This window comes from Mucilaginibacter sp. GW821-FHT07H05 (assembly GCF_059418485.1).
Genome location: NZ_JBWKPY010000010.1, coordinates 1 through 57671 on the forward strand (window position 1 = coordinate 1; position 57671 = coordinate 57671).

The following is a 57671-nucleotide window of genomic DNA, read 5'->3' on the forward strand; positions in this document are numbered from 1 at the left end:
TCATTGGGTCATTGGGTCATTGGGTCAAAATGCCTGCGGCATTTTTTAGACCAACTATTTAATGACTCAATGACAGCACAGCGTAATGACTCAATGACGCGAAGCATAATGACAGCGTAGCGTAATGACCCAATGACCAAATCAAAACGCTTCGCCTAAGCCTAACATAAAAGTGTTATATCCTTTGCTAAAGCCGTAGTCGATAGCAATATTGGTATCCGACCCTTTATTGAATTTGATGCGGAAACCGCCGCCTATTGCAGGGTTGATATATTTAAAATTGCGCCCGGCTGCTTCGGTTACCGAGGTAGCGTTAGCAAATAACACATAACCAAATAAACCATCACGGGTTAGGTCGCGGCGGTATTCGGCTTCCAGGTACAGCATACCCTGCCCACGGTAGCGGTTTTGCTCCATCCCCCTGCCCGATCGGTTGTAGGGATCCCAACCAACGCTTGGCAGGTCGAGATAAGGCGTACCGGCATTCAGCGTGGTCCAGTAATACCCCCAAAGGGCTAAAACTTTCTTTTTACGCTCGTGGCTTAACGAAATATACTTGCGCACATCCAGGTATAACGATTGCCAGCTGTCCTGGCTGCCCAGCATTTTTGAATTGTACCGGTAAACAGCGTTCAGATAAATCCCCGGTAAGGGGTTAAATGAGTTGTTGCGGGTATCGTACAGTAAATTAAGCGTAGCGCCCGATGAGAAGGAATTATTATTGTTTGTAGCGCCGTACTGATAGCCGGTAAAGTCTCTTAACCGGGTAGTTTCATCGGCCGAGATATCAATGTGGTAATCCAGGTTATAGCCAATACCGGCATAAAAAAAATTAGTGATCCGCTTTAGCGCCGCCTGGTAAAAACGAATGTATTTATAATTCACTAACAGCTTGTTATCTTCGGATTGGTTACCGCCCAAGCCCCAGGTATATTGCGGATACACCAGCATCCGCGTATCACCCTGTATATTCCAGCTATTGTTCCTTAGCCAAAGCGATGAACGCAGCGGCAAACCAAACCGCCCTTTAAAGTTTAAATAAGGTGCAAATGTAACACCGGATAGGTAAGTACTATCGCGCGGGCCTAAATAAAACCCGGCCGTGGTTGAAGTGATCAGCGCTTTACCCCCGCCGGGTACAGGTGTAGAAACCGGCAGAAAAGAAAAATAAAACCGTCTGCCCTCTTCGGCTTTTAAACGGTGCGATTTAATATTGAACACCGACCGGGCAATATCTATCAGGTCCTTTTTACCGTTTGTATCTACTACGCTGGCGGTTTTTATTACGTCCTGAGCCTGTAATGTAAAACTTAAACTACAAAAAATTAATACCAATAACGCTTTCCACATATCACCTAAAACGCATTATAATTTACGCTTGTTATTAGTATCCCAATATAAATATTTAGTACCAGTTACGAAATATATTCTTTAGCAATTAATTGGTACAGCTTTTTACTGCTAACCGCTGCTTCAAAATTCTGCGCTAACAAAATTTGCACTTCTTTATTATTTAAACTATCGGCCATATGCTTTAAAACATCAAAATACGCCATTTCTACACTTTCGGTTATTTGCAAATGGATCAGCAGCGCCAGGTCCCGCTCAAGCGGCGATTGCTCTTCAACCGTTGCTGCAATATAGGCTTCCAGCGATAAGGTTTTTACGCCCATACAATTTTGTATTTTACAACTGGTTTTATATATTTTGTAGATCACATCCATGCGCAGTACCTGCACTTTTATTAAGTCGGCGCTTTCCAGTATCGCCTCCCTTAAATCCGGAAAGGATGCTTTATCGGCCAGGGAAGGCAATACCGTTAGCAGGTGTTTTTTTATGCAGTAAATACTATCCAGTTGTTTTAAAAATAGTTTGGTAAGCGCGGCGTCGTCCAGCTTCAAATTGCCGTTAAAAACGCGCATTACTGATTTTGATATAGTTTGTTTCATGTAGAATAAATATGCTTCTGGTGCAAAAGGAATAAGCGGATATTTTGTTTGCAATCAAAGCATTTATAGCGATGTTTCTATGCAAACACTTTTTCAACAGGGCATACGTAATAACACACCTATTATCAACAAGGTGTCACTTTCCATCTTTTTTTACCGTTGCCGGCTTTTTAAGCCGTTTTGCCATTCGCCGCTCGGCGTCTTTTACTTCATCCTTTTCGCTTAACGGGCCTTCGGTTTTCAGTTCTGCGGCCTGGTGGGTCTTTTTTCCGATAATTTGGGGTTGATCTTTTTTTGTGCTCATCATCATATCAATTAAACAAGTATCATTGTAATATCGAACAGACGCAGGCAGGTATAGTTTATATTATTTTAATTATATAATAATGCTACTGCGTATGGTATTTATAAATTAGGCTACTATTTGTATGATAAAGAAAACACTTTTAGTTTTTACAACTGTAGGGCTATTGCTAACGGCTTGTAAGCATAGTATAAAAAACGAAGCGCTTTATGGCAACTGGAAATACATGAAGATAGATAAGCCCAAAAGCGACGACCCTACCGATACCACCAGCACCGCCGATTTATTAGCCAACAAGCCATACATCAGCTTTACGCCTAAAAACGAGCTTTTTATATACTGGGGCGGGCAAATACTATCACACGGCACTTTTACCATTACAGGCGATAATATCAATTATATCGAAAAATTAACCGATGGTACGTACCGTACTTTCCCTTTCTACATATCAAAACTGGATAATAAAACCATTGTATTTGAAACATTAGGCAAAGATGGATCGCGGGTAACGGCTGTGAAGCAATAGCATCCAATATTTTATGGCTTGGTATTTGTTTTGGATAAAGTATAAAAACAACCCATACCATGAAAAAGATCTTTTTAAGTTTTAGCATTATACTTACTGTATTAATTGCTGATAGTAATTATAGCCTTGCACAGGAAAAGAAAAAAATGAGCGGACAGGCCAAAGGCGCCATTATTGGCGGCGCAGGCGGTGCCGTAGCAGGCGGCATAATTGGTAAAGGCGTTGGCGGCGCATTAATTGGCGGTGCTATAGGTGCCGGCGGCGGTTATATTATTGGGAACGAGCATCGCAGAAGTGTAGCCAAGAAAAAGCGGGCAGCACAACGTGCCTATTATCGCAGGCATCATACCGTAACACATCCATCTAAAAATGTAACGGTGATCAGGAAACATGACTAATAGCTAAAAAGCAGGGGTGATTCAGGTGAAGATTGAATAATTAGCTTGTCATTAAACCGAAAGGGAGAAGTCTGGTATATACTTAGGTATGTTATCCGCTTTCTCCCTTTCGGTTTAATATCTATTTTAACGGTTAATTCTATTGGGGAATTAGCATACCATTTTTATTTATCAGATAACGCTATAATAACAGCAAATACCACATCAATAAATGATTGTATATCATTAGTATTTCTTAATTCAAATTTGCTTAATGGGCAATTATTGTTGAACAATTTAAAACTGCAAATAGCCCTGTTTGCATAATGCAACAAAGCCTGATCACTATATATCACGAGGAATAATTATTGATTTTTTAGATATTGTACTTACGCCTTGAGCAGAATAACAAAAACAGCGACGAATTAAATAATTTTGATCGAATTAAAACTCTATCTCATTTTTTCGTAACTTTAATCTTTAAAGCTAAATTATCTATCCATTGGCATCTATCTTTCGTATTAATACCGGTAACCTATGCCCAAAGTGCGGGCATCCGTATCATTTCCATCAGCGCAGGAGCTGGTTTGTGAAAAATATTTTGTTTTTTTTAGACGTGAAAAAAAAATTCTGTGCTAAGTGCAAAAAAAGCCATTATGTATATAATGACAAGGCTAATACATAAGCCATTAAAGAATTTGAGTTGAGATTGATCACGGCCTGTATAACTTATATGGGCCTAACTTACATTACGAATTACTTATCACATTTATTTCAGCCAAATCAGTATAGCTACGGGATTTGGCCGAAATTGTCTTTAATCGCCATCTTCAGTAGTATAGCATATTGCAGCATGTTAATTATAAAAATATTTTTCATATTAATTAATTAAAAAAGCGAACGCATTAACTAAATCAGCAAAAAATCACTACTTTTAATAAATACAGTTTTATAAAATAATATTTATTTGCAATAATTGCATTGGTAACCGGTTGTACTAATTAGTAATCTCTCTGTTATTTTTTCTGTGGCTAAATCTTTAACAATTGATACAAACAAAATTGTTGCGCTTTTAGATGAAGCGTATGCCGGCCGTATTAACGATCTGAATCACAGCACGCAATTAGCCAATCAGGCGCTTACCCTTAGTCGCCAGGTAAACAATAACGAATTAATAGGCAAAAGCCTCAATCATCTCTCTCTTTTTTACATGATACAGGGCGAATACAAACGCTCTATCAGTTTGGCCGAAGAAGCTATTAAATACTTTGAAGACCTGCATGATGAACAAGGTATAGCTAACGCACGCTATAGCATTGCCGGTAGTTATTACAAAACCGATAATTATCACTTAGGACTGATCTACTTAATTAACTGCTTAAACACCTATCGTAAATATAACGATTACCATAACCAGGCACGCACCCAAAAATCGTTGGGAACGATATACGAGTATTTTGGCGATCAAAAAAACGCCATTAAATCGTATGAAGGGGCTATCGAAGCGGCACGGCAGGCAAAGGATACCAACCTGGAATCAAATGCTTATAACCCCCTTTCGGGCATATATCTTAAGCAAGGCAAAACAAAGGAAGCGCTGGACCTGATCGAACGGTCTATCGCGATGAAAAATAAAACAGGCGATATACGCGGCCTGGCGTTTGCCCTTTATGGTTTGGGTAAAGTGCACATCAGTACCGGGCAGTTTAGTTTGGCCGAAGAGGACTTGAAAGAATGCATCAGCATTCACCAGCAGGTAGGCGAAAAACTGGGCCTGGGCATGGCCTACCATCGCCTGGCCGACTTGTATGTACGCCAGGACCGCCTAAAGGAAGCCCAGCGTTTATTAGAACAAACACTTGATTTTAGCAGTGCTTATAACATTGTCATTATTAAATTTAAGTGCGATCATTTGCTTTACCACATCTATAAGCGGCAAGGAAACACCGTGATGGCGCTGGAATACCTGGAACGCTACCTGAGCCAGAAAGAAGCTGTTATTAATACCCAAACCCTGCAGATCATTGAAAACTACGAGCTGATCACCCGTATGGAATCGCTGGAAAAAGAGGCGAAACTGCAAAAGGAAAAAGACGAGATCATTAAGAAAAAGGAACTGGCAGAGCAATCGGCCAAGGTAAAGCAGGAGTTCCTCTCTACCATGAGCCACGAGATCCGCACCCCCCTAAACGCGGTGATCACCATCACTTCACTATTAAAGGATAAATCGGACGCGGAAGAGCAGAAAATGCTGAATTCGCTAAAATTCGCCGCCAATAACCTGCTGTTGATTATCAATGATATCCTGGACTTCACCAAACTGGAAGCCGGTAAAATGAAGCTGGATGTGCATCCTTGTAATTTCCGCGACCTTATTGAGAACCTGCGCCAGATATATGATAACATGGCCATGGAAAAAGGCCTGAAGCTTTTTTTAAATATTGACCAGGATGTAAGTGAAAGCTACGAACTGGACGAAACCAAACTATCGCAAATATTAGGTAACCTGATAGGCAATGCTATAAAATATACCGAAACCGGTAAGGTAGAAATTAACGTTACCAAAATAAAAGCCGAAAAAGACCAGGATTTGCTGCGTTTTACAATTACTGATACCGGCGTAGGCATACCACGGGTATCCTATAAAGAGATCTTCGAGAGTTTCTCTCAGCCAAAATCCATTACTACCCGTAAGCACGGCGGATCGGGATTAGGGCTTGCTATTGTTAAAAAGCTGGTAGAACTATACCGCAGTAAGGTGCATGTGAACAGTGTGGTTGGTATGGGTTCGTCGTTTCACTTTGATATTAAGGCCAAACGCATTGTTAATGAAGAAGCCCAACAACCCGTAATACAGGATAAACTAAGCAACAAAACGGCATTACTGGCCGAGGATAATATGATTAATGCCATGGTAGCCCGCAAGCTGCTTTCAAACTGGGGCGTTGCTGCCGAACATGCCAAAAACGGACTGGAAGCCGTTGAAAAATCAAAACTGCGTGCTTATGATTTTATCCTGATGGATATCCACATGCCCGAAATGAATGGCTTTGATGCCACCAGGAACATTCGCGAAATGGGTAACCCCAACTCCTTTACCCCCATCTTTGCCCTCACTGCTGATATTACCGCCGAACATCAGGACGAATACGCCGGCTATTTTAATGGCTTTTTGCGTAAGCCTATCGAGATAGAGAAGCTGTATAACGCGCTGGTTAACGCCATACTGGTGGCCAGCTAACCGTCTGAACCGGGATTAAACAGATTTACAGGATCCTCCTGATTTCGATAACCATATCATGCTAAAATCTGGTTAATCTGTGTAATCAGGGTTCAGACAATATCTCCCCAAACCAATATTTTTTTCCACATCCATACCATCCGCTTAGCTAACCCGTTAAAAAAAGTGTTATCCACATTTGTGAATTACTCTTGTGGATTACATCTTTGCGTAATCGCTATTTTAGCACAAATTGTATCATACCTATCTATGATGAAACTTAAATACGTCGCTCTTTTACTCCCCGTTTTCTCCCTGTCATCGCTTTATGCACAGCAAAACCCTGCCGGTCAGGTATATCGTACTTATCATACGGCTATTGAATTGCTGGACAAAGGAAAGTATGTTGCCGCTGCCGAACAGTTCAGGCTGGTGGAAACCTCATCAATTAAAACAAGCACTCAGCCCGATTTTGAAACTTCGGTATCCCTGTTAAAGGAAAACTCGCAGTATTACGAAGCTTATTGCGCGCTGGAATTAGGAAATGATGATGCCGAAAGCCTGTTTTTGCGTTTTATAAAAGAACATCCCGAAAACCCGCTCACCAAGCAAGCCTATTTCCAGATCGGTAAATCGTACTTTAAGCAAGGTAAATACATTGATGTGCTGCGCTGGTATGATAAAGTACAGGCATCCGACTTGAACGGCCGACAAAATACCGAGTATAAATTCCGCAAGGGATACGCCTATTTTGCTACCAACGATTATAAGAATGCACAACTATTATTCAGCGAGGTAAAGGATAAAAAATCACCTTTTACCGAAGACGCGGTTTATTATTTTGCTTACATAGCTTACCTTAATCAGGACTATCACCTGGCGCTGGTTAACTTTGAGCGATTAAAAAAATCGAAGAAATACGAGGACAGCTATCCTTATTATATCAGCGCGGTTTATTTTTTAGATAAGCGTTATGATGATGTACTAAGCTACGCCATCCCTATCCTGAATAGCACACATCAAAAAAACGAGACCGAGATGTTCCGCATCGTAGCGGCATCATACTTCGCCAAGTCCGATTATCCCAATTCGATAAAATACTACGTGAAATTTGAAGCGCAGGATAATGGCCGCACACAAAACACACAGGATAGCTACCAAATGGGCTACGGCTACTATAAAATTGGCGAATACCAAAAGGCTACCGTTCAGTTGGAGAAGATGGTGGATAAGAACGATATCTACAGTCAAACCGGTAGCTATAGCCTGGGCGACGCTTTCCTGAAACTGAACAATAAACAAAGCGCGCGCAATGCCTTCCTCAAAGCATCGAAACTAAGTTTTGATAAGCAATTACAGGAGGATGCGCTGTACCAGTACGCCAAACTATCGTACGAACTGGATTTTTATGCCCAGGCACTGGAAGCTACCCGTGCGTATTTAAAAAACTATCCCCGCTCAGGCCGTACCGATGAAATGAAGATCCTGTTAGGCGAGGAATTACTGAGCGCTAAAAACTATCGCGAGGCGGTAGAAATTCTGGAGCCTATCCCTAACAAAACGCAAAGCGCCAAAATAGCGTACCAAAAAGTTACTTATTACCGTGGGCTTGAGTTTATCAACGAACGGGCATTTGAAAATGCTATAGGTATTTTCCTGCGTTCGTTAAAATTCCCCATGGATACCAAAATAGAAGCGCTTACCACCTACTGGATGGCCGAGGCCATGTACGAAGTACGTAAATACGGCGAATCTGTTCAGCGTTTCGAAACCTTCCTGGATATGCCGGATGCACCCGAAACCGACGTTTACAACTATGCCAACTACGCGCTGGCTTATGCGGCCTTTAATGGCGATCAGTATAAAAAGGCGGCCACTTATTTCGAGAAATTTTTAAATGGTGAAGAGAAAGACCCCAATACCGTTAATGATGCCTTAACCCGCCTGGCCGATAGCTATTTTGTAATGAAAAGCTACGGCAAAGCGATGGATTATTATAACCGCATTATTGCCAAACACAACCAAACCGAAGATTATGCCATGTTTCAACGCGGTATGATCCAGGGTTTGCAGGGATCGTTGGATAGCAAGATCAGTACGCTGAACGATGTGCTGAACAAATTCCCCAACTCGGATTTTGCCGATGACGCGGCATTTGAGATAGCCTATACCTATTTCCTGAAAAACGATGGCGAAAAATCAAAGTCGGACCTGCTATCCATGATCCAAAAATATCCGCGCAGCAGTTATATCCCGCGTGCGTTGGTGACGATGGGCCTGATTGATTATAATGCCGATAAGGAAGACCTGGCTGTGGAATCATTTAAGCGGGTGATTAAAGATTACCCGTCAACCGACGAAGCTAAACAGGCCTTGAAGCAGATTGAAAAGATCTACACCGATAAAGGCGATGCGCAAACCTTTATTACTTATGCAACCAGTACCCCTATTGGCAATTATACCACTGCCGAACAGGAAAGTATTATGCAAACCGCCGCTAATAATTTATACCTGCGCGGCGACTGGCAGGGTACCGTATCGGCAGTGAACGCTTATTACGATAAATTCCCGAAACCGATCTACGAAAAACAGATGCGTTTTATCCGCGCGCAGGCATTGGTTAACCTGAAAAGGCCGGAGGAAGCCGTGCAGGATTATAACGTGATATTAAACGACTGGACCAGCGCTTACTCTGAAAAGGCGTTGATCAGTATGTCTAAACTCTACCTTGATCAGCAGAAGTATAACGAGGCGGTAGTATTCCTGAAAAGGCTGGAAACCAACTCGGAATATAAGGCCGATTATACCTATGCCATTAACAACCTGTTATTAAGCTACTCGCAAATGAACCAGCCCGATGATGTGCTGAAATATGTAACGCTGGTACGCGGTAACGAAAAATCGGCGCAGGAGGATAAATTTAAAACAGGCCTTTATGCTGGCAAAGCCCACCTGCAAAAAGGCGATACTACGGCTGCCGTTAACGAATTTGATTATACGGTTGCCAATACCAAAACTATTGCCGCTGCCGAAGCCAAATACAACCTGGCGCGTATTGAATACCTGAAAGGCAAGTACAAGGCATCGCAAAAAACCTGTTTTGATTTGGCTAAAGAGATGCCTAATTACGATTACTGGATAGCCAAAACCTATATTCTGTTAGCTGATAATTATGTAGCGCTGAAGGATAATTTCCAGGCTAAAGCTACTTATCAAAGTATTATTGATAACTATAAAGGCGACGATGATGTATTGACCGAGGCTAAAGCCAAGCTGGAAAAGATTGCGCCGGGCAGTGTAAAGGATACGCCGCAAGCGGCCCCTGCCGATAGCACAAAAAAGAACGAGGTAAAAAAACAAGGAAATAACTAAAAGAAGGAAAACACGCAATGAAATTTAAATATATATACGCGCTGCTGATTTTAGGGATGGCATTATTTTTTGCCCCTGCTGATGCACAAACAAAAAAAACGGTAAAAAAAACAACCAAGGCGCCGGCTAAAAAGCCCGCTGCTAAACCGGTTGTAAAAAAGCCTGCTCCAAAACCGGTAGTTAAAAAACCGGTAACAGCGCCGGCTAAATCGGCGGCCCAAAACCTGGGCGATGCCGTATCTAAAGTAGCGCAGGATACCACACGGAAGAACAATCCAAACGGCATTAATAACGAAAGCCTGACCGAAGAGATCATTGTAACAACCGCTTACAAACCGGTGCTGGCCGATGCTGTAAAAATACGCCGCAACCCCGATCTGGAAGACAAATCGCCGTTTAAGGCGCCGCTAACCTATAAACCGGTAGATAAGCGATTGGAACGCAACACCGATATTAAACAAATGGAGGCCATGAAAATGCCGCCCGAACGCGATTCGGTGCCTTACAATAACCTGGTAAAGGGTGGCCTGGGTAGTATGAAAACTACCTACGGCGAACTATATGTAAACAATGGCCGCGATGAAGCTTTACAGGCCGGCGCTTATATCAAACATTTTGCACAACAGGGCGATACCTATAAAAATCAAAACCAAAGTAAGGATGAAATAGGTGTTTTTGGTAAAAGCGTGGGCGCAACCAATAGCTTGCACGGCACCATTGGCTACAAACGCCAGGGTAACAATTTTTATGGGTATGATAAGTTTGCTCCTCCGCTAAATTTAAATACTGAAAAACAGGTTTTTAATACCATTAGCGCCAGCGGCGAACTAACCAAAAACTTTAAAGACGTACCGCAGGATTTTACCTACGCGTTGAAACTGAACGGATATATGTTCAACAATTCGTTTAAGGGTAAAGAGAGCAACCTGGTACTTTCGGGCTTTATCAATCAAACGGTAAAACAGTTTTATGCCGGGCTGAATGCCTCTATCGATCTGAGTTCGCAAAAGGACAGTTTGTACGCGTTAAGCAATAACCTGGTAAGGGCTAACCCCTATTTAAAGTTCCAGGGCGAAAATTATAAGATAGACGCGGGCGTTAATATTGTAAGCGAATTCGGCTTTTCGTCGCGCCTGTTTGTATTCCCTGCCGCAAGGTTAGAGGTGCAGGTGATCCCTAAATATGTACGCCTGTTTGCCGAAGCCAAAGGCGATGTAAATAAATCATCGTTAAAAGATTTTTCGGAAGCCAATCCCTTCCTGGGTCAAAATATCAGCATCAAAAACTCGGTCGATCAGTTAGACCTCGCCGCCGGGTTAAAAGGCACCTTAGCGCCCGGACTGGGTTTTAAAGCTACTTTTTTCCGTAATGACGTAAAAAACATGCCGTTGTTTGTCAGCAACTTTAACTTCCCGGTGGGTTATAACCGGTTTAAGGTAATTTATGATGGTGGCCGGGCAACCGTTACAGGCTTTAACGGCGAGCTGGACTTTAAAGCATCCGAAGACCTGGATATTTTTGGCCGTGTAGAATTTAAGGATTATAAAATGGCTACCGAAGCGCAGCCATGGAACCTGCCTAAATTTAAACTGAGCGCGGGTACCAATATCCACATCAGCAATAAGGTGAACTTAACGGGCACCTTGTTGTTCAGGGGCGACACCAAAGATATTACACCCGACTTAGCATCGAGCACAGCCGGCGCTACCAAAATAGTATCGCTAAAAGCCTTTGCCGATATCAACGCCGGGGCCGAATATAAGGTGAACAGCCGTTTCGGTATTTTTGTACAGGCCAATAATTTACTTAGTGCTACTTACTCATCGTGGTTGTATTATCCCAACTACGGGTTCAACATTTTTGGCGGCGTGAGTTATGGGTTTTAGGGGTAAACATAACAGAGGCAATTGTCATTTCGATGGAGCCGGGGTTGAATTGAGCGGCGGGGCGAAAGAGAAATCTTATACGGCTTGCTTATCGCACGTACAAGATTTCTCCTCACGCTACACACACAGCCAGCCCGGGTTCGTTCGAAATGACACGACGTTTAAATTCGATATAGGGAAAGCCCGTCGAAGGGTGCGTGTGGCTGGCCCGCGTTCCATGGTTCGACAAGCTCACCATGACACCCTTGTTTTACGTGATTTTATACCCTTTGATGTTTTGTAATTTACTGTTACTTTTAGCGGCATGGATATAGCCTATTATATAAGCGATCTGCTGGGGCAGCAAGGCGAATTAACAGTACCCAACCTGGGTTACTTTGTTCAAATACGCATGGCTGCCTATTATGATAACCAGGCAAAAAAGTTTTTCCCGCCGCATTACGCGGTACAATTTGATCCCCAGATCATTGACGAGGACGATTCGCTGGCTAATTACATTACTGGCATCAAAAACATATCGCCGGCATCGGCTAAATACTTCATCGAAAAGTACATTGCCAACCTAAAAAGCCAGGCAATGATAGAGGATGTACCCTTTGCTAATTTGGGCTCGTTCAGTTCGGATGGTTTGAAGCTAACCTTCACCTCCACCACAAAAATGGACGACCCGGCTTTTTTTGCCTTCCATCCGCTGGATGTTTATAAAATTGGCGATACGCACGCTAAAAAGCCGGTTGTGAAATCTGACCTGACCGAACCTCCGGTGCAGACTTCGTCTACCCCGCCGCCAATACCGCAATCTGATTCAGCACCAATAGTTACCCCAACCGAGGCAGAGCCGGAACTGGAAGAAGTAACTGACGAAGAATATTACGAAGATGAACCCAGGCGCCGTTTTGGTGTGTGGATGATACTACTGATCATTTTAACGCTAATTGTTGTTGCGCTGGGAAGCCTATATAAATTCAGGCCCGATCTGTTTAACCAATATATACCCATATTTAAAAAACCTGTTGTGGTTAAACAGGCCGCACCCGTTGCCAAACCGGATACCACCATTAATAAAGCCGCAGACAGCTTAGCTAAACAGGATTCGGTAAAAAAAGACAGCATCCCGGCAAAAATTGATACGCCAAAAACAGCCGTTAAAAAGCCTGAAGCTGCAAAACCTCAAACAACGAAACCGGTGGTAACCGAAACTAAAAAGCCGGCTCCGGTAGTGGTAGCACCGCCTGTTAATACGCCAACGGTAAATCCAACGTTAATAAATGGACAAATGCCCGCCGTAATTCCTAAAGGATGGTGTGTGATTACCGCAGGTGCATTTCCGCTTAAATCAGATGGTGAAAAGCAATTAATAAACATGAAGAGCCGGGGCTTTATTCAAGCCCGATATTTAAAGGATAACGTTGGGAAAGGCGGCAATCACATTGTGATCCTGGGCGCTTTCCCAACACGAAAAGAAGCGCTGGATGGCATAAAAGAGTTGAAAGCCACAGGTAAAATTGTTGACAGAGAAATGTCTATTAGAGAAATAAGATAAATTTATATGATGCTTTTAATGCAAGTAGCCGACACGGCAAAACAAGTAATTGATACTGCTAACCACGCCTTAAACGCCGCTCCAGGCATTGCACCAAAAGAACTGCGCTTTGGCGACCTGCTGTTAAAAGGCGGCTGGGTAATGGTGCCGCTGGGTGTTTTACTGGTATTGGCGCTGGTGATGTTTTTTGAACGTTATTTTACTATCCGTAAAGCATCGCGCGATGAATCGAGCCTGATGGCGCAGGTAAAGGCCAGTATTATTGCCGGCAAGCTGGATTCGGCCATTGCTATTTGCCGTAACAGCAATACCCCGCTGGGCCGTATGCTGCAAAAAGGTTTGTTAAGGATAGGCCGCCCAATTAAGGATATCGAGGGTGCTATCGAGAACATCGGCAAGCTGGAAGTATCTAAACTGGAAAAAAACATTGGTATTATTGGCATTGTGGCCGGTATTGCCCCAATGTTTGGCTTTATTGGTACCATAGCGGGTGTAATCAAAATCTTTTACGATATATCTACTACCGATAATATCAGCATGGGTACCATATCGGGCGGTTTATACCAAAAGATGATCACCTCGGCAGCGGGGTTAATAGTCGGTATCATTGCTTACGTATGCTACCAGGTGCTGAATATGATGGTTGACAAGGTGATATTAAAACTGGAAACCGATGCGATTGAGTTTATTGACCTTTTAGAAGAACCCAGCAAATGAACTTAAGAAAAAGAAGCAGGCGCGGCTCGGGCGAAATGCATACATCGGCTATGAACGATATCATGTTCTTCCTGATGTTGTTTTTCCTTATCGCGTCTACCGTAACCAACCCTAACGTGGTGAAACTGGTGCTGCCCAAATCATCAAGCGGGCAATCTATCTCTAAAAAAACCATCAATGTGTCTATCACTAAAGACCTGAAATACACGGTTGAGAAAAAAGAGGTGGCTGTTGAGGGCCTGGAGAGCGCGTTAAGCGGCTATAAATCGCTGGCTAAGGAATTAACCATAGTACTATCGGTAGATAAAACCGTAGCCATACAGGATGTGGTACAGGTAATGGATATCGCGCAGAAATTGAATATAAAACTGGTACTGGCTACCGTAGCTAAGTAGTAAGGACAAAGTCTTTAGTCGTAAGTCAAAAGACTTCAGACTAAGGACTTCAGACTAAAGACTTAAAATGGAATATCAACAACAGGAAAACAACTATCCAAAAGCATTTTTAGCTACCGGCATTATTATGGCGATACTAATGGCTTTATGCTATTTTATTGTTTTCCACGCGCCGCCTAAAGAGGCGGATGGTATTGGCGGGATCCTGGTTAATTATGGTACCACGGATGAAGGTTCGGGTAACGATCAGCTGAGTATGGAAGAGGTTTCGGCGGCCGAAAAAGCTAACCATACCAAACCGGATAAGGTAACCACCGAACCACCGACCGACAAGCCTACCCCATCCGAAAAAAGCGACCAGAATGTAGTTACCCAAAATACCGAGGATGCGCCCGTAGTTGCAGCCAACAGCAAGAAACCAAGTACCACTGTAGCCACCGAAACAGCAAAACCGGCCCCCAAACAAGTGGTGAACCAAAACGCGCTGTATAAGGGTAAAACCAGCAACGGCAGCGGATCTGGCGACGGCACAACCACTACACCGGGTAGCCAGGGCAGCCCTAATGGTTCTACCTTAAGCAGTAATTATGGCCCGGGCGGATCGGGCAACGGTTTAAGCCTGCCCAACTGGCATTTTGTTGACCCACCCGATGTAAAGAACGTGCACCGTGTGCCGGGTACCGTAGTGATTGATTTTACGATTGATGAACACGGCAATGTATTGGAAGCGCATTCCAATAAACAAAAAACCAAAGCCACGCTTGACCTGGTTCAGGGTTGTATTGATGCGATTAAAAATTCAAAATTCACTTCATCGGCTCCGGCTTCGGGTAATGCCAAAGGGCAAATGTCATTTATATTCAGGGTGGATTAAATCATAACGTCATGGCGAGCGATAGCGTGGCCATCCCCGATATACAGAGCCGACCTTTAAGCCGGGGATTGCCACGTCGCTCCGCTCCTCGCAATAACGGTTGGGAATAACGATTATGAACCATCAGCATGAACTACCAACAAACCCTTGATTATCTTTACAGCCAACTCCCCATGTTTTCGCGCACGGGCGCGGCGGCTATGACCAAGGACCTGACCAATACCTGGGCTTTGTGTAAACTGCTGGATAACCCGCAGGATAGATTTAAATCGGTGCATGTTGGGGGTACAAATGGCAAGGGCTCTACATCGCACATGCTGGCGGCTATTTTGCAAACGGCCGGCTATAAAACCGGGCTATATACCTCCCCTCACCTGCGCGATTTCAGGGAACGGGTGCGCATTAACGGACAGATGATCAGCGAGCAGGTGGTGGTAGATTTTGTTGCACGATACAAAACAGATTTTGAAAGCCTGAAAGTATCTTTTTTTGAAATGACCGTAGGGTTAGCCTTCGATATTTTTGCAAAGGAACAGGTTGATATCGCCATTATTGAAGTTGGTTTGGGCGGGCGATTGGATTCAACCAACGTCATTACGCCGCTGTTATCCGTCATCACCAATATCGGTTGGGACCATATGAATTTATTGGGCGATACTTTGCAACTGATAGCCGGTGAAAAAGCCGGCATTATTAAACCCGGCATCCCCGCAATTATTGGCGAATACCAACCCGAAGTAGCTGATGTATTTATCCAAAAGGCTTACCTGGAAAAAACTAAACTCAGTTTTGCATCAGAAGAATGGGATTTAAGTTCAAAGGCTGAAGTCTTAAGTCAAAAGTCTTCGTTTACTGATTATTTAGACATTACCGTTCATAAAAAAGACTCGGGACTTAAGACTCAGGACTTAAGACTCGACCTTACTGGGACTTACCAGCTAAAAAACTTAAAAACGGTTTTATCGGCCGTTGATGAACTGCGTGTACAAGGTTTTCACATCAGCGATGAACATATTAATACAGCATTAAAGCAAGTAAGCACGCTTACCGGGCTTAACGGGCGCTGGCAGGTTTTGGGGCACGACCCTTTGACCATTTGCGATACCGGCCATAACCCCGACGGCATACAGGAAGTATTAAAAAACATAGCCGCTACCCCCTATTCCGAGTTGCATTTTGTACTGGGTATGGTTAACGATAAGGATATCAGCAAAGTGCTGGCCATGCTGCCCAATAATGCCTATTACTATTTTTGTAAGCCGGATATCCCGCGCGGGTTACCGGCGGAGGATTTGCAGCAACAGGCAGCAGCATTCCAGTTAAATGGGGATGTATATCCGTCGGTCATGTCGGCGTTGATAGCGGCCCGCTATGCCGCCCATGCGGACGATTTAATATTTGTAGGCGGAAGTACTTTTGTAGTGGCCGAGATCGTTTAATAGCCGTATGATCAAAAAATACCTAACCCTACTCCTTTTCCTTTTTTCTGCAACTGCACTTTACGCGCAGCAGGATGAGAAAAAAGTATACGAACGCTATGTTGATTTTAACCTGGAACGTTTTCAGGGGAATACAAAGGGCGCGCTAACTATGGGTAAAGCTTTGCTGGACAGTGTTAACCTGCTGCCCCAAAAATCGCGCGTTAGCTTTTATAATAGCATGGGCAAACTGTACGAGGATAGCGACCTGCCCGAAAGGGCCGTACCTTTTTACGAGCAGGTAACCGCTGCCGTGCCTAACTATTATGTAGCCCACCGGGCATTAGGCTACATTTATGCCTCGCAGGCTAACAAGGTTATTGCAAAAATGAATGCTGTAAAACCCGGCAGTCCCGAATACCTTACGTTAAGGGACCAATACAGAACCATCGCTAAAAAAGCTGTACAACACCTGGAAATAGCCCAGGCCTGCGACCCGAGCGACGATACCCTCGGCATCATCAAAGTCCATTACAAAAATATGGGTGATACTGCCGCGATAGCTACATTGGATGAGCGACTGGCCAAATTGGGTAAAAATTGTTTGGATATTTTGAGCGATTGAGCCAAGCCCCCCGGCCCCCTAAAGGGGGAGTAACCGAAATGACTTTTAAGTCATTTTATGTTAACCCCGAAAATATATTAAATAATTGATTATCAAATATTTACAAAGTTTTTAAATTGAATTATGTTAAGTCGTGTTAACCCCTTTACGCAGGCCGAAAAAGCCAATTTTGTTCCCCCTTCAGGGGGTTAGGGGGCTTAGTTTAACCGATCCTTAACAATTAGCGTATCCGCTATCATATCGTGTAAACACTGCTGCTGCTTATTAAAAAAGCTGAACAGGTAGCCAATGCCTACTGTAAGTACCGAACATATTTTAGCCAGGTTACGGATAATTGATCTGCTGGCATCAATACGGTTACCTTCCATATCACACACCCTGATGTCCAGTATCTGTTTACCGTATGTAGCCTGTTTGGCCGAACATTCCATCACCATGTGATAAATAATTTTGGCGATGGGAATAATGATGACGAGGCTAAGGCCTACCAGTATCCGGATCATCCGGTCACTCACAATTAATACGGTTATAAAGGCCGGTACGGCAAAAACTATAGATACAAAAAACCAGTCCAGCGCCGATGCCATCAACCGCTGATCAAAGCTGCCAAAGTACTGCGGGGCGGTCATTTGCTGGCGAAAGCCAAACAGCGTCCGCAGTTCGGCCAGCTCATGGGCTTCCTTGTAATCGTCCATACCATCGGTGCGCACAAAATCGTTAGGCTTTACCCCTTTCTGTTTCAGTTCTTCAACAGTGAAAGGGCCTTCAGGCTTTCCGTTTATTACCAGGATATAGTCTTTACTCATATAATAGTAGCAGTAATTAGCAGCAGTTGCAGTATAGTGTATGCTAAATAAAAATGCAGTGGCAATATAGCAGGAAACCTGCAAACTGCCACTGCAAACTTTTACCGAAAAAACTAATACCTGTTCACCCTAAAGCCGGATAAACCGCCTTCCAGTTTAATATAGATCTTCTTTTTGGCTGCGCTGTAGCCTGGGGTTTCATAAGTATCATCATCTACTTTGTTAAAACCATTAAAGTGGTTGGATGACAAACCCGAATCGGTATCAATTTTACAGGCAGCATCCTTAGGCACGCTGATATTTACTTCGGATACACCGGTAGAGATCTCTACAGTTGTCATTTCCAGCGGCTGGCCCAGTTTAATATCAAATGATGCCGCGCCACCGTTTATTTTGAAGTCGCGCACCTTAAATTTAGTCAGGTCAAAATCAAGTTTGGTTGCGCCGGTAGAGATATCCATATCCCATATAGGCGCGCTGTTCAGCTTAAAGGTAGCCGAGTTTTGCTGGCCTTTTTTCCATTTAAAATGGCTGTTCTTTTTCATGCTAAAGTCCAGCACCGCAACCGAGTCTTCGGTACGATGAGTAAACTCATAAGGGCCCGCCATATCCTTAGTATCAGCCTCGAATAACAGCGCGGTAGTATCGCTTAAATTGTAAACACTGCCGCCGCCGTTAATGTTCAGCTTGGCAATTCGTGTTCCGGCGCTAAACGGTTCCTGAAAGGTGCTGGCGCCGTCAATTTTAACAATGCCTGTATCGGTATCATTGTCATCGTTGTCGTTATCATTGTCGCTATTGTTGTCGTTATCATCATTATCGCTGTGATAATAATAGTGCGGCCAAAAATTATAGCTGTTACGGAAATTACCGAACAGTAAAATGCCTAAGCCCAATAAAACCACGCCAATTTTTAAAGCGCTTGCCAGCGGCGATTTATTGTGGGCAAAAATAAGGTTGATACCCGCTATCAGTAAAAATATAGGCCACAGGTGGATAATATTGATCCAATGGATATGGATCAGTCCAAAGCTGCGCAGTAGAAATATAACACCGAGTGTGATCAGTATCGCGCCTGGTACAAGTTTATCGTGTCTCATGATATTATACAGTTGGAGGGTTATCGTTTAATGAATTATCGGTTGATGGGTCGCTTTTTGAAGGTCCTTCTGTTTTATTCCAGCCTTCCTTTTCCCAGGGTTCTTTTTTGCTGCCCGCAAAAATAACTACTATACCTACGCCTATTAAAATCAAGGGCCATAAGTGTTCCATGTCCCAATCGGGGATGATATCCAGGTCGTCCAGCAAAAAGCAGCCGCCTAATAAAACCAGTACGGTACCGGCTATAATGCCGCCTGTTGATCTTTTTTTATACACATTGCCCATATTAGGGTCCCATTGCGGCGCGGCCGATGTTACAGGCGGTACCGTATAATCTACAATTGGCGATTGCTGGTTAGGCTGATGAAGATAATATGGTTTTTTAGGCAACACTATCCATAATACAATATAAACCAGTACGCCGCCGCCTTTAAGTATCAGCGTTAGTAAAAATACCAGCCTTACAATAGCTATATCAATACCAAAATAATCTGCCAAACCGGAGCATACACCTGCTATTACTTTGTGCATGTCGTCCCGGTATAATTTTTTTTCCATGATCGTTTGTTTTTTAAGTGTGAATTGTTTTTACAATTGGCCAAACACAGGTTTTATGGTGATCTCTTCAACATTGGCGCCGGGGCTCATGCGGTAAGCATTTATAATAGCCGATGCAATATCACCGGGCAAAATAAACTTCGCGCTGTCCACTGCTACGCCGTCCCATGATGATGTCAGCGTCGACCCCGGGATAACCGCGGTTACTTTAACACCATATTGCTGTAGTTCAAGCCTCATTACCTTATTAAGACCCAGCAAGGCAAACTTTGTTACACTATATGTTCCGGCTTCTACAACCGGATTAATGGAGGCCGATGAGCAGATATTAAAAATATGCCCTTCCCGTGCCGCTATCATGGCTTTACCAAAAAAACGGTATAACTCGTAAGCCGGCATCAGGTTAATATTCATCAGCTTATTAAACGTATCTTCCCGATCATCCAAAATACTTGTTGGAATATACATGCCCGCGTTGTTTACAATTACATGAACAGGCCCAAGTTCGCGGTTGGCAAGTTTTGCAAACTTTAACAGATCTTCTTTCACACTTACATCCGTTACCGGCGCGCATATCCGCATATCAGGGTTAATCAGTTTTAGCTCCTGCACAAACCCGCTCAGTTCATCAGCATTGCGCGAGCAGATGGCCAGGTTAAAACCTTCCTTAGCAAAAGCTATGGCAATAGCACGCCCCATGCCGCGGGTTGCGCCTGTTATCAGTACATTTTTCATCGGTGACAATATATTTATGGTAAAGCTGCAAACAATTACCGTTAAGTCTGTTTTATAATTCGGCGCTTAGCGCTTTTGATATTTTAAAATTAAGGCTATTTTGGCGGCTATTAAAGCTTATATTTAAAAAGTGTTAATTTAATACCGCATACTACTGTTATAAATGTTTACAAGTTTAGGGAGATACATACTTTTATTACGTTTAAGCTTTAAAAAGCCCGAAAAATTCAGTGTTTATTGGAACGAGGTTATGCGCGAGATGGTTTCCATGGGACTGGGCTCGCTGGGCATTATCGTTATCATATCCGTTTTTATTGGCGCGGTTGCTGCTATACAGGTGGCCTTCCAATTGTCAAGTCCGCTGGTACCGCTCAGCATAGTAGGCAGTATCTCGCGCGATTCTACCATCCTTGAATTCAGCCCAACCATATCGGCGCTGGTACTGGCCGGCAGGGTGGGTTCCAGCATCGCGTCGCAAATTGGCACCATGCGGGTAACCGAACAGATTGATGCGCTGGAGATAATGGGTGTTAACGCGCCGGGCTACCTGATAGCGCCTAAAATTATATCGGGTATATCTATGATCCCCCTGCTTACCATTATTTCCGTAGCGTTGGGTTTAAGCGGCGGATACCTGGCTTGCTTAACATCATCAACCATAACCCCTACCGATTATATACAGGGCGTGCAGGATGGCTTTAACCCCATTATTGTTACCGTTTGTGCTGTAAAAGCTATAGTTTACGGTTTCCTTATCACTTCTATTTGCGCTTATAATGGTTTTTATACCGAGGGCGGCGCGCTTGAAGTTGGGCAATCGGCAACGCGCGGGGTAGTTTATAGTTGTGTTATGATCTTATTTGCCGACCTGCTGATCTCAAGCATGCTGTTATGATAGAGACGAAAGATATTTATAAAACCTTTGGTACTAATGACGTACTAAAAGGTATCAGCACCCAGTTTAAACCGGGGAAAAACAACCTGATCATCGGGGGCTCCGGCTCGGGTAAAACTACCCTGCTGAAATGTATTGTTGGCCTGCACGAACCCACCAAAGGACATGTGATTTTTAACGGGCAGGAATTTACACAAATGAACTTTACCGAACGGGTACCTATCCGTAAGGAGATTGGGATGCTTTTTCAAAATTCGGCCCTGTTTGATTCTATGACGGTAGAGGAAAATATCATGTTTCCCCTTAATCTGTTTACCGATCAATCGCGCGCCGAAAAACTGGAACGCGCTAATTTTTGCCTGGAGCGCGTGAACCTGAAAGATAAGAACAAACTATATCCCGCCGAACTTTCGGGCGGTATGAAAAAGCGTGTAGGCATTGCCCGCGCCATATCCATGCAGCCCAAATACCTGTTTGTGGATGAGCCCAACTCGGGCCTCGACCCCAAAACTGCTATCCTGATAGATGAGCTGATTGCTGAACTGACCGAAGAATACCAGATCACTACCGTAGTGGTTACCCACGATATGAACTCGGTAATGGGTATTGGCGATCATATTATCTTTTTACACGGCGGCAAAAAATGGTGGGAAGGCAGCAACAAAGAAATTGCCCACACCGATAATAAGGAACTGAACGAGTTTGTGTTTGCCAGCAAGTTTATGCAAGCAGCGAAGAGTAAGTTGTAAGTCTTAAGTCGTGAGTCCGAAGTCCTAAGTTTTGTATGAGAAGACTTTGAACTAAAATCTTTAGACTTTAGACTATTTCAAAGTATACTCTCCCCAAAAATCTGTCGGGAAATAAGCGGCCAAAGCATCAGGCGGAAGCGCCAGTACCGTAATCATTTCGCCCTTCGAGCGGTCGCCCATCCTTATTGCTTTACCATCCGGAGTTATGCTGGCATTAACCCCGTAGGCGCTTACTCCATTCAGTTTAATGTTATAGGTGAATTTATTAGCACTATTAGCCGATAAACCCAAAAGCTTAAGCGGGATGGCCAATTCATAAATGTAGCATTTTTGGTTGTTAAAAAGAGCGGCGGCCTTTATCCCCTGATCGTTATAAACCGAAATAACCGAATCGGCAGTAGCCGGTACGCCTATAACTTTGATCTCTTTCGCTTTATCAACCAACTGGCTATTCATAGCGTTTATGGTCGAATCATTGATAACGCTCCCCTTTTTCAGGCCGTTAAGTATGGTGCCGGTGTTATTGTGTAAAAGCGGGTACGTGACCGATATCGCATTTTTAAAATCTTTTTTAGCGGCATTGTTAACCGTAAAAGTAATAGCCTGCGAGATTATTTTTTTTATGATAACCGGCTTATCGGCTTGTATAACCAGGTAAAGTTTTTCAGCATCGTTGGCTATGCTATAAAACACTTCGGTATTGCCGTTATAGGCGTGTAGCTGCTCAGGCCATTCGGTTGCCTTCCCATCAATTTTTAAACTGGAGGGCGCCATTAAGCTAACCTCCTGTTTGGCAGGAAGTTTTTGCGCGTTTACAACTGAAAATGTGCACGAAAGTATAGCGGCAGCAAAGGCCGGTTTAATTAGTCTTGACAATAAATTCATAAAACAGGTTTAAAACTATAAATTTAGTTTTTATTTTATTATTGTCAATAGTGGGTCGTAATATTTTGTCTGAGTATCTTGTAAGGGTTATTTCAAGGTGTACTCTCCCCAAAAATCGGTAGGAAATGTAAATGCCATGCTACTTACCCCGCTTGTAGTTACGCCCATGGGTAAGGTGGTTACCACGGCATTATGTGAGCTTTTACCGTTAGGCAAAAAATACATAACAACAGCCAGCATACGGCATGGATCAGTAAAGTTTTATCCTCTTTTTGCATGACAGGCGGGTTTCCTAAATATACATAACTATCAACACTTTACAATATTTTAAGCAAGCTAAACTTTAACATAAATTTAACAAGGGGTGCCGGTCAAACGGAAAGTTCGCATAAGCACCAAAACAAGGCGAATGCGTTTGAATCAATCAGATGTAGATAGTCTGTGATGTATTTAATGCCCTACAAGGGCTAATTGCGTCAAAAAATGTAGTTTTTTTGGGTTAACACTATAAAAACATAAATAATTGATAATCAATTATTTATAAAAAATAATGCTTAAATTATGTTAAGTTGTGTTAACCCAATTTTTGCCCCTGATGCGTTTGTCCTGAGTCCGAAGATAGAAGATCGTATCAGTTTCGGACTAATTACTACCTTTGCAAATTACATTTCTGACTTGAGACTAAAGACTCAGAACTTAAGACTTAACAATGATCCAACTCCTCACTCCCACGCACTGGAAAGATTACGAACTGATTGATTGCGGCGACTTTGAAAAACTGGAACGTTTTGGCAACGTAGTACTGATCCGCCCGGAACCACAGGCCGTGTGGGCCAAACAATTGCCGGCAACCGAATGGCAGCGTTTGCACCATATCCGGTTTAAAGGCCGTTCGGCTACATCAGGCGAATGGGTAAAGAAGAACCCCGCCACGCCCGACCGCTGGCACGTGGAGTATAAAAATAACGACGCGGCTATCAAATTCCGCCTGGCGCTAACCTCGTTTAAGCACGTGGGTATTTTCCCCGAGCAGGCTGTTAACTGGGATTATATCTCGCAAAACATCAAGAGGTTTAAAACGCCCGAGCCTAAAGTACTTAACCTGTTTGCCTACACCGGCGGCGCATCATTAATGGCCCGCGCGGCAGGCGCTGATACCACTCACGTTGATTCGATTAAACAAGTGGTAACCTGGGCCAACGAAAACCAGGAATTATCCGGCCTGAGCAATATCCGCTGGATGGTGGAAGACGCTTTGAAGTTTGTAAAACGCGAACTGAAACGGGGCAAAAAATATAACGGTATCATCCTTGACCCACCCGCCTACGGCCATGGCCCCAACGGCGAAAAATGGAAACTGGAAGACCATATCCTGGAAATGATGAACGACGTAGTGCAACTGCTCGACCCGCAGGAGCATTTCCTGATCCTAAACACTTACTCGCTGGGCTTTTCGTCGGTAATTGTAGAAAATCTGATCCGCAGCTCGTTCCCCAAAGTGCAAAATCTGGAAATCGGCGAATTGTATTTACAGGCAACATCGGGGATAAAATTGCCTTTGGGCGTATTCGGTAAGTTTTTTAAAACTGCCTGATAAGTTTAACCACTAAGGGCGCTAAGGTTTTGCACAAAGGGTACAAAGCTTTGTGAACTGAATAAAAGAAAACTTTAATTCTCTTTGTGTGCTTTGTGGTTAAAAAACTTGCAAATCTTTGTGTACTTTGTGGTTAAATTCTGTTTGATGCGATTTCTACGATATCTATTAGTCTTATCCCTATTGCCAACTTGCGCTCTCGCTCAGCAATACGATGTTATTATCCATAACGGCAAGATCATTGACGGCGCCGGCAACCCCTGGTTTTATGGCGATGTAGGCATCATCAAAAACAAAGTAGCCGCCATTGGCGATCTTTCCAAAAGTAAAGCCGTTAAGGATATCGACGCCACTGGATTAATCGTAGCACCCGGATTTATTGATGTACACACCCATATCGAAGGCGACGAGAAGAAAACCCCAACGGCCGATAATTTTATTTACGATGGCGTAACCACGGTGATCACCGGCAATTGCGGCAGTTCTGAAGTTAACATCAAACAATATTTTAAAAAGCTGGATAGCATTAAGCTATCCGTCAATGTAGCAACCCTTATTGGCCATAATAATGTGCGTAAAGCCGTTTTAGGCGAAGCGGCCATTACGCCCAATGCCGGTCAGTTAAAAAAAATGCAGGATATAGTAGAGCAAGCTATGCGCGATGGTGCCGTGGGTTTCTCTACCGGGCTCATCTACTCGCCCGGCTTATATTCTAAAACACCCGAAGTAGTTGCGCTGGCACAGGCAGCGGCTAAATATAAAGGCATTTACGCGTCGCATATCCGTAATGAAAGCGACAAGGTTTTTGAAGCCGTTGCCGAGGCTATCGACATTGGCCGGCAGGCAAATATGCCGGTTGAGATATCGCATTTTAAGGTAGGTAAACCCAACTGGAACCGCAGCAATGAGATGATCGCAATGGTAGAAAACGCCCGCGCCGAAGGTTTGGAAGTAACAGTTGACCAATACCCTTACACCGCCAGCAGCACCACGTTGAACGTGCTGTTACCCGACTGGCTGCTGGATGGCGGCCGCGATTCGGTACTGAAACGGCTGGCCGATCCGGCTATCCATCAAAAGGTGGTGAAAGAAATGATCAGCGATATGAAAAAGCGTCAGCGCGGCCATTTCGATTATGCCGTTGTTGCCCACTGCGATGCAGACAGTACGCTGAATGGCAAAAACATACAGCAAATAAATATAGCTAAAGGCCGTAAGGGAAACATCCCCAACGAAATTGAAACCATACTGGACATTACCCAATTAGGCCCCGCCTCCATGGTTTTCCATGGCATGAACGAGGATGATGTAAAAAACATTATGCAATTCCCGCTCAGTATGGTAGCGTCCGATTCGGGTATCCGCTTATTTGGTTATGGTGTACCGCACCCACGGGGTTATGGCAGCAATGCAAGGGTGCTGGGCCATTATGTACGTGATGAAAAGGTACTCAGGCTGGAAGATGCTGTCAGGAAGATGACATCACTGCCGGCACAAAAGTTCCATTTAACGGGTCGCGGTTTGTTGCAGCCCGGCATGTTTGCCGATGTGGTGGTGTTTGATGCGGCCACCGTAAGCGACGAATCTACCTATGAACACCCGCATGCTTATGCTAAAGGATTTAAATACGTATTAGTTAACGGTGTTTTAACTGTTGATAACTTTAAGCATAATGGTAACAGAAATGGTGCTATTTTGCGTGGCCCCGCATTTACACAAAACCAGTAAATATTATATATGAAATTGAGAAATATACTACTACCAGTACCTTTGTTACTGTTATCATTAACCCTATTTTCTAACTGCAAAGAAGGAGCAAAAGGCTCGGCCGCTAAAACCGATTCGGCGTTAGCAGCTGCAAAGCCGTCCGAAGCAACCCCTGCCGTGGGTGATACTACTCCGGTTAAATCGTACCCCCCGATAGATAAAAAATTATACGATTCGCTGAACAAACAACAGGCAAACGGCGATACATCCGGCCACTGGCCTGTTAAAAAGGGGCCGTACCCGCTGCCTGGAGCTATACTTCCATTTAAAAGGATAGTTGCTTTTTATGGTAACCTGTATGCCAAAAAAATGGGCATCCTGGGCGAATTGCCACCCAATGAAATGCTGGCCAAGTTAAAAGGCGAAGTAAAAAACTGGCAAAAAGCCGACCCTAAAACCCCTATTCAGCCAGCACTGCACTATATTGCCGTAGTTGCACAGGGTGATGCCGGTAAAGATGGCAAATACCGCTACCGTATGCCGTTTAAACAAATTGACAGTGTGCTGGTACTGGCTAAAAAAATTAACGCGATTGTGTTTTTAGATGTGCAGGTGGCGCTAAGTAACATTCATGCCGAGCTGCCATTGTTTGAGAAATACTTTGCCATGCCGCAGGTGCATTTTGGTATGGATCCCGAGTTTTCAATGAAAGATGGTTCTAAACCGGGCAAAAAGATCGGTACTTACGATGCTGATGACATCAACTATGTATCGGGTTACCTGGCTGGTATCGTAAAAAAATACAACCTGCCGCCAAAAATTTTAATTGTACACCGCTTTACTAAAAAGATGGTGACTAACACCCCGGGCATTAAACTGCGCCCTGAAGTACAGGTAGTGATGGATATGGACGGTTGGGGCGAGCCTGAATTAAAAGCAGGTACCTGGCGCTATTTTATCCATAACGAACCGGTACAGTTTACCGGCTACAAGTTGTTTTACAAAAACGATATCAAAAAAGCGCCTCACCACATGTTAACCCCCGAGGAAGTAATGAAATACAAACCAAGGCCTAACTATATCCAGTATCAGTAGGTTAAACAAAAAAGGCGCGATCAGCGCCTTTTTTGTTTTTTACTTCCCGCTGTCATTGCGAGCGTAGCGCGGCAATCGCGAACTGTGCAAGTCCGCTCTTTGGGTGTGCGACTGCTTCATACTTCGCCATGACAGGCTGTAGTATAATCACCAATAAAAATCCTATTTTTGCTTTATATGCTTTTAGGTAAAAAGATAGTATTAGGTGTTTGCGGCAGTATTGCGGCCTATAAATCGGCTTTGCTGGTGAGGCTGCTGGTTAAAGCAGGCGCCGAGGTACAAGTGGTGATGACCAATGACGCTACCGGCTTTATTACCCCATTAACCCTTGCTACCTTATCTAAAAAACCGGTACTGGTTGATTACTATAAACCAGAAAGCGGCGAGTGGAACAACCACGTTGAATTAGGCCTCTGGGCCGATCTGTTCATTATTGCCCCTGCAAGTGCCAACACCATAGCCAAAATGGCCAACGGTTTGTGCGACAACTTACTGATGGCGGCTTATCTTTCGGCTAAATGCCCGGTATATTTTGCCCCCGCTATGGACCTGGATATGTGGAAACACCCGGCTACAGAAGAAAACGTGATCAGGCTAACCCAATACGGCAACATCCTGATCCCTCCGGGCAACGGCGAACTGGCCAGCGGCTTGCGCGGCGAAGGGCGCATGGCCGAACCCGAAGAAATACTTGATTTTATATCAGGTGAACTAAAAAAAAAACTTCCGCTAAATAATCAAAAGATTGTTGTTACAGCCGGGCCTACTTACGAGGCTATAGATCCGGTACGTTTCATCGGTAATCATTCATCGGGCAAAATGGGCTTTGCCATTGCCGATCAGCTGGCTAAATTAGGCGCTAAAGTGGTGCTGATCTCCGGGCCCTCTGCACAACGCAGCCATTACACAGTTGAACGTTTGGATGTAACATCGGCAGCAGAAATGCTGGAGGCTTGCCAGCTACACTTTACTGATGCTAAAGCCTGTGTAATGAGCGCGGCAGTTGCCGATTATACCCCGGTAAATGTAGCATCGCAGAAAATAAAAAAACAGGATGCCGGTTTTAATATCGAACTTAAAAAAACAACAGATATACTAAAAGCGCTGGGCCGGGTAAAACGGGCCGACCAGATACTGGTAGGTTTTGCCCTGGAAACCAATGACGAGGAGCAAAACGCGATTGGCAAGCTGCAAAGTAAAAATCTGGACTTTATTGTATTGAACTCCTTAAACGATAAGGGCGCGGGATTTAAAACCGATACCAATAAAATTACGATCATTGACCGTGATCTGCAAAAAACAGTTTTCGACCTGAAAAGTAAGGATGAAGTGGCTATAGATATCTGTAATAAAGTAGTTGAACTAATTAATGTATGAAAAAGCTGGCATTATATCTCCTATTATTTTGCTGCGGTTTAACTGTTAGCGCGCAGGATTTGAATGCCCGTGTGCAAGTGCTTACTCCCAAAATACAAACTACCAATAAACGGGTATTCCAGGCGCTGGAATCGGCTATGAAGGATTTCCTGAACGGACATAAATGGTCGGCCGATGAGATTATGCCGCAGGAACGTATTGAATGTACCTTTATTTTTAATATTACCGCATGGGATGGCAGTAGCGCCTTCAGTGCCGAGTTGCAGGTCCAGTCACAGCGGCCTGTCTACAATTCGTCCTATACTACTACCCTGCTGAACGTGAACGACCGCGATTTTGATTTCACTTATACCGAAGGGCAGTCCATTGATTATACCGACCAAAGTTTCCAGAATAATTTAAGCGCCGTAATGGCCTTTTACGCTTATATGATAGTTGGGATGGACTACGATAGCTTTTCTAAATTTAGCGGTACCCCCTATTTTGCGGCCGCGCAAAATATTGTAAGCAACGCCCAATCAACCAATTTTAAGGGATGGAAAGCTTTCGACAATAACCTTAACCGCTACTGGCTGGCCGAGAATGTAAATAATAAGATCTACAGCGGCCTGCGCAGCTTTATATACGATTACCACCGCAACGGGTTGGATTTGATGGCCGATAACCCGGGCAAAGGCCGCAAAGTGATAGCCGGGATTTTACCCTTATTATCGCAAATAGACCGGCAGCGCATCGGCGCCATGTTGCCCATTGTTTTCTTCACCGCAAAAAGCGATGAATTGGTTAATATTTTTGCCAAAGGCGATCTGCAGGAAAAAAATCAAGCTATGAATATCCTCAACAAAGCCGATCCCGCCAACGGAAATAAATACCTGACGCTGCAACATAATTAACAACCTACTTCTGCGCCTCCTGTTGTAAAGCAGTGATCATTTCCGAGTGATCATAAGTCATAGTAACCACCACGCCTTGTTTATTAATGATCCAGTGACAGGGATACCCGGTGGCGTGTAAGTTGTCCTGGATATAAGCTGCTTTGGACGGTACAACAGCATATTTAAATGGCTTACGTTTCAGAAAACCCTGCAATGCCTTTTTAGGATCGGTAGCTAAGCTCACAAAAACAATATCCTTGCGGTTTTTATATTGTTCGGTTAATTTATTCAGCAGAGGCATTTCTGCTACGCAGGGTACGCAGGATATAAACCAGGCTTTCAGCACTACTATCTTCCCTTTCGTATTTTCGGTCGTATACACCTTACCATTTACATCAACATAATGAAACGCCGGGAATTTTTTACCCACCATCAAATCAAAACCATAATAGGTAACTCCAATTTGTTTAAGCATGGCCCTTGCGCCATCGTCGGCATTGGTTTTTAAGAGATACAACTGGTATTCTTCCTCATGCTTTCCTGAAGATACTTTTACGGGAACATAATTACCGGTTGTGAGCGCCTTTAACAATTGTGTTTTAGTAATTACACGCCCGTGTTCGTCATAGCCGATAAAATCCTGCGTAAGCTTTAAATAATTACTGTTATAATCCAGTACAGATTGCAAACTCGCAGTAATTTCTTCGGGTGGTATAACCACTTTTAGTTTAGTTTGGGCCATTGCTCCTGCTACGCAAAATATAGCGGCAATGGATGACGCGATAAGGTATCTCTTCATGATTTGAGGTTTATATCTGTAAATATAGTAATTAAACTATAATTATAGTTTACAGTACGCCTTAAATAAAAATCCGTCTCCCACTGCAACATAATGGTATTACCGGCGTCCTATTTAAAAAAAGTTTACATTTTATTTTGATATACGAAAACAATCGTACATATTTGTACGACAAACTTCGTAGATAAATAAAGAGATGAGTATTAAAGCAACCGATAGCGAACTGGAAATTTTAAACGTGCTGTGGAAAAAAGGCGCCTGCACGGTTAGGGAAGTACATGAGGAACTGGCCAAAAACAAAGATGCCGGCTATACCACTACCCTTAAACTGATGCAGATTATGAATGATAAAGGCCTGGTAGAGCGCGATGCTACTTCAAAAACCCATATTTACAAAGCCCTGGCCACGCAGGGACAAGCGCAGCAAACCGCGTTGGATAAAATTATCTCCACCGTGTTTGAAGGGTCGACAGCCGATTTGGTGATACAGGCCCTGGGCAATCACCGCGCCAGCGACGAAGAGATAGACGCTATTAAAAAATACCTGCAACAATTTGATCAGCATAAAAAATAACAGTTATGGAAAACCTGTTTTATAATATTAGTCAGGTGCTGGGCATCACCATCATCCACTCGCTATGGCAAGGATTAGTTATTTACGTGGCCTTGCGTTTGGTACTGCAATTTATGGTAGATAAACCAGCCGCCTTAAAATACAGGATCGCTTTTGCATCGTTAAGCCTGATGCTGGGATGGTTTGTTTATACCTTATACAACGAGGTAAACAATTATAGTTTTTTAAGCACCACCCCGCTTGCGTCGGGAGCTGATTTTGTGCCTGATCCTGACCTGCTACCGGCTGTACCTATAGATCGCTATTACATTTTAATAGCTGGTTACCTGCCCTATATCACCATGCTGTATATAGCCGGGCTGGTATTTAACACCCTGAAAATGGCACTGGCCTGGAACAACATTTACCGCATCAGGCAGCATATTACCCAGGCCGGTTTCCAGGAGCAGGTGAGCAACTTATCCAATAAAATGGGGATTACCCGTTTTGTGAAGGTAGCTTTTAGCCAATATATAGATGTGCCCTGTATCACGGGCTTCCTTAAGCCTATAATTTTACTGCCCTGCGCCATCAGCACTTACCTTACCGCCGAAGAAATCAAAGCCATTTTACTGCACGAACTGGCCCACATCCGCCGTAACGATTACCTGCTTAACCTGGTACAGCAAGCTATCGGTATCCTGCTTTTCTTTAACCCTTTCAGCAGGCTCATCAACCGTATGATTAACAACGAAAGAGAAAACTGCTGCGACGATATGGTGGTGCAAACTACCGGCACCCCGCTTGTTTACGCGCAGGCCTTATTAAAATTAGAACAAAACAAACAGCAGGACTGGCACCTGGCATTGGCTGCCACCGGCAAAAAATACCACTTATTAAACCGAATTGAACGCATCATGAAAACGAAAAAAACAACCGTAAATATACGCCCGGCACTAATTGCCCTGGCGCTGTTAACCTGCAGCCTAAGCAGCATTGCCTGGTTTAACCCTAAAATTGAAAATGGCAAAGTATCTGTTAAAAGCATACCCAACCCCTTACTGGAAAATAGCTTTTTTACCGACACGGTGAAACCCAAAGCTAAAGCGGCCAAGTCGGCATTAAAATCAAAACCGGCTACCAAAAAGCTGGCTCTGAAAATGAAACATGAGGCCGAATACACCGAAGATGCTAAAATGCAAAAGCTGCAAGCTGAAATGGAAGAGCACGCCAAAGTTATTGAAAAGTATTATGATAGCCCCGAGTTTAAAAAAATGCAGGAGCAAATGGAGAAAAAAGGCGCCGAAATGGAAGCTTATTACAACAGCCCTAAAATGAAGCAGCTACAGGAACAAATGGAAAAGAAGGCCGCTGAATTTGAAAAAATGAACGATAGCCCTGAAATGAAAAAATTACAGGCCGACCTGGAAGCCAACAGCAAGAAAATAGAGGCTTATTACAGCAGTCCCGAGTTTGCTAAGATTCAGAAACAATACGAAAAGGAAGCTGAATTGTACGGCAAATCAAAACCCGGTTCGGCTGAGTACAAAAAGCACGAAGAAAGTTTCAAAAAACTGGCAAAGGAGTTTAAAGATTATGCCAAAAACCCGGCTATAAAAGAGCAAACTGAAATTGCCAAAAAGATGAGCGCGCAAATGCGGGATTATTATAACAGTCCAGAATTTACCAAAAAGCGCGACGAAATAAAGGCTTATGGCGATAGCATGCGGAAAGCTTTTCAGGGCCCGGCAATGAAAGAACAGCAGGAAGTATTGCGCAAAATGAGCAAAGAGATGCGCGAATACCAAAAAAATCCGGAGATAGCCCGCGAACAAGAAGAGTTGAAAAGGCTTTCGAAAGAAATGCGCGCTTATAGAACCAGCCCCGAATACCGCAAAAAAAGATTAGCTGAGGTTGAAAACGCAAATAGTGATATTAAAGAACAGGTGCGTAAAGAAATTGCAGAAGCCCGCGAACAAGAAACCCGCGAAGTAAGAGAACGCCGCGAAGTACCGGAAAGAAAGGAAGCGCGCGAAAGAAAAGAACGTGCCGAAACCCGTGAAGTAAAAGAACGCCGCGAATTACCCGAAAAAGCACGCAAAGCCGATACCAGCCGTGTACGGGAACGCGTTCCGGTAAAAACACGCAAGCCCGAATCGGCCAAAATACGTCAACAAAAATCAGATGAGGTGGCAATTGATCAACCGATCAACAAAGTTGCCGTTCAGGTAAGGAAACCGAAGCTTACTGAGGTGGTAATTGATCAACCGATCAATAAAGTTGCCGTTCAGGTTAGGAAACCGAAGCTTACTGAGGTGATAATTGATCAACCGATCAATAAAGTTGCCGTTCAGGTTAGGAAACCGAAGCTTACTGAGGTGGTAATTGATCAACCGATCAATAAAGCTGGAGTTGAGATAAAGAAAGCGAAGCTTGAAGAAGTGATAATTGATGAGCCTATTAAACGCAAACCAGGCAAATAAATAGCCTATATAATTTTGATCAGTTATAGTTAAATGCCGGCTACAGTAATGTGGCCGGCATTTTTATTAACTACCTCGCAATGACGTTGTGATTATGCGATGCAAGGCCCTCGAAGTCTTGAAAACTTCGTCAACCTTTACATTATAGAATTTGTAATTTAGTCTCCTCGAAAAAAACAAGTTAATTTTATGCTGCAACAGCTTAGTATAACAAATTACGCTTTAATTGATAACCTCCAGATCCGTTTCGACGCGGGACTGAATATATTGACCGGCGAAACCGGTGCGGGTAAATCCATCATTTTAGGCGCGCTTTCGCTGATATTGGGGCAACGGGCCGAAAGCCGTTACTTTTTTAACCAGCAGAAGAAATGCGTGATAGAAGGTACTTTCACCATATCTGATTTTCACCTCAAGTCATTTTTTGAAGATAACGACCTGGACTATGAGCCAGAGACTGTACTCAGGCGCGAGATCAGCGCTGATGGCAAATCGCGCTCTTTTATAAATGATACCCCCGTTACGCTGAATGTGATTAAAGCCCTCGGTGAAAAGCTGATCGAGATCCATTCGCAGCATGCCACCCTGGAGATCAATAATCCGCTATTCCAGCTTTTGGTAGTTGATGCCGCCGCACGGCATGATGAGCAGCTTAGCGCGTATCAAACTAAATTTAGGACTTATAAAAAACTAAGCAGCCAGCTTAAACAATTAACCGAAGAAAGCGACAAGGCGAAAGCCGATCTGGATTACTACCAGTTTCAGTTTGATGAATTGGAGAAGGCCGCTTTGGCAGATGATGAGCAGGAGCAATTAGAACAGGAACTATACACCCTAAACAATGCCGACGACATCAAGCGCAACCTGCTGGGCGCCCATTACCTGATGCACGAGGGTGAAACATCGGCCCTGCTACAGCTGCGCGAGGCCGGTCACCAGTTATCCGCTACCGAAAAGTTTAATCCGGCTATAGCCGAGCTGTACCAGCGGCTGAACAGTTCAATTATCGAACTGAAGGATATCGCAGCCGAGATTGAAGCCATAGAGCAGCAAACCCACACCAACCCTGCCCGGGCCGATGAAGTGAACGCCCGGTTAAGCCTGATCTACAACCTGCAAAAAAAACATCGCGTAAGCACTAATACCGAATTGCTGGCTATACAGGAAGATCTGTCCGACAAGATTAACCAGGCCATGTTTAGTGATGAGGCGGTAGAAAAGCTGCAAAAGCAAATAGCCGCCGAAAAGCAAGAGCTGGAGCAAATGGCTGCCGACCTATCAGCCAACCGCACTAAAGCCATCCCCGCTATTGAGCAGCAGGTATTGCAAACTTTAAGTGAGATGGGTATGGGCAATTCGGCTTTAAAAATAGAGTTAAGCCACTCCCCCGCTTTAGGCGATAACGGTATCGACCATATACGCTTCCTGTTCACCGCCAATAAAGGCCATGCCCTGGCCGAAATGAGCAAAGTTGCATCAGGCGGCGAGCTTTCGCGTTTAATGTTAAGCATCAAATCGCTCATTGCACGTTATACAGCCCTGCCTACCATTATTTTTGATGAGATTGACACCGGTGTATCTGGCGAGGTTGCGCATAAGGTGGGGCAAATTATGGAGCAATTAGCGCAAAACCTGCAGGTAATTACCATTACCCACCTGCCGCAAATTGCCAGTAAGGGCCAAAGCCATTATTTTGTGTACAAAGATGATGAAGCGGCCACTACCTATACCCGCATCCGCCAATTGGATAAGCAGGAACGCATTACCGAAATAGCCAAAATGCTAAGCGGCGATAAACCAGGCGATAGCGCTGTGCAGAATGCAAAGGAGTTGCTGGGGGTGTAAGCAAATTAATAAAATTATTGCAGCATGAAATATATACTCCACAAACAGGTTCTAAAATGCGAGATGGAAGGCGTTAAGGCTGCAATTGAGAATGGAAGTAATTTAAACGAACTTGATGAACTCGGACATTCTCCATTACACTGGGCGGTGATGGGAGGTTATGCCGATATTGTAAAAACATTACTTGAAGCTGGCGCAAATCCAAACACATTGTCTTCTGATGGCATAACGCCAAAGTGGAGCGCTGTTGATTTTGGGTTAAATGAAATTGAACAATTATTGACTTCTTACGGTGGCAAAGTCAATACTGGCGATGGATTTGATAAGATATCCTGGTCGGTCTTTAAAGAGGCTATTGGCCAATCATTACCAAAAGAAGAATAACCGAAAAAGCACGAGTGTTTGCGTTAGCGATAGTAGCGGATACCGGCCTGCGGCTAAGGCCCGTGTAGTATGAGCGAATAGCGCGGGCCGAAGGTAACGCCATAATAAACTAAAATAAAACGATTTCCAATTTAGCGTTTTCGCAGGGTTTCCCGAAGGAGGCATTTAAGTACTGAGGTTTAGAATTCCATCATTATCTCCCCAATTTATATGCTGACATAGCTTTATAAATCGCAAAAAAGCGGGAATTCATTATCAGCCAAAAGCTATACATTAGCTATGTTGACAAGCAATCATCCCGACTTGATTTTTTATATTTATGATCATGAAAAAACATCTTAGCTTAACCAATTTATTATTATTGCTGATTGCATTACCTCTGCTTTGCCTGGCCGCTTTTAGCTATAAACAACCACAGGATCAGGGTTATATTATAGATCACGAAAAGGACATTAAAAAGGAGGAACCCGGCTCGCATAACGGCGGCGGCAACACTACGGCCTTTTCATTTTTCAGTAAAGATAAAACCGTACAGATGGCTTTCCGCAAACGGATACTGCATCCGGGATCGTCCATTGGGTATCATTTGCAAAAAGAGCAGGAGATCTATTATATCCTGTCAGGCAACGGTATCCTGCGCATGAACGATAAGGATATTCCGGTTACTACCGGCGATGGCATCCTGACCAAACCAGGCAGCAGCCATGGATTAAAACCTGCGGGTAACGAAGACCTGACCGTTTTAATTACTTATGATTTAAAACAGTGAGGCTGTGATAAACAGTTAGTTTTTTTGTGAATTTTATAGCTTGCAGTTAGGCTAAAGCCGCTGTATAATTGCTCTATTCCGTTGGCTAAAGCCAACGGCAATAATCACTTCCAATTCATTGCCGTCTCGTTTAGTGGACGGATCCCTAACAAAAAATAATGGCTTTAGCCAAACGATATACTTTCACTAACAGCGCTGACTTGCCCCATTGGGGCTACCTGTTTGTAGCATATCACCCCAACCCGCTATTGCGCCGTAGGTGCTACCCAAAGTTCGTTTAATGCGGCAAGTTGGGTAGCACCTACGGCGCATTTTTTTATTTTTATATGGATGCTACAAACAAGTAGCACCTACGGCGCATATAACCCTACGGCCGAATACTGCATTCAACGTACTACATATATAAATAAACAATTTTGTATTGTTCAATTAATTATAACTTTACACCGCTTTATCAAACAAACAAAAAATAGCTATGGCTTATAATTTATTAAAAGGTAAAAAAGGCATCATATTCGGCGCGCTGAATGAGCAGTCGATTGCATGGAAAGTGGCACAGCGTGCCGTACAGGAAGGTGCTGAGATTGTTCTGTCTAACGCCCCTATCGCGTTACGCATGGGCGAGTTAAACAAACTGGCCGAAGAATGCAACGCGCCTATTATAGGCGCCGATGTAACCAGCAACGATGACCTTTTGAACCTGTTCACCAAAACACAGGAACATTTTAATGGCGGCGTGGATTTTATACTGCACTCTATCGGCATGAGCATTAACGTGCGCAAAAGCATCCATTATACCGAAAGTAACTACGATTTTACCCATAAAGGACTTGATATATCGGCACTGAGCCTGCACCGTGTTTTGCAAACAGCCATGAAGCTGGATGCTATTAACGAATGGGGCAGCGTGGTAGCCTTAACCTATATTGCCGCCCAGCGCGTATTCCCTGATTATAACGATATGGCCGACAATAAAGCCTACCTGGAAAGCATAGCCCGTAACTTCGGTTACCAATACGGTGTTAAAAAACATGTAAGGGTAAATACCATTTCGCAATCACCAACCCGCACTACGGCCGGTTCGGGTGTTAAAGGCTTTGATGGTTTTATTAATTATGCCGAAAAAATGAGTCCGCTGGGTAATGCCGATGCCGATCAGTGCGCTGATTACTGCGTGAGCATGTTTAGTGACCTGACCAAAATGGTGACCATGCAAAACCTGTTTCACGACGGTGGTTTCTCCTTCACCGGGGTTACCCAGGCTGTTATTGAGCAGATGGAGAAATAATATTAAAGAGATGAGGATACGATGGTTGGAGATGACGTTCTTTAACCATCGTATCCTATTCGTTTCGAGCGATAGCGCGAAGTTTTATACGCGCCTCGTAATCCTATCCCGGATCTCCCGTAAATGACAAGATGGCTTCAATCAAACCCTGTCTTTCAACCGGATCACTAATTTCAAGCCCGACCATACTTCATCAACCGCGCAAACTTTAACGTCGACCAGGCCATTTTTCAAGGCTTCGTCCCTGATAATATCCTCTGTAATATCGGTAACAATTTTCGATGCTTTTTTTGGCCATGATATCCATATCATACCATTCTGTTTGATCTGATCTTTCAACAGGGGCAGCCGGTTTAAGTAATCTTGCCGGTCTTTAACAAACAGGTGGATCATATCATGCCCCGTGCTTATTTCATCGGCTATATCCAAATTGCCGGGCAAATCGGTAAACAGGTTTAAGTAATAACCGGGCGCATTAATAACAGCCATATTAAAACCCGGCTTAATTCCCAGTTTTTTGGCCAATGGCGTGCCCGAATATCCGGCTGTTGGAGTAATTATCTTGTCCCCCATTCCCATATACCAAACTGTACCTTTTTATCAACCGGGTGGCCCGACTGCTTTAAACAAAGCATCACCTGCCCCCGATGGTGCGATTCGTGCGAGATGAGGTATCCTAAAAATGCCGTAGCATTTGGTTTAAAGCCTTTTATCCGGCCATCGCTTTTCTCAAACAATTGCTCAATTGCTACGCCGCTGGCAAACAGTTCACTTTTCAGCAACTCTTTTGTGATGTTTTCCTTTTCAATTTTATTAAGGCTATCCATTAGTAATGGATCGGCCACTTTTAACCACATTAAACGCACGTTATGGATATGCGCAAATTGCTCACCCACGCTACGCCCTTTCGATGCGGAGCAATCTTTCAGGCAGGCTTCATCAATACTATCCAGCAGATAAATATTAATGCGGTTATGTATTTGCCAGGTTTCAGTTAGCGCGTTCATTCGGGTATAATTTGTTTTAAATGATGCCGCATATGGGCTACGTAATCGTATGCTAAAAACTCAACTGTGTTCAGGCTTACCTCATTTCTTCCATTGTCACATTTCACCAGCCAGCGGTTGGGCGGATAATTGTCCAGCACGCGTTGTATCTGCGTGTTCAGTAATTGCCATAATAACAATACTTCGCTTATATCGGCTTGCTGATAACGCTGCGCCGCCACCCATTCATCCTGAAAATAGATCAGCTTAAAATTCTCCTCATAGGTACAACGTACAAAACGCTGCAGATTAATCTGCGCGCTATCCGTCAGGTGGCCGATTATTTCCTTAGCCGACCATTTTCCCGGGCCTGGTTTACGTTCCCAATCAACAGGATGAATCTTAGTTTTTTCCAGGAACTCGTTAACGGTGACGGATACAGGTATCATAACAGGTTTTACTTAAATAAAGATAAACATAAAAACAAAATCTGTTGTACGATTATCGAAGTCGGCGAATTGAACAAATCAAATATTCGTGTGGCATAATTTAATAATCGCTTGCCTGCTTTTTTTAAAAAAAGCCTATCTTCAAACCTTTTAAAAGCACACATGAATTTAAATTACATATGGGTTTCGTTTTTTGTAATTGCCTTTATAATAGCATTGACGAAATTGATTTTTTTAGGTGATACCGAGATCTTCAGCCGGTTGGTTGAAGGGATATTCACTTCGTCTAAAATGTCGGTAATGGACATTGCCCTGCCCCTTACAGGCTCAATGGCGTTTTTCCTGGGTATAATGAATATAGGAGAAAAAGCCGGTGCCATCAACTTCTTTTCCCGGATTGTAGGCCCGTTTTTTAATCGCTTATTTCCGGAAGTACCTAAGAATCATCCTGCCACCGGCCAAATGATGATGAACCTTTCGGCAAATTTATTAGGGTTGGATAATGCGGCAGTACCTTTCGGACTAAAAGCAATGAGCAGCTTGCAGGAATTAAATCCTGATAAAGAAACTGCATCTAACGCGCAAATTATGTTTATGGTACTGCATACTTCAGGTTTGCAATTACTGCCGATCACCATAATAGCCCAACGGGCTATTATGCAAGCCCATGACCCTACAGATGTATTAATCCCGTGTATTATTGCCACCTATGTGGCCACAGTTGCAGCCATCCTTGTTGTTGCGATAAAACAGAAGATAAATATTTTTGACCGTGTAATTATGCTTTGGCTGGGTGGTTTAACCAGCTTTATAGCTTTGCTTGTATGGTACTTTACCGTCTTCTTAACCAAGCAGCAAATAGCAGAAGTATCTAAAGTTTCCAGCAATCTGCTTGTCTTTTCTATTTGTGCTATTTTTATTATAGGCGCTTTACGAAAAAAAGCAAATGTGTTTGAAGCGTTTATTGATGGTGCCAAAACTGGTTTTGAAACATCAGTAAAAATTATTCCATACCTGGTAGGTATGCTGGTAGCTATAAGTGTATTTCGTAATTGTGGCGCTTTGGGCTACATTAACGATGTATTAAAATGGACAGTTGCACATTTCCCTATCGATACACGTTTTACTGATGCTATGCCGGTAGCATATATGAAACCCCTCAGTGGATCAGGTTCTAAAGCGATGATGATAGATACCATGAAAACTTTTGGCCCCGATAGCTTCGCCGGCAGGCTTGGATGTATCTTTAACGGTTCGGCCGATGCCACTTTTTATATCGCTGCTCTTTACTTCGGATCGGTAGGTATTAAAAAATATCGTTATGCTATACAGGCTGGTTTAATTGCTGACTTTTTTGGCGTCGTTGCCGCTATTTTAGTTTGTTACTTATTTTTTGGATAAGATTTTATGAAAAAATATTTTTTGATATTGATGACAAGCCTGATCATAATGGATACTGATGCGCAGATAAAACAAAATATGTCGCCCGAAACGCTATGGAAACTCGGGCGCCTGGGCAGCCAGGATATTACGCCCGATGGTAAGCAAATTCTGTTTGGTGTTACACAGTATAATATGGCGCAAAACAAATCGGAACTGAACTTTTATACCGTACCCGTTGCCGGCGGACAAACACAGCAGATCACCAATGAACCCGGCAGCAAAGCCATCCTTAAAATTGCCCCTAACGGCCGCGTTACCTATCTTTTTGAAGGCCGCGTATGGCAGATGGGTATCGACGGTGAGGACATGGCCATGCTGAGCGAGCACCCCATGGATGATATTGATAACGTGCGCCTATCGCCTGATGGCAAAAAAGTAATTTTTAGCCGTGATGTTGATGCGGAAAAGATATTGGGTAAGGATAAATACCCCGACCTGCCTAAAAGCAATGCCTATGTGTTTACCGATTTGAACTACCGCCACTGGGACAAGTGGGCTACCGGCAAATACTCGCACGTGTTTGTGGCCGATATTAATGGCGGCCGCATCAGCAACGAAAAGGATATTATGGCAGGCGAGCCTTACGATGTGCCGCAAAAACCAAGCGGTGGTTTAGAGGATATGATATTTAGCCGCGACGGGAAGAGCATCATATACGTTTGTAAAAAGAAAACAGGTAAAGCTTATGCTCAAAGCACCAATACCAATCTTTACCAATACGATATAGCCACCGGCACTGCTACCGAGCTTACGGGCGGAATGAATGGTTATGATACCAACCCCATGTTTAGTCCCGATGGCAGCAAACTGGCCTGGTTAAGTATGAAGGAAGATGGTTATGAAGCTGATAAAAACGATATCGTTATCCGATCGGTAAAAACCGGCGATCGGGTTAATCTGACCGAAAAATGGGATGGCACAGTTAGTTCTTTCCGGTTTAGTAATGATGGCAGCAAGATCTACTTCCTGGCGGTACATAATGGTACCGAGCAATTATTTCAACTGGATTTAACTGTCGCTTCAGGCTCGGCGGGCGCTATAAAACAACTCACCAGCGGGCAATGGGATATTACCAATATTGTTGCGCAATCGGCCAATACGCTTATTGTAAACCGCACGGATATGAACCACGCGGCCGAAATTTATATCGTTAACCTGTACGATGGCAGTATGCGCCAGATCAGCGCCATTAATAACGACATTTATAACCGCACCCGTTTAAGCAAAATAGACGAGCGGCACATCAAAACCACCGACGGCAAGGATATGCTGGCCTGGGTGATCTACCCGCCAAATTTCGATCCGGCTAAAAAGTACCCTGCTCTGCTGTTTTGCCAGGGCGGGCCGCAGTCGCCTTTATCACAAGGTTACTCCTTCCGCTGGAATTTCCAGCTAATGGCGGCGCAGGGTTATATTGTAATTGCCCCTAACCGCAGGGGTATGCCCGGCCATGGCGTGGAGTGGAACCGCCAGATCAGCGGCGACTGGGGCGGGCAGGCCATTAAGGATTACCTGTCGGCTATTGATGATATTGCAAAGGAAAGTTATGTAGATAAAAACCGCCTGGGTTGCATAGGTGCCAGCTATGGCGGCTACTCGGTTTATATGCTGGCCGCCATGCATAACAAACGTTTTAAAACTTTTATTGCTCACGATGGCCTTTTTGACCTGAAGAGTTGGTACGGCACTACCGAAGAGCTGTGGTTTGCCAATAAGGATATTGGCGGTAACTATTGGGACAATAGCAACAAGACGGCCAAAAAATCGTACGATAAATTTAACCCCAGTAACTTTGTTGATAAATGGGATACCCCTATTATGATTATCCAGGGGGGTAAGGATTTCCGTGTGCCTATTGAGCAGGGCTTACAGGCATTCCAGGCGGCCCAGCTGCGCGGTATAAAATCAAAATTACTGTACCTGCCCGAAGAAAACCACTGGGTACTAAAACCGCAGAACGCCCTGGTATGGCAGCGCGAGTTTTATGCATGGCTGAAAGAAACGTTATAGCTTAACTACAAAACATCACTTTGCCCATTTAACCTGTAAATGTTGTTTACAGGTACTATAATTTTATTGAAAATTTATTTCTTATTTCTCATATTTGTTCGATATAAACCGATTCTCCTAAATGGAAAAAAATTATGTTGCAGGTAAGGCCGGTAAAAAAAAATCGGCCAAAAAAGCTGCCTGGGTATTAATTGGGCTGGGCCTGATCTTTCTTTTTGTACTGATCAAGTTTGCTCAAAATAGCGGTGTCCGTTTTAGCAGCAGCGGTTTGCCTACCGGCGACGAAGCCTTTGCTGTTGCCAAAGAATATGTAAAATCAACCGTACGGTCAAGCAATGTAGATTTCCCGGGCTCGGGTTATCAGATCGGCAAACGGTCAGATTCGGTATATACCATCCGATCGGTGGTTGAACTCACCAGCGAGTCGGGAGATAAAAGGCGCACCAATTTTAAAATTCTAATGGAATACCGGGGCGGCAAGCAGGACGATGTTAAAAACTGGTCGCTGCTTAATATTAGTGAAGAACAATAATAACCGTCCTCTGTTCCTTTAGCCATGCCAGATCAACCCGAAGCCTTAGCCACTGCAAGGGCTACTATTACACATACACAATATCAAACAGTAGTTACAGCTGCCGGGCATACCCTGCTGGCCGATGAACCCGAAGATGAAGGCGGATCGGATACCGGCATGTCGCCATACCAGTTATTACTGGCCAGCTTAAGCAGCTGTACCGCTATTACCCTGCAAATGTATATCAACCGCAAAATGTGGGTGGTAGGCGAGGTAATTGTAGACCTGGAATTATTTGCGACAGAAACCGGAACCCTTATTACGCGCAGTATTGAAGTAAAGGGTGATGTAAGCGACGAACAGAAAAAACGCCTGCAGCAAATTGCCGGTTTTTGCCCTGTACATAAAATTTTAACGGGAGAGATTGTTATAGAAACGGCGTTGAAGTAGTGCCTTACTATACCCTGTCCAGATGGCAGTAGTTCAGCATTAGACACTACCACCAAACGTTCCGATGGAACGTAATAAATCGATATTTACATTTGCTACCAACCAATCGTTCCTACGGAACGGCTATGCTTTCTTCATCCCGGAGGGATGTCTGGTCGGTAGAAAAGGAAACAAAACCATTCCGTTCCTTCGGAACGTTTGGTAAAAACCCATCCTGTCTATTCATGTACTATTTCGAGGATTAGGTAGCCATAAAAAAAACGGACCGGGTATAAACCCGGCCCGCCTCAATCACTCTAAAACAATCACCTCTAATTAGAAGTATTTTTAATAATCAGATCAGCCGTTTGACTAATTAATTATTATGGTCAAAATTACCAAATATATTGTTCTCAAAAATAGCTGTAATTGGTTTTTACTCCACTGTGACAGACCCCTTACCGGGATATGACATAAGCCTTACGCCGATAGTCCTTTTACAAAAATACCAACCAGTAAAAGGCGTTTCTGGTAAATTTCCTCCAGGTGCTCTTTGAGCGGGAAACCGGTTTTTTTGTGCGACATGGCCCTTACTTTTACGCCATGCAGCGCGTCGAGTATCAGGTCAACCATTCCGGCTGGATCGTCAACGGGTTTGATCAGGCCTTTTTCCACATCCCTTAATAGGGTATTGCTTAGCTGTTCGATCTCGTTATGATGGATCTCGCCGATGATCTCCCATATCTCTGCGGGCAGGTTCTGTTCGTTCAGCCTAAAGAAATCGAAGAAGTTATAGTTGTTCACCATAAACTCATGGTGGGTGGAAATTTGTGCCTGGAACGCGCTGAGCAGATCGGTAGATTGCCCTACCCTTTCAATCAGCATGTTAATAAAATCATTAGATAGCTTGCGCATTACAGCTATATAAAGCTGGCTTTTATCCGGGAAATAATAGTAAAGTAATGCCTTTGACATGGACAGGTCGCCGGCTATTTCATTCATGGTTGTTTTTGAATAACCATAATGCAAAAAACGCTGGTATGATGCCTCTAAAATCCGCTCTCTTTTGATATCTTGTTGTTCGCTTCCTGAACTCATTGTTGTATAACTAACCTGATTTCCTGACTTTTTAAACAAATTTATCAAATTTTCTATACAACAGGTGCATTCCGCTCATAAGTGACGTTGCGGTTACATTTTATATGTCAAAATCACATGGATTCTGTCAGGCTCATCCCGGCTCCTAATACAATAGCATCTTCAATAGTACCAATAATGGGATCAATCAGATGCGATCCCTTAACCATAGCCTTGCGCAAAAAGAAACTGCCAAAAATTGCAGCTACGGCCGTTACGCTACCTAATACAGCGCCTTTATATAAATTACCGCCGCTTGCTTTATAAATACTGGCGCCTGCAATTGCACCACTCAACGCGTGCGATATCACACCCGGTAAAGCGATACGGTTGGGCGCCGCAGGCATCTTGTCGCCGACAAGCTCGCCCAAAGCCATTATGCCCAGGATATTAGCCGTTTTATCCGACTGCATAAAGTTTAAAGATGAATTTTCCAGCTTTTTAGAGTGGCGCTGCCCCAGCATTTTGCTGGCGATAGCCGGTGCCGACATAGAGCGCATGCCCGCTAATATGCCTAAAGCGATAACCTGACAGTGTGGTTTAGTTATAATGATCTTCATTAGTTTTGCTTAATTAGTACTACAACCTGATATCAGCAAAACTTGTTTGGTAATAAAGCGCTCTTTTTATGCTATCAACCGCGGGTTAAATTAACGCTAACCTGCGGTGCTTACCACCTGTTTTTGTGAGTCGGCTAACTCCTTATATAAAATATAAACCATCAGCAAATTGCTTGGTACAGATAAAATGAGGCCGGCATACAGGATGTTATCATGAAGGGACAGATATAAAACACTTATAATAATTGTTAATACGCCAGTAATCTGATATAAGACGCCATTTTCATAGCCTTTACGCTCAAATGATTCTTTCAATAAACCAACACCCAGTACAATAATATTGATACACATGATGATAAAAATGAAGATCTCTCCGATACTGAAGTAGTATTTCTTCAACAGATCGAGTATGTTGATCGATGGTAACAGGATCATCATCATTAATGATGAAATATATAAAAGCTTGTTATGGTAAAATTTCCCAATCCTGTAAAACCCGGCAAAAAAAAGGATGCAACTAATGATATGTATCAGCGTAGTAGCCAGGTGCATACCCGGGTTAAATTTATGGGTGATCAGGTCGTACACTACCAGTATACCGTTTAGGCAATAAATAATACCGCCTGTAAAAGCTGTTTTTAGTTTTAGTACCGATGCTTTCTCTGCGGCATTGGTACTGTTAATTTGGTTCGTATCCATTTTTAAAGATTTGGTTAGCAGGTTAAGTGTATACATCCTGGGCACAACCTCTCCTGCTTCTATTCGCTGAATGGTACGAATATTCAATTTGCACTGATCGGCAAGCTCTTGTTGCGTTAAGCCCTGGCTGTTTCGCAGTTGTGAAATATACTTTCCAAGTTCGGGTTGTATCATATATAAAAACAATTATGAAGCAATAGTACAAATAGACATATCATCAGCAAAATGAATCCATACGGCATTTTTACGGCATTATAAAAAAGATGATTTCTGATCAACAACAGGCTTTGCTGCTACCTATAAAAAGCAACTATGTTAGCTGGTTTCAGAAAGTCCTTATAAAACAACTGGTGCATTGAGGTTCAAAACCACCCGCAGATCATCCCAACCATACCCGCCGTTAAACTCGCCATTAGCAGCATACAGGCGCTTTCCGCCCATAGCTTCATGAAAGTGAGTGGATGGGTTCTGCGGCTCGCCAAACAGCACCATTGATGTAATACCCATATTTAAAAAATGTTCTGCAACCTGGGTCACCAGCTTCCGGCCTAAACCTAAACGCTGGTATGGCAACAGCAGGTACAGTTTATTTAATTCGCCCGAGTAACCGGGTAATTCATCAGAAGCATATTTTTTCCCCTTGGCAAACCCCACCAGTTCGCCGTCGGGGTTTACTATTACATAACAAAACCAGTCTTCGGCGGGTTCCTTAAATTGCTCCTGCCATTGCCATAACCTGGTTTTAAGCGTTGGCGTGCGCTTTACGTTCCAATAGGTTTCATCCCAGGCTTGTACATGCAAGGCTGATAATGCCGGGATATCATTTATCGTAGCCTCCCTGATCACAAAATCATCGGGCATGTATCCGCGCACATTCAACTGGCGCATGTTTTCCTTTTTAGAGGGCCTCCTCAACGACCACAAAAAACGCACAACGCTTTTTGCAGTATTTTTAATATAGGCTTTCATTGGTTTATAAATTGGCGGAAAGGCTTCCGTAACAATTAACTAACAAATATAAATGTTAATATATCAAATATGTATCATATAAAGCTTTAACTATATTTACCCACCAAAAGGCCATAACCGAATGAAAAAACGCATCTGCATCCTGCTAACTTTTGTACTTTTATTCCTCGCCCCTCATACCATCCAGGCGCAAAAAACAAGTAATGATGGCAATAATGGACCAGCCGAACGCGCCTACCTGGTAAATGCGCTTACCCAAATAGCCGACCCGGTTTTAGATGCCCTGAGTAAGAACCAACTCAGGAAACTGATGCCGGTTGAAGCTAAAAATCCAAAGAACAACGCTTATAGCACGCACCTGGAGGCATTTGGCCGCCTACTGGCCGGAATTGCCCCCTGGCTGGAACTTGGCCCCGATAATACCCCCGAAGGCAAGCTGCGCAAAAAATATATCGACCTTACCTTAACCTGTATCCGCAATGGCACTGATCCGGCTTCGCCTGATTTTTTAAACTTTAATAAAGGCGGCGGGCAACCCGTTGTTGATGCCGCTTTTTTTGCCCAGGGCTTATTACGCGCGCCGCACCAGGTATGGGATAAACTGGATGCCGCTACCCAGGCTAATGTAATTGCGGCTTTAAAATCATCACGGGTTATTACGCCTAATTACTCAAACTGGCTATTATTTAGCGCTATTATTGAAGCCGCCCTGCTAAAATTTGATAAAAGCGGTGACCGGATGCGTATGGATTATGCTATTAAAGAACACCTGAACAACTGGTACAAAGGAGATGGCGCTTACGGCGACGGCCCTAACTTCCATTGGGATTATTATAACAGTTTTGTAATACAGCCTATGCTGGTACAAACACTTGCAACCATTAACGGGGCCGATAGCTCGCAAAAAAGGCCTTATGCGCAGGCGTTAGCTCATATTAAACGCTATGCCGCCGTGCAGGAACGGATGATATCGCCCGAAGGCACCTACCCCGTTATTGGGCGCTCATTGGCCTATCGTTTTGGAGCTTTTCAGGCTTTGGCCATGGTGAGCCTGATGCGCGAACTGCCCGAAAACGTTAAACCGCAACAGGTGCGGGCAGCTTTGTACACCATGATTAAAAGGCAAATGGAAGCCCCGCAAACTTTCGATAGCAAGGGTTGGTTGCAGATAGGCATGTATGGTCATCAACCAAATATTGGCGAGTCTTATATCTCAACCGGTAGTCTTTATTTATGTGCAGAAGGATTTTTAATGCTGGGCTTACCCGCGTCCGATCCTTTTTGGCAGGGGCCAGATGAGGACTGGACAGCCAAAAAGGTGTGGAAGGGAATTGATGTGCCCATCGATCATGCTTTGGATGATAAGTAACATCAGTGCTTAAATAGGTCCTTTAACACCCGCTTAGCCGCATGATACCCGCACATGCCATGCACTCCGCCACCGGGTGGCGTAGATGACGAGCAGATATAAATACCTTTTGCCGATGTGGTATAAGGCGAGCGCCGTAAAACCGGACGGGTAAATAGCTGGGTAATATCCATAGCGCCGCCGTTAATATCCCCGCCAATGTAGTTGGGGTTATAATTTTCCAGTTGTTTAGTGTTGATGGTATGGCGGGCCAATATCCGTTCGCGAAAGCCGGGAGCAAAACGCTCAACCTGCTGCTCTATGGCGCCGGTCATATCTTTCTCGGACCCTGCCGGCACATGGCAATAAGCCCACGCCGTATGCTTTCCTTCCGGAGCGCGGGTTTTATCAAACAGACTTTGTTGGGCCAGCAATACAAACGGTTTTTCGGGATGGCCGCCATCCGAGGTTAATTGTTCACACTGCACAATCTCCTGCATGGTGTTACCTAAATGTACCGTTCCGGCTTCCCTGGCTCCTTCGGCTGTAAAAGGTATAGGGGCATCCAGCGCCCAGTCTATTTTAAAAACGCCCATGCCATAGCGGTAGCGTTGCAGTTGCCATTTATAAATGGATGAGAACTGATGCCCGGCTATTTGCAATAGTTGCGTTGGGGTAACATCAAAAAGCACCGCTTTCGCGGATGGCAATTGGCTGAGCGAAGTAATATAGGTGCCGGTTTCTATTTTGCCGCCTAAGGCCATAAAATACGCAGCTAATGCGTTGGCAATATTCACAGAACCACCCTTGGGAATGGGCCAGCCTTTTAAATGCGCGTTAGCCATCAGCACCAGCGCCACGGCCGAGGTTGCGATATTACTGAGTGGCTGTATCCCGTGAGCTGCCATACCTGCAAAAAGGCCTTTGGTAGTTTCCGTTTTAAAACGTTTGGCTAAATAAGTAGCTGATGTTAAGGCATTCAACCCGAAACGGGCCATGCTGACAGGATGTTTAGGGAAATGCAATGGAGCCAAAACATCCGGGGCAATATCAGTCCAGCTATCTGCCAAAGGTTGTATCAACCGGGTATAAGCTTCGCCATCCTGCCCTAACAGATTGGCAGTCTCCTGTACCGAATGTTTGAGAATGGCCGCCGTACCATCATCAAATGGGTGAGCGGCAGCAATAGCGGGATAAATATATTCCAGCCCGTATTGATCAAGCGGTAAAGTCTCAAAAAATGGAGAAGCAGCGGCCAGCGGATGGATAGCCGAGCATACATCATGCAGATATCCCGGCAAGGTTAATTCTTCGGTACGAAGCCCCCCGCCAATCTTATCTTTACCCTCGATAATTAATACCGAAAGCCCGTTTTGTTGCAGCAAAATAGCCGCGGCAAGGCCGTTAGGCCCCGATCCTACTACTACTGCATCGTAATCCACTTTCTAAACTTTTGCATTTAAAGGCAAATTACAGAAACGGCGATCAATCAACTAATAAAAATCGGCCCCGTTAACTTCAATGCCCGGCGATGTATAACGCCACATTTCGTAAACTGCCCGGTCATCATCTGTCGCGTCCTGCTGTGTATTGTTGTTCGGTGTAACTGTATCCTGGCTTGTTTTGGTATCAGCAGGAGATAACAAAACAGGTAAAAATGTCATCAGATCTACAGCCTGGTAATAAGTGAGTATCATCGTAAGCGGTGTGAGTATATTGGTTTACTAATATACTTAACTTATAGGATAATTGTTTGCAAATTTCATCTTTTTTTCATCTTCACTTATTTGTTACAAATTTTCAGGCTAATTTTATCTGTCCGGCGTGGTAAGCTACGTGCCCGGCGCGGTTAATTACCATGTTTAAGCGGTTGCGGGTCGGGTCTTTAGCAAAGTCATCTTCACTTACGGCATTGTGCTTTTTAAACCAGTCAGCAGGGCTTAATTGGCCGAATAAAGCGGTTAACTTTTGGTGTACGTCAGTCCAGGCATTGCGCAAATAAGCAGCATCTGGCATATCCAAACCGGCTTTATCAGCATTTTTCAGGAAAGCCTCGTCCAGGTGCTGATAAGCGCGGCTGCCAATCCCCATCGTCTCGGCCAGCATATCATGATAAGCCACCAAATGGCCCAGCAGATATATCACACGATTTTTGCCGGGAGCAATTTCCTGTAATAATTGCTCATCCGTAAATGAACTGAACATTTTTTCGATGCGGCCAATTTGCAGGTCCCAGGCGCCAAGCGCCATTTTTACAAATAATTGTTGTGTTTCCATGTAAGGTTTTTTGTTTGATGGATAAATGTAATCAGGCTTTTGGTAACGACAAACATGCTTTTGTCACAAGTAGCAATTGTGATAATCCTGTGATGAAAGGAATAAATTAGCACAAGCCAAACCTATTTTATAAATTAGGTTTATGAAAACCAATCACCATCACTACCCTAATGCCTGGCACAAAGCAAAGCCCTTTGTTTTAGGCCTGCTGTTTTGCAGCAGCATGACCATGGCACAAAACAGCAAGCCTGTTATTGATGCCATTATGAAAGAGGAAACTACCAACTCGCAACTGGAAAAACTGGCGCACGAATTATTTGACCAGATTGGCCCGCGCCTGATAGGCACGCCGCAAATGAAAAAGGCCAACGATTGGGCGGTTGAAAAATATAAAAGCTGGGGCATTGATGCCCGCAACGAAAAATGGGGCGAGTGGCGTGGCTGGGAACGCGGCATATCGCATATTGATATGATAGCGCCAAGGGTGCGGTCTTTAGAAGGCATGCAACTGGCCTGGAGCCCGGGCATGGGTAAAAAAACAGTCACCGCCGAGGTGATCTTATTACCAGACCTGGCCGATTCTGCTGCTTACCAGGCCTGGTTACCCAGTGTAAAGGGTAAATTTGTGATGGTATCGCCCAATCAGATAACCGGTCGGCCGGCCGACAACTTGAAAGAGTTTGCCATGAAGGAAACGATAACCAAATTAGCTGCCGATCAACGGGCGATAGCCGACAACTGGGCCAAAAGGATAAAAGCTACAGGATTAACAACTAAAACCTTGCCGGTTGCCTTAGAAAATGCCGGGGCAGTTGGTATTATTACCAATACCTGGTCTGCAGGTTTTGGGGTTGATAAGATATTTGGCGCCAACACCAAAAAAGTGCCTACTGTTGACATAGCGCTGGAAGATTATACCCTGATGTACCGCTTAATTGAAGGTGGCGACAAACCGGTGATCAGCATGCATTGCGAATCGAAAGAACTGGGCGCCGTGCCAACCTTTAACACCATTGCCGAAATAAAAGGAACCGAAAAACCAGATGAATACGTGATGCTGTCGGCCCACTTCGACTCGTGGGACGGTGCCAGCGGCGCTACCGATAACGGTACTGGCACACTAACGATGATGGAGGCCATGCGTATCCTGAAACTGGTTTACCCGCACCCAAAACGCACCATTTTAGTTGGCCACTGGAGCAGCGAAGAGCAAGGCCTGAACGGCTCGAAAGCGTTTGTGGAAGACCATCCCGAAATTGTAAAGAATCTGCAAGCCCTGTTTAACCAGGATAACGGTACCGGCCGCGTAGTTAATTTAGGCGGACAAGGTTTTGCCGATTCTAAAAACTTTATGCCGCGCTGGTTAGCCGCTGTGCCCGATACCTTGAAAAACCGGATCCGTACCAGCTTCCCCGGCTCGCCAAGCGGTGGCGGATCTGATAACGCTTCGTTTGTAATTGCAGGCGCCCCGGGCTTTTCGCTGGGATCGTTAAACTGGTCGTACTTTAACTATACCTGGCATACCAACCGCGATACTTATGATAAAGTGATTTTTGATGATGTGAAACAAAACGCCATGTTAGCCGCCATGATGGTATATATGGCCAGCGAGGATCCGGAGAAAACATCAACCGTAAAAGCTGAAGGCGTTAGATGGCCGGTGGGTACTAAGGCAGAGCGCCACGGGATGCTGAATAAGTAGCCCCCCCTACCCCCTAAAGGGGGAATAATAACTTGTCATTTCGAACGATAGTGAGAAATCTTATATGCGCGATAGGTATGCCGTATAAGATTTCTCCCTCCGGTCGAAATGACATTTTTTGTTATAGAGCATTTTCATCCACACAAAACACCAAACTACCGATACATTTTGCTATATATGCTTTAATAATCCGTTGCTTTGTATAATATGCTGCGTTTTAAAGCTTCTTACGTTATACATGCGGCCGGCTGGCTGCTGTTCCTGATATTCCCTTTATTGTTTTTAAACGACGGGTTAAAAGGCGGCATGACCTGGGTATTACTGGTATCGCCATACTACTGGTTGTTTTGCCTTACCTATATGTTGATGTTTTACTTCAACCTTGGGTACCTGATCCCACAGTTGCTGCTGCGTAAAAAATATCTGGTATACAGCTGCATTGTTTTGTTTTTGCTGGGCTTTGTTTACTTTTTGCAGCCTTTTGATAAGTTGCTTACCCATAACCCGCGCGTACAGGCGCAACTGGCGGCCCAGGCACACCAGCGTTACCTGGATAGTGTACAAAACAGCCACCGCTATTTTGGCCCCCTGCCCCACCAGGATTTGCGCATGCAGGACCCTGTTGCTAAACCCGTTTCCGGTATAAGCCCCCTGTTGGCACACTCACGCAATATCGATACTATTAGCCTGGTGATATTTGCCTTACTGATGGCATTGAGCATAGCCATAGGTACCGTACAGCAATGGCAAACCACCGAGCAGCGCGTGGTAAAAGCCGAAGCCGAAAAAGCCTACGCCGAACTATCCTTCCTGAAAGCCCAGATCAATCCGCACTTTTTGTTTAATACGCTGAATAATATCTATACACTGTCGGTTACCAATAGCGAGCATACATCGGATAGTATCATGAAGCTAAGTAACATTATGCGTTACGTTACCGACGAGGTAAGCGAGGATTTTGTGCTGCTGCAGGATGAAATTAATTGTGTGAACGATTATATCGATCTGCAACGCCTGCGTTTGGGCAAAAAAACAAGGGTAAACTTTAAGATCACGGGTAAAATTACCCACCAACGCATCGCCCCGCTGATATTGATCCCCTTTGTAGAGAATATGTTTAAATATGGCATCAGTAAGCAGGAAGAAAGCAACCTGGATATTGAACTGATTGCCGAGGCGCAAACCATTACTTTTTATTGCCGGAACAGGATATTTAACAATCAGCCTAAAAACCCCGACCGGGTGGGCGTGGGTATTGCCAACACCAAACAGCGGCTTGAATTTATCTATCCAAAAAAACACCTGCTAAACATCGAAGAAACAAACCATATATTTAAAGTTAAATTAACTTTACATAGTTAAACCACATCGTCATCCTGAGCGATAGCGAAGGATCCCCGATTATATCGCTCAGAATGACGTATTTAATAAAGTATGACACCATTAAAATGTATCGCTATTGATGATGAGCCGCTGGCGCTTGAACTGATGCGGAAGTATATTGCCAAATTTCCGCAACTGCAATTAGTTCAATGTTTTGAGGATGCCATATCGGGTGCCGAGTTTTTGGCCCGCAACCCTATCGATCTGCTTTTTGTTGATATCAATATGCCTGATATTACGGGGATCGACCTGGTACGATCGTTAGAGTTGAAACCCATGGTGATATTTACTACGGCGCATAAAACCTTCGCGTTTGAAGGTTTTGAACTGGAAGCGCTGGATTACCTGCTGAAACCCATTGATATCATCCGCTTTGGCAAGGCGGTAGAAAAAGCTGCAGAGTTTCAACAATATAAGCAAGCCCAGGGTAATAGCAGCCTGCAGGAAAGTTTATACGTATATTCAGAATACCGGATGGTGAAGATCAACCTGAATGATATTGAATATATTGAAAGCATGGAAGATTACATTAAGATCCATACCTCCGCATCGCCAAAACCCATACTTACTTTAATGCCTTTGAAAAAAGCATTGGAAAAACTACCGGCCGATCAGTTTCAACGCGTACACCGCAGTTTTGTAGTAGCCGTAGGTAAGATCAGGTCCATCCAAAACCGCAAGATCCAACTGGCTGCTGCTGAATTGCCTATTAGTGACAGCTATAGCAGCTTCGCGAAGGACTGGGTGAAGAAGTAAAGCTATTGCAATCGCTCGGCTCCAGCCGAGTGACTGCAATAGTTAAGTAAAAACAAAATGTCATGCTGAACCTGTTTCAGCACCCCATCATACAAATCCCTTGGCAAATGGCCTGCCGAAACAAGGTTGGTATGACTTATTTTCCGCTCACCGATACAATCCCCGCATTCATCGTTACCTTATTGTAAAGCTGATATCTGCTGTGCATTTTAGTTACAAATATCCAGTCTAAAAACATATCATACCGCTATGAAAAATTTATTCGCCTCCGTGCTGGCCCTTATCCTGCTGATGGTTGGATGCGTTTGGTTTTTAATCACCGATAATTCTAAATCCTCGGACCGGTATTAAAAATATCACGGTCAACCGAAGGAAATTTTTCACAATATCGTCTCAACCGGCAACTCATTAAACAGCGGTTTATTGTATCTTCACCATAACTTTCATCGATACATTGCGCCCATTCGCCGATACATCGACGAAAAAAGCGGGATATTAGGCCGACATTCATATGATAAATAAGCCGGTTAAAATTTCAGTGCAAACACACCGGCCAAACTTTGATTAAACCAATAATGAAACTAAAAAAAAATATTGCCACCAGCGAGAATGGTTTTATTTTCAACCCTTCTACCGGCGATTCATTTTCAAGCAATCCCATCGCAGCCGAAATTTTAGGGCTGATGAAAGCCGGGAAATCATCGCTGGAAATTAAACAACATGTGCTGGATAATTACGAGGTTGAGGAAGTGCAACTGGAACGGGACTGGGAAGATTGGATACTGCAGTTGAAAGATGCTAATCTGTTAGAACAATAGCCCACCATGCTAAATAAAATTGCTGATAAGCCTCTTGTAATAGGTGTTACCGCGCTGAACGCGGTAGATAGCCCCGGCCCCGGTGTGGCGGTTATCCGCGCTTTACGCGATGGGTTGGGCGATGGGATCCGGATCATCGGCCTCTCGTACGAATCACTGGAGCCCGGGGTTTACCTGCACAATCTGGTTGATAAAACCTACCAGATCCCCTACCCGTCTGCCGGTGCCGAAGCTTTAGTTGAACGACTGCAATACATTCAGGATAAAGAAGATATAGATATCATCATACCCAATTTTGATGCCGAACTATATAACTTTATTAAGGTAAGCGCACAGCTGCACATGATGGGGATCCGCACGTTTTTACCCACACAAGAAGCACTGGCCGCGCGGGACAAGATCAACCTGTCTAAATTTGGTAAAAAGCACAATATGTATGTACCACAGGATAAGGTGATACATAAGGCCGAAGACCTGAAAAAAGCAGCGGAAGAGCTGGAATATCCGCTGGTTGTAAAGGGCAAATACTACGAGGCCTACGTTTGCCAAAACCTGGAACTGGCGCAAAAGGCATTTTACCAGTTAAGCGCTAAATGGGGTACACCTATTATTGTACAGGAGTTTATAAAAGGCACCGAAATTAATATAGCCGCGCTGGGCGATGGCGATGGCAATTGCATCAGCATTATCCCTATGCGCAAGCTGTATATCACTGATAAAGGCAAAGCCTGGGCGGGTATCACGATTGAAGATGCCGACCTGTTGGAATTGGCCCGGCAATTTACCAAAGCCACTAACTGGCGCGGCGGATTTGAACTGGAAATTATGCGCGATACAAGCGGTAAACTATATATTATGGAGGTTAACCCACGTTTCCCGGCCTGGATCTATTTAACAGCCGGTGCCGGGCAAAATCAGCCCACAGCCCTGGTAAAAATGGCTATGGGTGAAACGCTTGCCCCTTTTACCGAATACCAGGTGGGCAAAATGTTTATCCGCTATGCCTGGGACCATATAACCGATGTCAGCGAGTTTCAGCAATTATCTGCCTTTGGCGAGTTGTAAGCTTAAAGCAGAAAGCTGAAGGCAGAAAGCCGGAAGCGAAAAGCTTAAAGCAAGACAGAATAACATATAGATATTAAAATAGCTTTTAGCCTTGTGCTTTAAGCTTTCAGCTTAAAAGAAAGAATGAAAAAATTAAAGTACGAACGCCCGGTCATCAAAAAAATGAATGCCGGCTTGATGAATAAGTTCGGCACCCGTACCGAGTTTCAGCCCGTAAAGCATATTGAAGGTGTGCCGGTGCTTCAACTGATAGAGCAGTTTGGTTCGCCCCTGTTTGTACTTTCCGAAAAACAGATCCGCAGGAATTATCAGTCGGCCGCCCGTTCGTTTAAAACACGTTACCCCAAAGTACAGTTTGCATGGAGCTATAAAACCAATTATATTAATGCCGTTTGCAATATTTTTCACCAGGAAGGCAGCTGGGCCGAGGTGGTTTCGGGCTTTGAATACCGCAAGGCATTGGGCAACGGCGTATCGGGCAACCATATTATTTTTAACGGCCCCGATAAACACCGCGAGGATATTATCCTGGCCATAGAGAACGATTCGCTGATCCACATAGACCATTTTGACGAATTATACAACCTGATAGAAATTTGCGGCGAATTGAATAAAAAGCCCCGCGTAGCTATCCGTGTAAATATGGATACAGGCGTTTACCCGGTATGGGACCGTTTCGGCTTTAATTACGAGAACGGCCAGGCTTGGAACGCGATAGCGAAGATAGTAGGCTCGGGCAAAATGCAGTTAGTAGGCTTGCATTGCCATATCGGCACTTTTATGTTATCTACAGCCGCCTATGCAATAGCCGCCGGTAAGCTATGCGAACTGGCCACCCGCTGCAAAAATCTGCTGCACACCCCTATCCAGTACCTGGATCTGGGCGGCGGTTTCCCATCAACCAATACGCTCAAGGGCGCTTATTTGCCGGGGGTTGATACCGTGCCATCGGTTGATGATTTTGCCGAGGCCATTACCACGGTAATATTAGGCTACGGCTTTAAGCAGGAAGAGCTCCCCCTGCTGATACTGGAAAGTGGCCGGGTACTGATTGATGATGCCGGTTACCTGCTGGGCACCGTAGTAGCCAATAAACGCCTAAGCGATGGCCGCCGCGCCACCATCATGAACGTTGGCGTAAACATCCTGTTTACCTCGTTTTGGTACGAGCATAAGATCAGTCCCGCGCAGGATTTTAACCAGCATACCGAAGACATGGTTTTATACGGCCCGTTATGTATGAATATTGACGTAGTGCGCGAAAGTATTAACCTGCCCCTGCTTAACCCAGGCGACCATGTAGTGGTACATAAGGTAGGCGCTTATAACATGACCCAATGGATGCAGTTTATAAGTATGAGGCCGGCCGTGGTGTTAATTGATCAGCAACAAAACGTGCACGAAATACGCCAGGCTGAAACC

At 44.1% G+C, this 57671-nt stretch carries 55 protein-coding genes (1 of these 55 running past the window's edge); 35 read left to right on the forward strand and 20 right to left on the reverse strand.

Features of this window, described 5'->3' with window-relative positions; all coding sequences use genetic code 11:
* Positions 1-141: 141 nt before the first annotated feature.
* The 3 genes from AC07M6_RS23580 to AC07M6_RS23590 form a co-directional block, all read right to left on the reverse strand.
* Positions 142-1350 carry a BamA/TamA family outer membrane protein gene (locus AC07M6_RS23580; protein WP_494893783.1) on the reverse strand — a complete coding sequence of 403 codons (1209 nt, stop codon included), beginning with the start codon at positions 1348-1350 and terminating at the stop codon, positions 142-144.
* Positions 1351-1415: 65 nt separating this feature from the next.
* Positions 1416-1949: a DUF892 family protein gene (locus AC07M6_RS23585; RefSeq protein ID WP_494893785.1), complete on the reverse strand. Its 534-nt coding sequence runs from the start codon at positions 1947-1949 to the stop codon at positions 1416-1418.
* Between the two features lie 136 nt (positions 1950-2085).
* Positions 2086-2259 carry a hypothetical protein gene (locus AC07M6_RS23590; RefSeq protein ID WP_494893787.1) on the reverse strand — a complete coding sequence of 58 codons (174 nt, stop codon included), beginning with the start codon at positions 2257-2259 and terminating at the stop codon, positions 2086-2088.
* Positions 2260-2377: 118 nt separating this feature from the next.
* Here AC07M6_RS23590 and AC07M6_RS23595 point away from each other — a divergent pair, with 118 nt between their 5' ends.
* From AC07M6_RS23595 to AC07M6_RS23645, 11 genes are all read left to right on the forward strand, one after another.
* Positions 2378-2779 carry a hypothetical protein gene (locus AC07M6_RS23595; protein ID WP_494893789.1) on the forward strand — a complete coding sequence of 134 codons (402 nt, stop codon included), beginning with the start codon at positions 2378-2380 and terminating at the stop codon, positions 2777-2779.
* Positions 2780-2838: 59 nt separating this feature from the next.
* Complete coding sequence (locus tag AC07M6_RS23600; protein ID WP_494893791.1) at positions 2839-3177, forward strand: YMGG-like glycine zipper-containing protein; 339 nt, start codon at positions 2839-2841, stop codon at positions 3175-3177.
* 1006 nt (positions 3178-4183) lie between these two features.
* Complete coding sequence (locus tag AC07M6_RS23605) at positions 4184-6397, forward strand: tetratricopeptide repeat protein (RefSeq protein ID WP_494893793.1); 2214 nt, start codon at positions 4184-4186, stop codon at positions 6395-6397.
* Between the two features lie 249 nt (positions 6398-6646).
* Positions 6647-9748: a tetratricopeptide repeat protein gene (locus tag AC07M6_RS23610; RefSeq protein ID WP_494893795.1), complete on the forward strand. Its 3102-nt coding sequence runs from the start codon at positions 6647-6649 to the stop codon at positions 9746-9748.
* Positions 9749-9765: 17 nt separating this feature from the next.
* Positions 9766-11634, forward strand: coding sequence for a TonB-dependent receptor (locus tag AC07M6_RS23615; protein WP_494893797.1), 1869 nt, complete (start codon positions 9766-9768; stop codon positions 11632-11634).
* Positions 11635-11938: 304 nt separating this feature from the next.
* Entirely contained in the window at positions 11939-13177 is a 1239-nt protein-coding gene (locus tag AC07M6_RS23620) for an HU domain-containing protein (RefSeq protein WP_494893799.1), read from the forward strand.
* Between the two features lie 6 nt (positions 13178-13183).
* Positions 13184-13894 (forward strand): MotA/TolQ/ExbB proton channel family protein, encoded by a 711-nt coding sequence (locus tag AC07M6_RS23625; protein ID WP_494893801.1) that lies wholly within the window; start codon positions 13184-13186, stop codon positions 13892-13894.
* Positions 13891-14289, forward strand: a complete 399-nt coding sequence (locus AC07M6_RS23630; RefSeq protein ID WP_494893803.1) for an ExbD/TolR family protein — start codon at positions 13891-13893, stop codon at positions 14287-14289. Before AC07M6_RS23625 ends, AC07M6_RS23630 begins: the two co-directional genes overlap by 4 nt.
* Positions 14290-14356: 67 nt before the next feature.
* Entirely contained in the window at positions 14357-15163 is an 807-nt protein-coding gene (locus tag AC07M6_RS23635; protein ID WP_494893804.1) for an energy transducer TonB, read from the forward strand.
* A gap of 128 nt (positions 15164-15291) precedes the next feature.
* Entirely contained in the window at positions 15292-16602 is a 1311-nt protein-coding gene (locus AC07M6_RS23640) for a bifunctional folylpolyglutamate synthase/dihydrofolate synthase (RefSeq protein ID WP_494893806.1), read from the forward strand.
* Positions 16603-16609: 7 nt separating this feature from the next.
* Positions 16610-17206, forward strand: a complete 597-nt coding sequence (locus tag AC07M6_RS23645) for a tetratricopeptide repeat protein (protein ID WP_494893808.1) — start codon at positions 16610-16612, stop codon at positions 17204-17206.
* A 197-nt stretch (positions 17207-17403) separates the two neighbouring features.
* On the opposite strand, the gene AC07M6_RS23650 is transcribed toward AC07M6_RS23645, so the two are convergent.
* From AC07M6_RS23650 to AC07M6_RS23665, 4 genes are all read right to left on the reverse strand, one after another.
* Positions 17404-18012, reverse strand: coding sequence for an RDD family protein (locus AC07M6_RS23650; protein ID WP_494893810.1), 609 nt, complete (start codon positions 18010-18012; stop codon positions 17404-17406).
* 113 nt (positions 18013-18125) lie between these two features.
* On the reverse strand, positions 18126-19112 hold the full coding sequence (locus tag AC07M6_RS23655; protein WP_494893812.1) for a toast rack family protein: 987 nt from the start codon (positions 19110-19112) through the stop codon (positions 18126-18128).
* 4 nt (positions 19113-19116) lie between these two features.
* Complete coding sequence (locus tag AC07M6_RS23660; RefSeq protein WP_494893814.1) at positions 19117-19671, reverse strand: PspC domain-containing protein; 555 nt, start codon at positions 19669-19671, stop codon at positions 19117-19119.
* A 30-nt stretch (positions 19672-19701) separates the two neighbouring features.
* Positions 19702-20406 carry an SDR family oxidoreductase gene (locus AC07M6_RS23665; RefSeq protein ID WP_494893816.1) on the reverse strand — a complete coding sequence of 235 codons (705 nt, stop codon included), beginning with the start codon at positions 20404-20406 and terminating at the stop codon, positions 19702-19704.
* Positions 20407-20569: 163 nt separating this feature from the next.
* Between AC07M6_RS23665 and AC07M6_RS23670 the strand changes: the two genes are divergently transcribed.
* Positions 20570-21301: an MlaE family ABC transporter permease gene (locus tag AC07M6_RS23670; RefSeq protein WP_494893818.1), complete on the forward strand. Its 732-nt coding sequence runs from the start codon at positions 20570-20572 to the stop codon at positions 21299-21301.
* Positions 21298-22050, forward strand: coding sequence for an ABC transporter ATP-binding protein (locus AC07M6_RS23675; RefSeq protein WP_494893820.1), 753 nt, complete (start codon positions 21298-21300; stop codon positions 22048-22050). Before AC07M6_RS23670 ends, AC07M6_RS23675 begins: the two co-directional genes overlap by 4 nt.
* Before the next feature lie 72 nt (positions 22051-22122).
* Here the strand turns inward: AC07M6_RS23675 and AC07M6_RS23680 are convergent, their stop codons facing one another.
* Together AC07M6_RS23680 and AC07M6_RS23685 are read right to left on the reverse strand one after the other, a co-directional pair.
* Positions 22123-22935 carry a hypothetical protein gene (locus tag AC07M6_RS23680; RefSeq protein WP_494893822.1) on the reverse strand — a complete coding sequence of 271 codons (813 nt, stop codon included), beginning with the start codon at positions 22933-22935 and terminating at the stop codon, positions 22123-22125.
* 87 nt (positions 22936-23022) lie between these two features.
* The gene (locus AC07M6_RS23685; RefSeq protein WP_494893824.1) at positions 23023-23175 is read right to left on the reverse strand and encodes a hypothetical protein; all 153 of its coding nucleotides are present in this window, start codon (positions 23173-23175) and stop codon (positions 23023-23025) included.
* A gap of 469 nt (positions 23176-23644) precedes the next feature.
* Here AC07M6_RS23685 and AC07M6_RS23690 point away from each other — a divergent pair, with 469 nt between their 5' ends.
* The 5 genes from AC07M6_RS23690 to porD all read left to right on the forward strand — a co-directional run bounded on the left by AC07M6_RS23690 (position 23645) and on the right by porD (position 29601).
* Entirely contained in the window at positions 23645-24529 is an 885-nt protein-coding gene (locus AC07M6_RS23690; protein ID WP_494893826.1) for a class I SAM-dependent methyltransferase, read from the forward strand.
* Between the two features lie 183 nt (positions 24530-24712).
* On the forward strand, positions 24713-26257 hold the full coding sequence (locus AC07M6_RS23695; RefSeq protein ID WP_494893827.1) for an N-acyl-D-amino-acid deacylase family protein: 1545 nt from the start codon (positions 24713-24715) through the stop codon (positions 26255-26257).
* Positions 26258-26266: 9 nt separating this feature from the next.
* On the forward strand, positions 26267-27331 hold the full coding sequence (locus tag AC07M6_RS23700; RefSeq protein WP_494893828.1) for a hypothetical protein: 1065 nt from the start codon (positions 26267-26269) through the stop codon (positions 27329-27331).
* A 177-nt stretch (positions 27332-27508) separates the two neighbouring features.
* A complete protein-coding gene (gene coaBC / locus AC07M6_RS23705) occupies positions 27509-28708 on the forward strand; it encodes a bifunctional phosphopantothenoylcysteine decarboxylase/phosphopantothenate--cysteine ligase CoaBC (protein WP_494893830.1) in 1200 nt (399 codons plus the stop codon).
* A complete protein-coding gene (porD, locus tag AC07M6_RS23710; protein ID WP_494893831.1) occupies positions 28705-29601 on the forward strand; it encodes a type IX secretion system protein PorD in 897 nt (298 codons plus the stop codon). Before coaBC ends, porD begins: the two co-directional genes overlap by 4 nt.
* A 4-nt stretch (positions 29602-29605) precedes the next feature.
* Here the strand turns inward: porD and AC07M6_RS23715 are convergent, their stop codons facing one another.
* The gene (locus tag AC07M6_RS23715; protein ID WP_494893832.1) at positions 29606-30382 is read right to left on the reverse strand and encodes a TlpA family protein disulfide reductase; all 777 of its coding nucleotides are present in this window, start codon (positions 30380-30382) and stop codon (positions 29606-29608) included.
* A 196-nt stretch (positions 30383-30578) separates the two neighbouring features.
* Here AC07M6_RS23715 and AC07M6_RS23720 point away from each other — a divergent pair, with 196 nt between their 5' ends.
* From AC07M6_RS23720 to AC07M6_RS23745, 6 genes are all read left to right on the forward strand, one after another.
* Positions 30579-30956, forward strand: coding sequence for a BlaI/MecI/CopY family transcriptional regulator (locus AC07M6_RS23720; RefSeq protein WP_494893834.1), 378 nt, complete (start codon positions 30579-30581; stop codon positions 30954-30956).
* A 5-nt stretch (positions 30957-30961) separates the two neighbouring features.
* A complete protein-coding gene (locus tag AC07M6_RS23725; protein ID WP_494893835.1) occupies positions 30962-33418 on the forward strand; it encodes a M56 family metallopeptidase in 2457 nt (818 codons plus the stop codon).
* A 189-nt stretch (positions 33419-33607) separates the two neighbouring features.
* Positions 33608-35263: a DNA repair protein RecN gene (recN, locus tag AC07M6_RS23730; RefSeq protein ID WP_494893837.1), complete on the forward strand. Its 1656-nt coding sequence runs from the start codon at positions 33608-33610 to the stop codon at positions 35261-35263.
* Positions 35264-35287: 24 nt separating this feature from the next.
* Positions 35288-35647 (forward strand): ankyrin repeat domain-containing protein, encoded by a 360-nt coding sequence (locus tag AC07M6_RS23735; RefSeq protein ID WP_494893839.1) that lies wholly within the window; start codon positions 35288-35290, stop codon positions 35645-35647.
* 325 nt (positions 35648-35972) lie between these two features.
* The gene (locus AC07M6_RS23740; RefSeq protein ID WP_494893841.1) at positions 35973-36416 is read left to right on the forward strand and encodes a cupin domain-containing protein; all 444 of its coding nucleotides are present in this window, start codon (positions 35973-35975) and stop codon (positions 36414-36416) included.
* Between the two features lie 475 nt (positions 36417-36891).
* Positions 36892-37704 (forward strand): enoyl-ACP reductase FabI, encoded by an 813-nt coding sequence (locus AC07M6_RS23745; RefSeq protein ID WP_494893843.1) that lies wholly within the window; start codon positions 36892-36894, stop codon positions 37702-37704.
* Between the two features lie 141 nt (positions 37705-37845).
* Here the strand turns inward: AC07M6_RS23745 and AC07M6_RS23750 are convergent, their stop codons facing one another.
* From AC07M6_RS23750 to AC07M6_RS23760, 3 genes are read right to left on the reverse strand one after another with little or no spacing between them, the layout of a single operon-like run.
* A complete protein-coding gene (locus AC07M6_RS23750) occupies positions 37846-38277 on the reverse strand; it encodes a DUF3052 domain-containing protein (RefSeq protein ID WP_494893845.1) in 432 nt (143 codons plus the stop codon).
* Positions 38262-38711, reverse strand: a complete 450-nt coding sequence (locus AC07M6_RS23755) for a DinB family protein (protein WP_494893847.1) — start codon at positions 38709-38711, stop codon at positions 38262-38264. Before AC07M6_RS23755 ends, AC07M6_RS23750 begins: the two co-directional genes overlap by 16 nt.
* Complete coding sequence (locus AC07M6_RS23760; RefSeq protein ID WP_494893849.1) at positions 38708-39139, reverse strand: DinB family protein; 432 nt, start codon at positions 39137-39139, stop codon at positions 38708-38710. The genes AC07M6_RS23755 and AC07M6_RS23760 overlap by 4 nt, the downstream gene beginning before the upstream one ends.
* 216 nt (positions 39140-39355) lie before the next feature.
* Here AC07M6_RS23760 and AC07M6_RS23765 point away from each other — a divergent pair, with 216 nt between their 5' ends.
* The 4 genes from AC07M6_RS23765 to AC07M6_RS23780 all read left to right on the forward strand — a co-directional run bounded on the left by AC07M6_RS23765 (position 39356) and on the right by AC07M6_RS23780 (position 43556).
* Entirely contained in the window at positions 39356-40540 is a 1185-nt protein-coding gene (locus AC07M6_RS23765) for a nucleoside recognition domain-containing protein (protein WP_494893851.1), read from the forward strand.
* A 6-nt stretch (positions 40541-40546) separates the two neighbouring features.
* Entirely contained in the window at positions 40547-42592 is a 2046-nt protein-coding gene (locus AC07M6_RS23770) for a S9 family peptidase (protein WP_494893852.1), read from the forward strand.
* 121 nt (positions 42593-42713) lie between these two features.
* Positions 42714-43124, forward strand: coding sequence for a hypothetical protein (locus tag AC07M6_RS23775; protein WP_494893853.1), 411 nt, complete (start codon positions 42714-42716; stop codon positions 43122-43124).
* Positions 43125-43148: 24 nt separating this feature from the next.
* Positions 43149-43556, forward strand: coding sequence for an OsmC family protein (locus tag AC07M6_RS23780; RefSeq protein ID WP_494893855.1), 408 nt, complete (start codon positions 43149-43151; stop codon positions 43554-43556).
* 459 nt (positions 43557-44015) lie between these two features.
* Here the strand turns inward: AC07M6_RS23780 and AC07M6_RS23785 are convergent, their stop codons facing one another.
* The 4 genes from AC07M6_RS23785 to AC07M6_RS23800 all read right to left on the reverse strand — a co-directional run bounded on the left by AC07M6_RS23785 (position 44016) and on the right by AC07M6_RS23800 (position 46900).
* On the reverse strand, positions 44016-44633 hold the full coding sequence (locus AC07M6_RS23785; protein ID WP_494893856.1) for a TetR/AcrR family transcriptional regulator: 618 nt from the start codon (positions 44631-44633) through the stop codon (positions 44016-44018).
* A 113-nt stretch (positions 44634-44746) separates the two neighbouring features.
* Positions 44747-45232 (reverse strand): DUF4126 family protein, encoded by a 486-nt coding sequence (locus AC07M6_RS23790; protein ID WP_494893857.1) that lies wholly within the window; start codon positions 45230-45232, stop codon positions 44747-44749.
* A 96-nt stretch (positions 45233-45328) separates the two neighbouring features.
* The gene (locus tag AC07M6_RS23795) at positions 45329-46105 is read right to left on the reverse strand and encodes a helix-turn-helix domain-containing protein (protein ID WP_494893859.1); all 777 of its coding nucleotides are present in this window, start codon (positions 46103-46105) and stop codon (positions 45329-45331) included.
* Positions 46106-46267: 162 nt separating this feature from the next.
* On the reverse strand, positions 46268-46900 hold the full coding sequence (locus AC07M6_RS23800) for a GNAT family N-acetyltransferase (protein WP_494893860.1): 633 nt from the start codon (positions 46898-46900) through the stop codon (positions 46268-46270).
* Positions 46901-47021: 121 nt separating this feature from the next.
* Here AC07M6_RS23800 and AC07M6_RS23805 point away from each other — a divergent pair, with 121 nt between their 5' ends.
* On the forward strand, positions 47022-48269 hold the full coding sequence (locus AC07M6_RS23805; protein ID WP_494893862.1) for a DUF2264 domain-containing protein: 1248 nt from the start codon (positions 47022-47024) through the stop codon (positions 48267-48269).
* A gap of 2 nt (positions 48270-48271) precedes the next feature.
* Here the strand turns inward: AC07M6_RS23805 and AC07M6_RS23810 are convergent, their stop codons facing one another.
* From AC07M6_RS23810 to AC07M6_RS23820, 3 genes are all read right to left on the reverse strand, one after another.
* Positions 48272-49690: a phytoene desaturase family protein gene (locus tag AC07M6_RS23810; RefSeq protein ID WP_494893864.1), complete on the reverse strand. Its 1419-nt coding sequence runs from the start codon at positions 49688-49690 to the stop codon at positions 48272-48274.
* A 51-nt stretch (positions 49691-49741) separates the two neighbouring features.
* Complete coding sequence (locus tag AC07M6_RS23815) at positions 49742-49945, reverse strand: hypothetical protein (protein ID WP_494893865.1); 204 nt, start codon at positions 49943-49945, stop codon at positions 49742-49744.
* A 103-nt stretch (positions 49946-50048) separates the two neighbouring features.
* Complete coding sequence (locus AC07M6_RS23820; RefSeq protein ID WP_494893866.1) at positions 50049-50525, reverse strand: DinB family protein; 477 nt, start codon at positions 50523-50525, stop codon at positions 50049-50051.
* Between the two features lie 142 nt (positions 50526-50667).
* Here AC07M6_RS23820 and AC07M6_RS23825 point away from each other — a divergent pair, with 142 nt between their 5' ends.
* The 6 genes from AC07M6_RS23825 to AC07M6_RS23850 all read left to right on the forward strand — a co-directional run.
* Positions 50668-52227, forward strand: coding sequence for a M20/M25/M40 family metallo-hydrolase (locus tag AC07M6_RS23825; protein WP_494893867.1), 1560 nt, complete (start codon positions 50668-50670; stop codon positions 52225-52227).
* Between the two features lie 207 nt (positions 52228-52434).
* On the forward strand, positions 52435-53589 hold the full coding sequence (locus AC07M6_RS23830) for a sensor histidine kinase (protein ID WP_494893868.1): 1155 nt from the start codon (positions 52435-52437) through the stop codon (positions 53587-53589).
* 72 nt (positions 53590-53661) lie between these two features.
* The gene (locus tag AC07M6_RS23835; protein WP_494893870.1) at positions 53662-54366 is read left to right on the forward strand and encodes a LytR/AlgR family response regulator transcription factor; all 705 of its coding nucleotides are present in this window, start codon (positions 53662-53664) and stop codon (positions 54364-54366) included.
* A 575-nt stretch (positions 54367-54941) separates the two neighbouring features.
* Positions 54942-55184 (forward strand): PqqD family protein, encoded by a 243-nt coding sequence (locus tag AC07M6_RS23840; RefSeq protein ID WP_494893872.1) that lies wholly within the window; start codon positions 54942-54944, stop codon positions 55182-55184.
* Between the two features lie 6 nt (positions 55185-55190).
* Complete coding sequence (locus AC07M6_RS23845; protein ID WP_494893873.1) at positions 55191-56249, forward strand: ATP-grasp domain-containing protein; 1059 nt, start codon at positions 55191-55193, stop codon at positions 56247-56249.
* Positions 56250-56372: 123 nt separating this feature from the next.
* Positions 56373-57671, forward strand: the 5' portion of a protein-coding gene (locus AC07M6_RS23850) for a hypothetical protein (RefSeq protein WP_494893875.1). 63 nt of this gene lie beyond the right edge of the window; 1299 of the gene's 1362 nt are visible here — the first part of the coding sequence; the start codon lies at positions 56373-56375; its stop codon lies off the right edge, out of view.

What these genes read in the sequence shown, in the direction of transcription:
- AC07M6_RS23580 (WP_494893783.1), bottom strand. Translation starts at nt 1,350, where the DNA reads ATGTGGAAAGCGTTATTGGTATTAATTTTTTGTAGTTTAAGTTTTACA.
- AC07M6_RS23585 (WP_494893785.1), bottom strand. Translation starts at nt 1,949, where the DNA reads ATGAAACAAACTATATCAAAATCAGTAATGCGCGTTTTTAACGGCAAT.
- AC07M6_RS23590 (WP_494893787.1), bottom strand. Translation starts at nt 2,259, where the DNA reads ATGATGATGAGCACAAAAAAAGATCAACCCCAAATTATCGGAAAAAAG.
- AC07M6_RS23595 (WP_494893789.1), top strand. Translation starts at nt 2,378, where the DNA reads ATGATAAAGAAAACACTTTTAGTTTTTACAACTGTAGGGCTATTGCTA.
- AC07M6_RS23600 (WP_494893791.1), top strand. Translation starts at nt 2,839, where the DNA reads ATGAAAAAGATCTTTTTAAGTTTTAGCATTATACTTACTGTATTAATT.
- AC07M6_RS23610 (WP_494893795.1), top strand. Translation starts at nt 6,647, where the DNA reads ATGATGAAACTTAAATACGTCGCTCTTTTACTCCCCGTTTTCTCCCTG.
- AC07M6_RS23615 (WP_494893797.1), top strand. Translation starts at nt 9,766, where the DNA reads ATGAAATTTAAATATATATACGCGCTGCTGATTTTAGGGATGGCATTA.
- AC07M6_RS23620 (WP_494893799.1), top strand. Translation starts at nt 11,939, where the DNA reads ATGGATATAGCCTATTATATAAGCGATCTGCTGGGGCAGCAAGGCGAA.
- AC07M6_RS23625 (WP_494893801.1), top strand. Translation starts at nt 13,184, where the DNA reads ATGATGCTTTTAATGCAAGTAGCCGACACGGCAAAACAAGTAATTGAT.
- AC07M6_RS23630 (WP_494893803.1), top strand. Translation starts at nt 13,891, where the DNA reads ATGAACTTAAGAAAAAGAAGCAGGCGCGGCTCGGGCGAAATGCATACA.
- AC07M6_RS23635 (WP_494893804.1), top strand. Translation starts at nt 14,357, where the DNA reads ATGGAATATCAACAACAGGAAAACAACTATCCAAAAGCATTTTTAGCT.
- AC07M6_RS23640 (WP_494893806.1), top strand. Translation starts at nt 15,292, where the DNA reads ATGAACTACCAACAAACCCTTGATTATCTTTACAGCCAACTCCCCATG.
- AC07M6_RS23645 (WP_494893808.1), top strand. Translation starts at nt 16,610, where the DNA reads ATGATCAAAAAATACCTAACCCTACTCCTTTTCCTTTTTTCTGCAACT.
- AC07M6_RS23650 (WP_494893810.1), bottom strand. Translation starts at nt 18,012, where the DNA reads ATGAGTAAAGACTATATCCTGGTAATAAACGGAAAGCCTGAAGGCCCT.
- AC07M6_RS23655 (WP_494893812.1), bottom strand. Translation starts at nt 19,112, where the DNA reads ATGAGACACGATAAACTTGTACCAGGCGCGATACTGATCACACTCGGT.
- AC07M6_RS23660 (WP_494893814.1), bottom strand. Translation starts at nt 19,671, where the DNA reads ATGGAAAAAAAATTATACCGGGACGACATGCACAAAGTAATAGCAGGT.
- AC07M6_RS23665 (WP_494893816.1), bottom strand. Translation starts at nt 20,406, where the DNA reads ATGAAAAATGTACTGATAACAGGCGCAACCCGCGGCATGGGGCGTGCT.
- AC07M6_RS23670 (WP_494893818.1), top strand. Translation starts at nt 20,570, where the DNA reads ATGTTTACAAGTTTAGGGAGATACATACTTTTATTACGTTTAAGCTTT.
- AC07M6_RS23675 (WP_494893820.1), top strand. Translation starts at nt 21,298, where the DNA reads ATGATAGAGACGAAAGATATTTATAAAACCTTTGGTACTAATGACGTA.
- AC07M6_RS23680 (WP_494893822.1), bottom strand. Translation starts at nt 22,935, where the DNA reads ATGAATTTATTGTCAAGACTAATTAAACCGGCCTTTGCTGCCGCTATA.
- AC07M6_RS23685 (WP_494893824.1), bottom strand. Translation starts at nt 23,175, where the DNA reads ATGCTGGCTGTTGTTATGTATTTTTTGCCTAACGGTAAAAGCTCACAT.
- AC07M6_RS23690 (WP_494893826.1), top strand. Translation starts at nt 23,645, where the DNA reads ATGATCCAACTCCTCACTCCCACGCACTGGAAAGATTACGAACTGATT.
- AC07M6_RS23700 (WP_494893828.1), top strand. Translation starts at nt 26,267, where the DNA reads ATGAAATTGAGAAATATACTACTACCAGTACCTTTGTTACTGTTATCA.
- coaBC (WP_494893830.1), top strand. Translation starts at nt 27,509, where the DNA reads ATGCTTTTAGGTAAAAAGATAGTATTAGGTGTTTGCGGCAGTATTGCG.
- porD (WP_494893831.1), top strand. Translation starts at nt 28,705, where the DNA reads ATGAAAAAGCTGGCATTATATCTCCTATTATTTTGCTGCGGTTTAACT.
- AC07M6_RS23715 (WP_494893832.1), bottom strand. Translation starts at nt 30,382, where the DNA reads ATGAAGAGATACCTTATCGCGTCATCCATTGCCGCTATATTTTGCGTA.
- AC07M6_RS23720 (WP_494893834.1), top strand. Translation starts at nt 30,579, where the DNA reads ATGAGTATTAAAGCAACCGATAGCGAACTGGAAATTTTAAACGTGCTG.
- AC07M6_RS23725 (WP_494893835.1), top strand. Translation starts at nt 30,962, where the DNA reads ATGGAAAACCTGTTTTATAATATTAGTCAGGTGCTGGGCATCACCATC.
- recN (WP_494893837.1), top strand. Translation starts at nt 33,608, where the DNA reads ATGCTGCAACAGCTTAGTATAACAAATTACGCTTTAATTGATAACCTC.
- AC07M6_RS23735 (WP_494893839.1), top strand. Translation starts at nt 35,288, where the DNA reads ATGAAATATATACTCCACAAACAGGTTCTAAAATGCGAGATGGAAGGC.
- AC07M6_RS23740 (WP_494893841.1), top strand. Translation starts at nt 35,973, where the DNA reads ATGAAAAAACATCTTAGCTTAACCAATTTATTATTATTGCTGATTGCA.
- AC07M6_RS23745 (WP_494893843.1), top strand. Translation starts at nt 36,892, where the DNA reads ATGGCTTATAATTTATTAAAAGGTAAAAAAGGCATCATATTCGGCGCG.
- AC07M6_RS23750 (WP_494893845.1), bottom strand. Translation starts at nt 38,277, where the DNA reads ATGGGGGACAAGATAATTACTCCAACAGCCGGATATTCGGGCACGCCA.
- AC07M6_RS23755 (WP_494893847.1), bottom strand. Translation starts at nt 38,711, where the DNA reads ATGAACGCGCTAACTGAAACCTGGCAAATACATAACCGCATTAATATT.
- AC07M6_RS23760 (WP_494893849.1), bottom strand. Translation starts at nt 39,139, where the DNA reads ATGATACCTGTATCCGTCACCGTTAACGAGTTCCTGGAAAAAACTAAG.
- AC07M6_RS23770 (WP_494893852.1), top strand. Translation starts at nt 40,547, where the DNA reads ATGAAAAAATATTTTTTGATATTGATGACAAGCCTGATCATAATGGAT.
- AC07M6_RS23775 (WP_494893853.1), top strand. Translation starts at nt 42,714, where the DNA reads ATGGAAAAAAATTATGTTGCAGGTAAGGCCGGTAAAAAAAAATCGGCC.
- AC07M6_RS23780 (WP_494893855.1), top strand. Translation starts at nt 43,149, where the DNA reads ATGCCAGATCAACCCGAAGCCTTAGCCACTGCAAGGGCTACTATTACA.
- AC07M6_RS23785 (WP_494893856.1), bottom strand. Translation starts at nt 44,633, where the DNA reads ATGAGTTCAGGAAGCGAACAACAAGATATCAAAAGAGAGCGGATTTTA.
- AC07M6_RS23790 (WP_494893857.1), bottom strand. Translation starts at nt 45,232, where the DNA reads ATGAAGATCATTATAACTAAACCACACTGTCAGGTTATCGCTTTAGGC.
- AC07M6_RS23795 (WP_494893859.1), bottom strand. Translation starts at nt 46,105, where the DNA reads ATGATACAACCCGAACTTGGAAAGTATATTTCACAACTGCGAAACAGC.
- AC07M6_RS23800 (WP_494893860.1), bottom strand. Translation starts at nt 46,900, where the DNA reads ATGAAAGCCTATATTAAAAATACTGCAAAAAGCGTTGTGCGTTTTTTG.
- AC07M6_RS23805 (WP_494893862.1), top strand. Translation starts at nt 47,022, where the DNA reads ATGAAAAAACGCATCTGCATCCTGCTAACTTTTGTACTTTTATTCCTC.
- AC07M6_RS23815 (WP_494893865.1), bottom strand. Translation starts at nt 49,945, where the DNA reads ATGATACTCACTTATTACCAGGCTGTAGATCTGATGACATTTTTACCT.
- AC07M6_RS23820 (WP_494893866.1), bottom strand. Translation starts at nt 50,525, where the DNA reads ATGGAAACACAACAATTATTTGTAAAAATGGCGCTTGGCGCCTGGGAC.
- AC07M6_RS23825 (WP_494893867.1), top strand. Translation starts at nt 50,668, where the DNA reads ATGAAAACCAATCACCATCACTACCCTAATGCCTGGCACAAAGCAAAG.
- AC07M6_RS23830 (WP_494893868.1), top strand. Translation starts at nt 52,435, where the DNA reads ATGCTGCGTTTTAAAGCTTCTTACGTTATACATGCGGCCGGCTGGCTG.
- AC07M6_RS23835 (WP_494893870.1), top strand. Translation starts at nt 53,662, where the DNA reads ATGACACCATTAAAATGTATCGCTATTGATGATGAGCCGCTGGCGCTT.
- AC07M6_RS23840 (WP_494893872.1), top strand. Translation starts at nt 54,942, where the DNA reads ATGAAACTAAAAAAAAATATTGCCACCAGCGAGAATGGTTTTATTTTC.
- AC07M6_RS23845 (WP_494893873.1), top strand. Translation starts at nt 55,191, where the DNA reads ATGCTAAATAAAATTGCTGATAAGCCTCTTGTAATAGGTGTTACCGCG.